At 42.2% G+C, this 57,671-nt stretch carries 35 protein-coding genes (2 of these 35 only partly in view); 29 read left to right on the plus strand and 6 right to left on the minus strand.

Annotated elements, in window-relative coordinates; translation table 11 throughout:
- The 3 genes from AACZ87_RS01835 to AACZ87_RS01845 form a co-directional block, all read left to right on the plus strand.
- Positions 1-777, plus strand: partial view of a RagB/SusD family nutrient uptake outer membrane protein gene (locus AACZ87_RS01835; protein ID WP_339864278.1) — the 3' portion only. 717 nt of this gene lie to the left of the window's left edge; 777 of the gene's 1,494 nt are visible here — the last part of the coding sequence; its start codon lies off the left edge, out of view; it ends in the stop codon at positions 775-777.
- A gap of 25 nt (positions 778-802) precedes the next feature.
- Positions 803-1,759 carry a hypothetical protein gene (locus AACZ87_RS01840; protein WP_339864279.1) on the plus strand — a complete coding sequence of 319 codons (957 nt, stop codon included), beginning with the start codon at positions 803-805 and terminating at the stop codon, positions 1,757-1,759.
- A 90-nt stretch (positions 1,760-1,849) separates the two neighbouring features.
- Positions 1,850-3,043 (plus strand): glycosyl hydrolase, encoded by a 1,194-nt coding sequence (locus AACZ87_RS01845; protein ID WP_339864281.1) that lies wholly within the window; start codon positions 1,850-1,852, stop codon positions 3,041-3,043.
- Positions 3,044-3,130: 87 nt separating this feature from the next.
- On the opposite strand, the gene AACZ87_RS01850 is transcribed toward AACZ87_RS01845, so the two are convergent.
- A complete protein-coding gene (locus tag AACZ87_RS01850; RefSeq protein ID WP_339864283.1) occupies positions 3,131-5,659 on the minus strand; it encodes a hypothetical protein in 2,529 nt (842 codons plus the stop codon).
- 639 nt (positions 5,660-6,298) lie between these two features.
- On the opposite strand from AACZ87_RS01850, the gene AACZ87_RS01855 reads away from it, so the two are divergent.
- From AACZ87_RS01855 to AACZ87_RS01895, 9 genes are all read left to right on the plus strand, one after another.
- Positions 6,299-9,448, plus strand: a complete 3,150-nt coding sequence (locus tag AACZ87_RS01855; protein WP_339864285.1) for a TonB-dependent receptor — start codon at positions 6,299-6,301, stop codon at positions 9,446-9,448.
- A gap of 10 nt (positions 9,449-9,458) precedes the next feature.
- Positions 9,459-11,354, plus strand: coding sequence for a RagB/SusD family nutrient uptake outer membrane protein (locus tag AACZ87_RS01860; protein WP_339864286.1), 1,896 nt, complete (start codon positions 9,459-9,461; stop codon positions 11,352-11,354).
- 16 nt (positions 11,355-11,370) lie between these two features.
- Positions 11,371-12,054, plus strand: a complete 684-nt coding sequence (locus tag AACZ87_RS01865) for a DUF3823 domain-containing protein (protein ID WP_339864288.1) — start codon at positions 11,371-11,373, stop codon at positions 12,052-12,054.
- Between the two features lie 3 nt (positions 12,055-12,057).
- Positions 12,058-13,398, plus strand: a complete 1,341-nt coding sequence (locus AACZ87_RS01870) for a glycoside hydrolase family 71/99-like protein (protein ID WP_339864290.1) — start codon at positions 12,058-12,060, stop codon at positions 13,396-13,398.
- 56 nt (positions 13,399-13,454) lie between these two features.
- Positions 13,455-15,197 (plus strand): GMC family oxidoreductase, encoded by a 1,743-nt coding sequence (locus AACZ87_RS01875; RefSeq protein ID WP_339864292.1) that lies wholly within the window; start codon positions 13,455-13,457, stop codon positions 15,195-15,197.
- A 3-nt stretch (positions 15,198-15,200) separates the two neighbouring features.
- Positions 15,201-15,908 (plus strand): gluconate 2-dehydrogenase subunit 3 family protein, encoded by a 708-nt coding sequence (locus AACZ87_RS01880; RefSeq protein ID WP_339864293.1) that lies wholly within the window; start codon positions 15,201-15,203, stop codon positions 15,906-15,908.
- Between the two features lie 4 nt (positions 15,909-15,912).
- Positions 15,913-17,187 carry a hypothetical protein gene (locus tag AACZ87_RS01885; protein WP_339864294.1) on the plus strand — a complete coding sequence of 425 codons (1,275 nt, stop codon included), beginning with the start codon at positions 15,913-15,915 and terminating at the stop codon, positions 17,185-17,187.
- A gap of 136 nt (positions 17,188-17,323) precedes the next feature.
- Entirely contained in the window at positions 17,324-17,623 is a 300-nt protein-coding gene (locus tag AACZ87_RS01890; protein ID WP_339864296.1) for a RagB/SusD family nutrient uptake outer membrane protein, read from the plus strand.
- Positions 17,624-17,859: 236 nt separating this feature from the next.
- Complete coding sequence (locus AACZ87_RS01895; protein ID WP_339864298.1) at positions 17,860-19,371, plus strand: sulfatase; 1,512 nt, start codon at positions 17,860-17,862, stop codon at positions 19,369-19,371.
- A gap of 258 nt (positions 19,372-19,629) precedes the next feature.
- On the opposite strand, the gene AACZ87_RS01900 is transcribed toward AACZ87_RS01895, so the two are convergent.
- From AACZ87_RS01900 to AACZ87_RS01920, 5 genes are all read right to left on the minus strand, one after another.
- Positions 19,630-21,717, minus strand: coding sequence for a hypothetical protein (locus AACZ87_RS01900; RefSeq protein ID WP_339864300.1), 2,088 nt, complete (start codon positions 21,715-21,717; stop codon positions 19,630-19,632).
- A 9-nt stretch (positions 21,718-21,726) separates the two neighbouring features.
- Positions 21,727-22,773, minus strand: a complete 1,047-nt coding sequence (locus AACZ87_RS01905; protein WP_339864301.1) for a family 43 glycosylhydrolase — start codon at positions 22,771-22,773, stop codon at positions 21,727-21,729.
- A gap of 90 nt (positions 22,774-22,863) precedes the next feature.
- Positions 22,864-23,568: a DUF3823 domain-containing protein gene (locus AACZ87_RS01910; protein WP_339864303.1), complete on the minus strand. Its 705-nt coding sequence runs from the start codon at positions 23,566-23,568 to the stop codon at positions 22,864-22,866.
- Between the two features lie 24 nt (positions 23,569-23,592).
- Positions 23,593-25,461, minus strand: a complete 1,869-nt coding sequence (locus tag AACZ87_RS01915; RefSeq protein WP_339864305.1) for a RagB/SusD family nutrient uptake outer membrane protein — start codon at positions 25,459-25,461, stop codon at positions 23,593-23,595.
- A 20-nt stretch (positions 25,462-25,481) separates the two neighbouring features.
- Positions 25,482-28,604: a TonB-dependent receptor gene (locus AACZ87_RS01920; RefSeq protein ID WP_339864307.1), complete on the minus strand. Its 3,123-nt coding sequence runs from the start codon at positions 28,602-28,604 to the stop codon at positions 25,482-25,484.
- 650 nt (positions 28,605-29,254) lie between these two features.
- Between AACZ87_RS01920 and AACZ87_RS01925 the strand changes: the two genes are divergently transcribed.
- From AACZ87_RS01925 to AACZ87_RS02005, 17 genes are all read left to right on the plus strand, one after another.
- Positions 29,255-33,331 carry a two-component regulator propeller domain-containing protein gene (locus tag AACZ87_RS01925; RefSeq protein WP_339864309.1) on the plus strand — a complete coding sequence of 1,359 codons (4,077 nt, stop codon included), beginning with the start codon at positions 29,255-29,257 and terminating at the stop codon, positions 33,329-33,331.
- Between the two features lie 313 nt (positions 33,332-33,644).
- On the plus strand, positions 33,645-36,755 hold the full coding sequence (locus tag AACZ87_RS01930; protein WP_339864311.1) for a PVC-type heme-binding CxxCH protein: 3,111 nt from the start codon (positions 33,645-33,647) through the stop codon (positions 36,753-36,755).
- 7 nt (positions 36,756-36,762) lie between these two features.
- The gene (locus AACZ87_RS01935; protein ID WP_339864313.1) at positions 36,763-37,314 is read left to right on the plus strand and encodes a plastocyanin/azurin family copper-binding protein; all 552 of its coding nucleotides are present in this window, start codon (positions 36,763-36,765) and stop codon (positions 37,312-37,314) included.
- A gap of 119 nt (positions 37,315-37,433) precedes the next feature.
- The gene (locus AACZ87_RS01940; RefSeq protein ID WP_339864315.1) at positions 37,434-38,159 is read left to right on the plus strand and encodes a ThuA domain-containing protein; all 726 of its coding nucleotides are present in this window, start codon (positions 37,434-37,436) and stop codon (positions 38,157-38,159) included.
- Between the two features lie 130 nt (positions 38,160-38,289).
- Positions 38,290-39,405 (plus strand): Gfo/Idh/MocA family oxidoreductase, encoded by a 1,116-nt coding sequence (locus AACZ87_RS01945; RefSeq protein ID WP_339864317.1) that lies wholly within the window; start codon positions 38,290-38,292, stop codon positions 39,403-39,405.
- Between the two features lies 1 nt (position 39,406).
- The gene (locus AACZ87_RS01950) at positions 39,407-40,255 is read left to right on the plus strand and encodes a sugar phosphate isomerase/epimerase family protein (protein WP_339864319.1); all 849 of its coding nucleotides are present in this window, start codon (positions 39,407-39,409) and stop codon (positions 40,253-40,255) included.
- Positions 40,256-40,388: 133 nt separating this feature from the next.
- On the plus strand, positions 40,389-41,348 hold the full coding sequence (locus AACZ87_RS01955) for a glycoside hydrolase family 43 protein (RefSeq protein ID WP_339864321.1): 960 nt from the start codon (positions 40,389-40,391) through the stop codon (positions 41,346-41,348).
- Between the two features lie 135 nt (positions 41,349-41,483).
- Positions 41,484-42,704, plus strand: coding sequence for a Tm-1-like ATP-binding domain-containing protein (locus tag AACZ87_RS01960; protein WP_339864323.1), 1,221 nt, complete (start codon positions 41,484-41,486; stop codon positions 42,702-42,704).
- A gap of 204 nt (positions 42,705-42,908) precedes the next feature.
- Complete coding sequence (locus tag AACZ87_RS01965; RefSeq protein WP_339864325.1) at positions 42,909-43,769, plus strand: phosphoenolpyruvate hydrolase family protein; 861 nt, start codon at positions 42,909-42,911, stop codon at positions 43,767-43,769.
- A 261-nt stretch (positions 43,770-44,030) separates the two neighbouring features.
- Entirely contained in the window at positions 44,031-45,776 is a 1,746-nt protein-coding gene (locus AACZ87_RS01970; RefSeq protein ID WP_339864327.1) for a GMC family oxidoreductase, read from the plus strand.
- Positions 45,777-45,779: 3 nt separating this feature from the next.
- Positions 45,780-46,487 carry a gluconate 2-dehydrogenase subunit 3 family protein gene (locus AACZ87_RS01975; protein ID WP_339864329.1) on the plus strand — a complete coding sequence of 236 codons (708 nt, stop codon included), beginning with the start codon at positions 45,780-45,782 and terminating at the stop codon, positions 46,485-46,487.
- A 520-nt stretch (positions 46,488-47,007) separates the two neighbouring features.
- Positions 47,008-48,819 (plus strand): carboxypeptidase-like regulatory domain-containing protein, encoded by a 1,812-nt coding sequence (locus AACZ87_RS01980; RefSeq protein WP_339864331.1) that lies wholly within the window; start codon positions 47,008-47,010, stop codon positions 48,817-48,819.
- Positions 48,820-48,835: 16 nt separating this feature from the next.
- Positions 48,836-50,281: a glycoside hydrolase family 76 protein gene (locus AACZ87_RS01985; protein ID WP_339864332.1), complete on the plus strand. Its 1,446-nt coding sequence runs from the start codon at positions 48,836-48,838 to the stop codon at positions 50,279-50,281.
- A 99-nt stretch (positions 50,282-50,380) separates the two neighbouring features.
- The gene (locus AACZ87_RS01990; RefSeq protein ID WP_339864334.1) at positions 50,381-53,611 is read left to right on the plus strand and encodes a TonB-dependent receptor; all 3,231 of its coding nucleotides are present in this window, start codon (positions 50,381-50,383) and stop codon (positions 53,609-53,611) included.
- Between the two features lie 40 nt (positions 53,612-53,651).
- On the plus strand, positions 53,652-55,709 hold the full coding sequence (locus AACZ87_RS01995) for a RagB/SusD family nutrient uptake outer membrane protein (protein WP_339864336.1): 2,058 nt from the start codon (positions 53,652-53,654) through the stop codon (positions 55,707-55,709).
- Between the two features lie 30 nt (positions 55,710-55,739).
- A complete protein-coding gene (locus AACZ87_RS02000) occupies positions 55,740-56,552 on the plus strand; it encodes a DUF3823 domain-containing protein (protein WP_339864338.1) in 813 nt (270 codons plus the stop codon).
- 169 nt (positions 56,553-56,721) lie between these two features.
- Positions 56,722-57,671: the 5' end (the start) of a hypothetical protein gene (locus tag AACZ87_RS02005; RefSeq protein WP_339864340.1), read on the plus strand. Its footprint extends 1,255 nt past the window's final position; the window shows 950 of its 2,205 coding nt (coding positions 1-950); the start codon lies at positions 56,722-56,724; its stop codon lies off the right edge, out of view.

Consider the following 57,671-nt stretch of genomic DNA (forward strand, 5'->3'; position numbering starts at 1 on the left):
ATGTATGATAGTGCTGCTTATTTTGCAAAGGAGGTGATTACAGGTCAAAATATCTATGGTTTTGATGATCAGTTACTGGATATCTATGATGTGGATCAACCTACCGGTCCGGAACATATTTTCCTGATGTCTATGGATAGAAGTGGAATCATAGAAGGGGATTATTCTAAAATTTCTAAACTTTTTATCCCATATATCGCTGGTGCGGCCATTTACCTCGACAACGGTGATGGTACGTTGACTGAATCCCACGACGGTTGGAGCGTGTTTCAGACCAAGGAATCTTTCTACGATACCTTTGATGAGGCGGATAAGCGAGGAAGTGAATTGCTGGTATCTACTGTCTATGATGAGTCAGGTGAAGAAATCGCATCCTTCCCAGGTGCAGTTCCTTACAGATTCTCAAGAAAATATGTAGACCCACATTATATCCAGGATAAGACTAGCACCAAACCGTATTTGATAAGATTTTCTGACGTTGCTTTAGTTTATGCAGAAGCCGCCGGGCCAAATGCGCAAGGTTATGAAATGGTCAATTACATCCGCAACCGAGCAGGTTTAGGGGATTTGATTCCTGGATTATCTCTGGAAGATTTTAGAGAGGCAGTTTGGCAGGAGCGTAGCTGGGAGCTGATGTATGAAGGTAACCGCATGTATGACTTACGCAGGTTCAATAGAGTGAATAAACTCATTGATGAAGCAGCAGCTTTAACGGATGAACAAGTTGCATTTTATCCGCTTCCTCAAATTGAAATCGACTTGAATCAGTCTCTGTAATGAATAACCCAAAATGTCAATAACTATGAAATCATATATAAATAACCTGTTCCTGCTTCTGATTGTCATCACTCAGTTTTCCTGTGTAAAAGATCCGTTTGAAGAATTTGATGAGGGCAACTGGAATAATGAGCGAAGTATTCTTACCCTCAAGTTTGAAAACCAAGTGGGAAAAGAGGAAATAGTCCGGGTGGATGACCAGACAGGCACAATCACTTTGGGTATCAATACCGGAGCTGTTGCAGATTTGAGTGCTGTCAAGATAAATTCATTGGTTCTTTCTTATGGAGCAGAGGCAACGGCACAGCCAGGTGAAACTTTAAACTTTGAGAATGAATCGAGTAGTAGTACCATCACTGTGACTTCTCCAACTGGTAAATCAAGGATATATACTGTGATTGCAGAGCCCTTCGAAGAAACCATAATCGGAACGTACCACATTCATAATTTGATAGTCTATGGAGGTACGGGGCCTGAATATGGTGGCGGAGGAGTACTTGCTATGACGGACAAACCTTGGGTATGGCTTCCTTCGGGAGGTCCGGATGCAGAGCTGGATAATACTTTGACTCTAGAATTGGAAGGTTTTACTGAAGATGGAAATAGCTTTGGTAAGATTGTAAACAATGCAGGGGCTGACGAAACGTATGCTGACTTTCAACAAGTTGCTTTTGGCAGTTATCCTGCAACGGATGTCAATGGTTTTTACAGAAAAATCCCAACCGGTGAAGGAACTTGGTCCAGAAATTATGCTACTGGTATGGTGACCTTCACCTTTGCTGATGGTACTAAAACAAGTGGTCAATTTGTGGAAGGACCTGTCACTGAGGATTTAGGGAATGGATATTCCAAAACAGTTGATAATTATGCATTTGCATTCAATCTGAATGGCACTGATGACTGGAATAGTATCTATAGTGACTATGACAAGTTTATCAAGCGACCAAGACGGTATTGGATTGATTTAGAAAAAGTTGATTAACTATATATGTGGGCATTTCATCCAATTGCATAGATGAGAATGCCCATTTTTTATTCTAATGAGATTTAAAATAACCCACATTAAGAAAAAATGAGATTTCCTAAAATATTATTACTTATAGCATTAGTGTTCCATATGGGCTGCAGCTCAGCAGAAGAACCAATTATAACTCCACCTGACCCCACACCGCAAGAAGAAGTAAAGTTGTCGCTGGTAGATAAAAATGCGACCGAAAAGACTAAAGCCCTCTATTCAAACCTATGGGCAATACAATCCAAGGGCTTTATGTTTGGGCATCATGATGACTTGCTCTATGGAAGACTTTGGTACACGGATGCCGGTGGATCTGACACAAAGGAAATAGTTGGGGATTTCCCAGGAGTTTATTCTGTTGACTTTGCGGAAATTATGGATGATAGACATTCCTCCAGCGACCTGAATGATGATCGTAAGAGAACCATCCTTGAAGCAAGAAGTAGAGGGGAGGCCATTACTGCATGTGCCCATCTCAATAATCCTTTAACCGGCGGAGATTCCTGGGATAATTCCAGTAATCAAGTGGTAAAAGAAATCCTTACCGAGGGAAGCGCAACAAATGTTAAATACAAGGTTTGGCTAGATCGTTTAGCTTCATTTCTTGGTGAATTAAAAGATTCGGAAGGAGATTTGATTCCTATTATTTTCAGACCTTATCATGAGCATACCCAGACTTGGTCGTGGTGGGGTAGTAGTGCCACCACTCAGGATGAATTTATATCGTTTTGGAAATTCACGGTGGATTACCTCACCAAGGAAAAGGAAGTACATAATCTGATCTTTGCTATTTCTCCGCAACTGGATAGTCCTAGTACGACAGATAAGATTTTATATCGTTGGCCATGTGACGATTATGTAGACTTTATAGGAATTGATAGTTATCATGGCACCAATACAAACTCTCTTTCCACCAATGTTTCTAATCTAGCTGCTCTGGGTAAAGCTAAAATGAAGCCTGTTGGTGTTACTGAAACAGGAATCGAAGGCGTCCGTGACAATTCTGGAAATGAATATGCCAAATATTGGACAAAGGAGATACTTACACCTATCATCGGAAAAGACATTTCATTAGTAGTCGTGTGGAGAAATAAATACGATCCAACACAGGAAGGATATCACTATTATGGTCCTTGGGCTCAACACAGTTCTGCAGCTGATTTCAAGGAGTTTTATAAAAGTTCCTTTACACTATTCAGCAAGGACTTGCCGAATATGTACAAGATGGCTGAAAATGTAGTTGTTGAGTAATACGATAGATTGATAGGCAAAAAAGGCTAATTCGGAAAGAATTGGCCTTTTTTGATGGATTTTCTGCTTGAATTAAAGAACTATTCATTAAGACGTTCCTCCTTCCAACAAATCAGAGAATTCTGTTTTAAACTCTTCTCCAAGCAGATTCAAGTAATCTTTGCAGAACTGATTGTAGGCTGTTAAAGCCTGACCTTTTTTACCAAGTTTCGAAAGCGAATAGCATCGTTGTTTCAGTGCCTCATCATTTAGAGGGTCAAGTTTGAGGATTGAATCTGATAGTTTGGCTAATAAATTATGATTATCTGTTTGACGCATAATTTCAAAAAATACATCAAGCAATTGGGCAGAGAAATCAGCTTTGAACTGGTCCATCCATTCTGTCTGAACACTTGGACAAATACCTCCTTTTGAGGAATTGCTGAGCAATCGTTCTACTTCTTGATCGGTGAGTTTATTACCTGATTTGACTTTCTGAAACAATTGCTTGGAATCAAAAATATCAGAATACACTGTGTCGTCATGTTCTATTTTCCAAAAGGTGTTTTCATGAGTCAATATCAGTGCGGTTGACACTTTTTCCAGGATAAGCCTAATCTTGCTGATGTTGACATTCCTATTGTTTCTGGCACTGGTAGTGGTCTTATCGCTCCACAGCGTTTCGGTTAGTATTTCTGACGAAATTCCTTTTTTGTCCAAAATGCCTGAAAGGTAAATGAGTAGAAAAAGTTGTTTTATAGTCGGTGTAAAATGGCCTGTAATGTCCTCCCCATTTTTGTCAAAAATCTGAAATCCTCCCATCAAATATATTGCAGCGCCCTGGGGTTTTTCCATCACTGTTTTTTCAGTTGGACTTGCTGCCAAATTCTCCTTTGTATGGTTTTTTTGCTTCACCCTATTTCCGTATTTCCTAAATACAAGAATTGCTGCAATGATCACTATTGCCCCAGCTATTAAGAGTATAAGTGTTGATTTACTGGTTTTTACTCTATTGGATTGCAGAGCCTCATTTCTTAAAAGTGGGGGATAAGCCCGTTGGTAGAATTCCACTATGCTATCCGTACGTGTTACTGCGATAAGTTTTGATTCATTAGAGTTTAGGTATAGCCCTGCCCAACTTTCAGTATCCAGAAAATTATAGGGAATTGAGTCTTCAAAGGCTCTGAAAACTTCATTTGTAATACCAATTTCTGTCAATTGAAGGCTAGTATTATAATTGATGTTGTTATAAAGCAAGGTGTAGAAACTTGATTTATCCTTTGAAATGATAGAATTAGCGACCGGGGTGAATGGAGTGCTTATGTTCTTTAACTCCTTGATTTTCTGTATGCTGTTACTTTTGAGATCTAGCGTATAAATGTCGTAATAATGTTGTGGATTTATCCCTTGGTTTCCAGTAGGGCTACCAAAGCCACCAAAAAGTAAAACTTTCTGGTCATCCATCCACCCGGCGCTGCTTAAGTACCTTGGAGGTATTTGACTTGAGGTATTAATAGAATCCCATGAAGTTGCCCCATCCTTCAGAGACATCAAATTGGATTTGTACGTATAATGGCCATAGCCTCCAAAAGTCACAATCTGATCTTTTGGCTCATTGAAAAGCCTGACATGATGCCATAGATCCGGCTCTGGGCATGTGTCTGGAGCAGACAACCAAGAAAGGGTTTTTATATTGAATTTATTTATTGCAACGGTGTCGAAGGAGTAAGACCATATTTCCTTAGTCTTATCATTATAAAGGATGTTATTGTCTAGGCAAGGGTACGGATTACCGTATCTATAAGGTATGCTAGCCATTTCTCCAGTACTAGTGTTGTAAACTTTGACCTGATCCAATCCCACAATGAAAATAGTATCGGCTGCCGCAGTGCTGGTGATGCCGAGGATTTCTGACATGATCAGACTTTTCGATTTTGTCCAATTGGTATGCTTGTCTATCTCCCAGTTGGGAAATTTTACTTCTGCTTCATAGCCTTTGACCTCATCATACACCCAGTCATTATTGTGCTTTATTAGCTGCCAATCTCTTCTAGCCACATCAGAATCATGTATTCTGAGGTTTTTCAGTGTCATCGGGCAAACATCACTGTTGAGCATTTTAGCAACTTTGCTTGCTCCAAAAACAATCTGAAATTCATCTAGGCCAGTGAAACCATTGAGAATTGCTTTTTTTTCAATTCCATTAATACTTAAGGTGAATTCACCTGAATCCGGAACGTAGGTCATTTTTATTTTCGCCCACTCGTTATATATAACACCTCCAAGGTCCTTCCAATAGAAAGAAAGTACAGATTGATCACCTACCACTAGCCAAAAATTCTCCGTTTCAGATGCCAGATTGGATACTAGGTTGATTGGAGTGGTTTCATTTCCAAGCATTTTAAAAATATAGCCGTAGTAACCATCCCCTTGTCTGAACCGAATGTCAAAATTCAGGACTAGTTTTTCTTTGATTGTGATAGGATCGTCCGGTGTTAAGTTTAGCGAGGTTCTTTCGTCCTGAATTACTTCATGGGAATTGAAGTACAATCCTGAATTCAATCCAGTTTGTGCTTCTGCTCTTGTCCATAAAAGCTGAGTAAAAAGTAGTATTAAGAAGAACTTGATTTTGTTCACGTGTGAATAGGCTTTAATCTTTCTCCTGATGGAGTATTTTGGGTAATTGTCTTTATTGGGTAATACCAATATAAACCTAGAAAAGAAATATGGGCAGTGCTATTTTTTGACTATGGATTTTTTTGTGTTGAGTGTTTATTATTCTATCTCATAATGTTAAAAACAATGGAGAAGGAGGAGCTGATGAATTCCTTCTTGCCCAAATACAGAGAATATTTTCAGATTATTCATCTTTTTTTGACTTTGTTCCAAATTATATGAAGTGTTAAGCGAATATTAATTCCAAATTAATTGCCCTGTGCTTCATTTAGGACAGTTTTTGATCAAACCATTAACTGAACCCAAAATGAAGAATACCTACTTTACAAATTACTTGGAGAATCAAATCCATGTTTTTTTAGCATTTCTACTACTTGATTTTTTCAGATCAAGTGATCAGCCTAAAGGCTTTCTCAATATTAAAATCCAATGAATTCCTGTTTTGTCCTGCTCGAATTTCGGGCAGGCCTAGCATCTATTTTCCTATTCTTAACCCAAAATTTAATACCGATGAAACATGATTTTACCTGACTTTTCACAATCAATCACTCTTCTCTGAGTGGTTAATCTTTAACAATTCCCAATCCTAATCTAAACAACATGAAAAAAAACAGACCTCTTATCAGGAGGGTGTTCATCCAGTACTACCTGGCGGTAGTCTTTACTTTGATGATACCCTTCTTAGTGAATGCACAAAATGACCCTGTTCTGAAAAAACAAGTGACAGGAAAGGTTTTGGATGGCAAACAAGAGCCAGTGCCAGGAGTGACGGTTCTCCTTCAAGGAACTACCACGGGTACGGTGACTGACATTGACGGATCCTTTCAGCTTCTTGTCCCTGTAGATGGAGCTGTACTTGACTTCAGCTTTATAGGCTATAAGAAGCAAAGTATTTTAGTAGGCAATCAAAGTCAGCTGACTATCACAATTGAAGAAGACATAGCTGGCCTTGAAGAAGTCGTGGTAATTGGGTATGGTACCCAAAAGAAAGAATCGCTTACCAGTGCGATCAGTAATATAGGTGCTGAGGAGATTCAGACGACCACTAGCTCAAGTTTAGCTCAGAAACTTCAGGGAAAAGTCCCTGGCCTTCAAATCCGACAAAACTCCGGACAGCCGGGTGAATTCAATACTTCAATTAATATCCGAGGTTTCGGTGGAGCTCCGCTCTATGTGATTGATGGGATTCCAAGAGATGGAGGAAGTGAGTTTCAGCGATTGAATCCTGATGATATTGAAAGTATATCCGTTCTAAAGGATGCATCAGCTGCAATTTATGGAGTAAGGGCGGCAAATGGTGTAATAATCGTCACTACCAAAAAAGGTACTGCCGGAGTTACAAAATTCAATTACAGTGGAACTGTAGGTTTCCAGACTCCTACAGGTGTGCCGGAAATGGCCTCAGCATCCCAGTGGGCTCAAATGAGAAATGATGCTGCACTGTTAGGAACTGGTGCACCATTCTATTCCCAGGAAATCCTGAATAATTATATCACAGGAGCCCCAGGCTATGAATCTACGAATTGGTATGATGAAACACTGAAGGATAAGGCTTGGCAGTATCAGCAAAATTTGAGTGCAAGCGGCGGAAATGAGAACGTAAATTATTTTCTGAGTGGCGGATATTTTAACGAGCAAGGCCTCTTGCAATCCAATGATATCAAGTACAAGCGCTATACGTTGAGATCAAACATCACAGCCAAACTTTCAAAAAACCTGGAGACACAGGTTTTTATAGCCGGGAAAATAGACAAGCGATCTGATCCAGGAGAGAATTTCTTCAATATATTCAAAGGTACACGGACGACTCTGCCTATTGAGCAGCCTTTTGCAAACGGGAATCCCCAATATCCATCAAGTGTAGGTTCAGGTCAAAATCCTGTTGCTCTGGCAAACAGAGATTTGACAGGTTATAATGAAACAACGGATAAGAATATCCAGTCTTCAGTTTCTTTAAATTATAAAGCTCCTTTCTTGGAGGGCTTAGCATTCAAAGGCTTGGTAGCCTATGATTTCACTTCCAATCTGAACAAGAATCTATCAAAAGGTTACAATCTGTATAATTATGATTCTAATGAGGATAGTTATGTAGTGCAGAAGCAGCGCGACGGAAACTCAAACATTTCCAATAGAAGCTCAGATTTCAATAGGATCACTTTACAGGCTCAGGCAGCTTACAATACCAAAATCAATGAAGATCACAATCTAGGTGGTGTATTGGTGTTCGAGCAGCAACAAACCTGGTCCAGATGGGTGTCAGCACTTCGGTATTATGATTTTTATACCACAGACCAGATCAACTTCGCTGGCTTGAATAATCAGCAGGCTGGAGGTCTGGAGGAACAGACCGCGCGGGTTTCATTTGTGGGAAGATTTAATTACGACTTTAAGGACAAATACCTTGTAGAGTTCTCTTTCCGTGAAGATGGATCATACCGATATCACCCGGATGCACGTTGGGGCTTTTTCCCGGTAGGTTCCTTAGGATGGAGAATTTCTGATGAAAGCTTTATGAGTGGTACTTCCTCCTGGCTTTCAGATTTGAAAATCCGTGGTTCATACGGGATAGTTGGAGAAGACGCCGGTAACCCTTTCCAATTTGTCAGCGGATACACGACTACTGGGGGCGGAGGATACGAATTTATAGATGGAACCTATACAGTAGGAGCTGGATCACCATCTATTGTGAATGAACAACTCACGTGGTTTACCTCTGAAATTCTTGATTTAGGCTTTAACCTTGGGCTTTGGGACGGAAGATTCAATATGGAATTTGACGTGTACCAAAGGAATAGAGAGGGCTTGCTAGCCTATAGAAATCAGTCCTTACCAAACACTTTTGGTGGTAACCTTCCTCAGGAAAACCTGAATAGCGATCAGGTACGTGGCCTGGACTTTATGGTAGGCTACAAGAATGAAGTCAATGGTTTCCGATATGGAATCAGTGGTAATTTCAACTATGCAAGGACGAAAAACATTTATGTAGAAAGAGGTGAATTTTTGAACAGCATGGACCGCTGGAGAAACGGGAATCTGGATCGTAACAACGATGCAGTTTGGGGTTTCCAATATCAGGGTCAGTTTGCAAATCAGGAAGAAATTCTCAATGCACCTATTCAAAACGGAAGCTTGGGGAATATCCGCGAACTCCCTGGAGATTTCAAATACGAAGATGTTAATGGAGATGGGATCATCGATGGAAATGATATGCTTCCTACATTCTGGAATGGAACTCCTAAAATGTTTTTTGGTCTAACATTGAATGGATCTTACAAGGGATTTGATTTCAACTTCCTATTCCAGGGTGCAGCCAAGTATTCGGTGAGATTCAATGAAGTATATGCAGAGATTTTAGCATTTAAAGGATCGAATACGCCAGCCTATTTCTTTGATCGATGGAGAAAAGAGGATCCTTATAATGCAGACAGCGAGTGGGTTCCAGGTACCTGGCCAGCATCCCGTTTGATTGAAAATATGGGGATGATCTATGCGGAAAGTGAAGTGTGGAGAAGAGATGCTTCCTATGTCAGGTTCAAGAGTGCGGAGATCGGATATACATTTAATTCCAACGCTCTTAATACAATTGGACTGTCAAGTTTGAGAGTGTTCAGTAATGCGCATAACATCTTTACGATCACAGATCCATTTGTAAAGGCATTTGATCCGGAGAAACTGGAAGGTCTATTCAACGCAGGATTTACCTACCCACTTCAGCGCAGTTTCAACTTTGGTATAAGCGCAAACTTCTAATTCTATTAACATGAAAAAGATACATTATTCTATACTTATACTTATTACAATGCTCGTGCAGAGTTCGTGTAATAACGTGCTGGATAAAGAACCACTTGATAGGATTCAGGGCGAACAACTCTTCTCTGATCCTGAAGGAGTGAGACTTTATATGGCAAATCTATATTCTCAACTTCCGGTAGAGGATTTTGCCTACTTCCGAAATGGATTTAATATCAACGGAGGTGATCCCAACAATGGTGGGTTTGCTGTAACAATGCTTACGGATGAGGCAGTGCATTCTGAATTTGGAGATTTCTTTCGAAATGAAGACATCGCCTGGTGGGAACCAGCCTACAAATTGATCAGGGATGTAAATCAATTAATTGCCATAATACCTGACATTGATGTGACTGAGTCTGATCGAAATCAGATACTGGGAGAAGCATTATTTATCCGTGGGTATGCCTATTTCGGCTTGGTGAAAAGGTACGGCGGCGTTCCTTTGATCGATGAAGCACAGGCCTATTCAGGTGATATTGAATCACTGAAAGTGCCTAGATCTACAGAAAAAGAAACCTGGGATTTTCTGCTGAATGATTTGCAGATGGCGAGCACAACACTTCCCGAGCAATGGTCAGGAGGAGAGCGTAGGGCTACCAAATGGGCAGCACTTGCGCTAATATCAAGAGCATCCTTACATGCTGCATCGATAGCCAAATTTTCGGATAAAGCGCCGCTTTCTGGAAATGCAGCTGATGCTGGATTAGTTGGACTGAACACAGGTGATGCCAATTCATTTTATCAGAAAGTGATTGAATCTTCTGAGGAAATTATAAACAGCGGAGCTTTTGGTTTGTACCAGCCTAATCCGGCAAATCCAGCTGAAGCAGCTAGCAATATCCAAGGGATGTTTCAGAATGCCAATGTGGCAACGATCGAAGCCATTTTTATTAAAGGTTATGCAATACCGGGCAATGACCGTGGACATAACTACGATATCTGGTTTGGACCTGCACAGCTTGCCAATGGATGGCCACACCCAGGAAGAATGAACCCTACATTGGATTTTGTGGAGCTATATGAAACCTATGACAATCCAGGGGAAATCACTCCTTTTCAGACCCGATCTGACGGAGTAGTGACTGATTACAATGGTTTTAATCCATCTGTTCCTTACATCGAGTTTAATGATCCAACTGCTTTGTTTTCAAACAGGGACGCAAGATTTCATGCAACTGTCCTAGGTCCGGGCTCGATCTGGAAGGATAGAGAAATAATAATTCAGGCAGGTTTTATAAAGCCAGATGGAACTCCTGTGATTCGAACCAGAGATCAGGTGGAAGTCAATGGTAGAATGTATTATTCCTATGGAGCTGAGAATGTATCCCAATACTCAGGTTTCGATACCTATGGAGGCAACAATACCCGAACTGGATTCTCATTCAAAAAATTCTTGAATGAAGATAAGGCTGTGGTTCCTGGCTGGAATCAAAGTACCTCAGATTTTATGGATATGCGCTACGCAGAGGTGTTGCTTAACTATGCCGAAGCAGTAGTTGAAAGTGGTCTTGGTAATCCTGCTTTGGCAAAAAAAGCGATCAATGATATCCGTAAGAGAGCTGCACATACGGTAGAAGTACCGCTCACATTAGAAAATGTGATGCGTGAAAGAACCGTGGAATTGGCTTTTGAAAACAAGCGATACTGGGATCTGATCCGAAGAAGGGAATACGAAGAGGAATTCACCAACAGAAGAAGACATTCCTTATTTCCGATCCTTGACCTGCGGGAATCTGATCCGGTTTACATTTTTGTTAGGGAAAATGTGCCTTCTATGGAAGCTCAGAATTTTCAACCTAGATTCTACTATAGACCTATTCCGGGCATAGGTGGAAATGGGCTGACTCAAAATCCATCTTATTAATCTAATGAATATGAATATGAAATCTTCATTCTATATCCTTTGTCTATTTGCAGTTGGTCTTTTCTCCTGTGAACTGGATAATTATGATGCTCCCACCGCCAGTTTTTCAGGGCAGTTTATTGATGCTCAGACAGGTGCATTGGTAGAGCAGGATTTGATCAATGGAACAGTCATTCAATTGGCGGAGCACGGGTATGATCCGGTAGGATTACAATACCTGGTAGTCAAAAATGACGGCACATTCGAGAACAAGCTTCTTTTCGAAAATACGTATACCGTGCAGCCGGTAAGAGGAAACTTTTATCCGGTTGATGCGCAGGATCTGGAAATCGGATCAGGTACTACCATGGATTTTATGGTAACTCCGTACCTGAGAATTGTCAATCCTCAGATCTCCTACCTAAATGGTAAGGTAACTGCCACCTTTAGTATAGAGCAAACCGGGGCGAGTAATGTTCGCAAGATCGGATTCTTTGCCCATCCGAATTCGGTAGTTGGCCAGCCTGTCCAATCCTTTTCTGTGGAAAATGATATCAATCGGGATGTGTCACCGGATGAAGTCTTTACACTTGAAATGGATGTGGCGGCAAACAGTACAATTTTTGGAAAAGCAGATGATTTCTTTTTCAGAATAGGAGCGATAGCCAATGCGGCTGAATCAAAATATAACTATGTACCAGCGGAGCGAATTACTCTCTAAGCAATGAAAAATTATAACACTATGTTTTTGACCTATTGGCTATCTATAATACTTCTGAGCACCTTCGGGTGCTCAGAATCAACTGAACCTGATTCAACCCCCGATCCTGATCCACCCACAAAACCTACTACTGAAATAGAATACGATGAGACGGGGTTATTGTATACCAATATCGATGGGTTGGTTATGGCTGGTTATCAGGGATGGTTTGCCGCAGAAGGCGATGATTCTAACCGTGGCTGGTATCATTACCAGTCAGGATGTGGGTTTCAGCCTGGTTGTTCTACCATAGATATGTGGGCAGATGTAAGTGAATATGCTAAAACTTACCCAACGGATTTCAAATTTGAAAACGGGGAAACTGCGCATCTTTTTAGCTCTTATGATGCTGAGACTACGGATTTACACTTTAAATGGATGAAGGACTACGGAATTGATGGAGTTTACCTTCAACGTTTTGTCGCTGAAGTAAAAGACTCCAATCCGGCGGGGAAGAGACATTTTGACAAAGTATTGGAGAATGCATTGGCAGCAGCCAAGAAATACGGCAGGGCAGTTTGCATCATGTATGACCTCAGCGGGGCTACAGGTGAGGATGTCAGAGAATTTGTAGAGAAGGACTATTTTGAATTGGTCAATAAGTACAAGCTGTTTGACAATCAGGAGAATCCGACTTATCTGAGAGAAAACGGTAAGCCTCTGGTAGCGGTTTGGGGAGTTGGTTTTAATGACAACAGAAAGTATTCGATAGAGGATGCTTCCATACTTGTCGATCAGTTGAAAGGAACTCAAAACCGGGTTTCCGTAATGCTGGGTGTTCCTTATTGGTGGAGATCCTTAGGGAATGATACAGAGAACAATCCCAAACTACATGAGCTGATCAAAAAATCTGATGTGATCATGCCTTGGGCCGTAGGGAGATATAATTCTACGAACTATGGTGAGGTTTCTTCCCAGACATTAGTGTCTGATTTACAGTGGTGCAACTCAAATAATGTGAAGTATATTCCACTTGTTTTTCCTGGATTTAGCTGGGGAAATATGAATCAGGAAGCAGAATACAATGCTATTCCAAGACTGAAAGGAAACTTCTTTTGGCAGCAAATTAATGGCGCAGTAAAGTCCGGAGCAAAGTCCTTGTACGTAGCCATGTTCGATGAAATTGATGAAGGGACGGCCATTTTTAAGGTGATGCATGAGGGTACAACTCCTTTGAACGCAGATGGCAAATTCATAGGAATTGACCCTGAATTGCAGACAGATCATTATTTATTTCTAACTGGACAAGCGGGAAAGTGGGTTAAAGGAGAAGGGACATTTTCCGCCACACAGCCTAGTAGATAAACTGCAGTTCAGTTTTACTAATGAGTTTAATCACCAATACAATTCAAGAATAATACATGAGTTTTCAGATTAAAACATCCGGGGAACCATATGATGTCATCATTGTTGGTTCCGGAGCAGGAGGAGGTATGGTTTCCAAGGTGCTTTCGGAAGCGGGACTGACAGTAGCTGTGATAGAGGCAGGAGGAGATTTTGACCCTGCAAAGGATGCTGATCGCACCCAACTTCGTCCGCCTTGGGAGTCACCAAGAAGAGGAGCCGCCACCAGAATAAGACCCTTCGGTGATTTCGATGCCGCTATAGGTGGTTGGGATATTGAAGGTGAACCTTATACCCGAAAGAACGGAACCCAATTTGACTGGTTCAGATCCAGAATGGTCGGTGGTCGGACTAACCACTGGGGTAGGATTTCGCTACGATTTGGTCCGAATGATTTCAAAAGGGCAAGCATTGATGGCTTGGGTGATGATTGGCCTATTGGCTATGAAGACGTAAAGCCTTATTACGATAAAGTAGATAAGCTGATAGGAGTTTTTGGCACCAAGGAAGGGATATATAATGAGCCGGATGGCTTTTTTCTACCTCCTCCAAAGCCCAGACTTCATGAGTTATATCTAAAGAAAGGAGCCAATGCTGCTAACGTTCCGATGATTCCAGCCCGGCTATCCATGCTCACCCGTCCTATAAATAATGAACGGGGAGTGTGTTTTTTCTGCAGTCAATGTAACCGAGCCTGTCAGGTATACGCAGATTTTTCGGCGGGAACATGTCTGCTTCATCCCGCCATGAAAAAAGGGAAGGTGGATTTGTTCACCAACTCGATGGTCAGAAAAGTAACTACGAATGATCAGGGAAAAGCGACTGGAGTTTCTTTCGTCAGCAAAGAGGATATGAAAGAGTACAAACTCAAATCAAGGGTAGTTGTTTTGGGTGCTTCAGCTTGTGAGACGAGCAGGATAATGCTAAACTCAAAATCCAAATCCCATCCTGACGGCATAGGTAACAGCTCAGGAGTATTGGGACATTACCTGCATGACTCTACAGGAGCTAGTCGTTCAGGAATTGTTCCATCCCTGATGGGAAGGGAAAGATACAATGAAGATGGTGTAGGAGGAATGCACATGTACACGCCTTGGTGGGGAGATAATAAGAAGTTGGATTTTGCACGAGGTTACCACATTGAATACGGTGGAGGAATGGGACAGCCAGGATATGGGGCTGGTTCAGGAATGGAGTCTATGAGAAAATATATCATAGATGAATTTGGAAAACCAAGTCCAAACGGAGGTTATGGTGAAGGTCTTAAGAAAGATATACATCAACTTTATGGGGCATCGATTGGTATGGCTGGCCGTGGAGAGAGTGTTCCCCGCTTAGACAATTACTGTGAGATTGATCCAGACGTAGTCGATAAATATGGAATACCTGTGCTGCGATTTCATTATAAGTGGACTGATCAGGAGATACTTCAGGCCAAGCATATGCAGAACACTTTTGAAGAAATTCTGACAAATGCCGGTGCTATTCCTTTGGGTAAAAAGCAAGGCCCTGAAACTAATTATGGACTTGAGGCACCGGGTAGAATCATTCATGAAGTGGGAACAGCCAGAATGGGAAATGATCCCAAAACTTCTGTCCTTAACTCCAATTGTCAGACGCATGATTGCGATAACCTATTTGTAGTTGATGCAGGTTCATTTGTTTCGCAGGCTGACAAAAACCCAACCTGGACAATTTTGGCTCTGAGCTGGAGAACTTCAGATTACATCGTCGATCAGTTGAAAAAGAAAAACATTTAAGTGATGAACAGAAGGGAGAATCTAAAATTACTTTTCACAGGATCAATTGGAACTGGTCTGTTCATGACCAGTTGTGAAGCGGATAATACTGAGGTAAAACATCAACCTTTATTAGATGGAGGCACCAGAGGTGGTAGGATACAGGAGGAAATCCGCAGAGACCAGGTTTTGCTAACTGACCGGTTTTTTACTGAGAATGAGATGCAAAAGATTAGGATTCTGGTGGATGTCATTATGCCTAAGGATGCCGATTCTCCGGCAGCTACGGAAATAGGAGTGCCTAATTTCATTGAGTTTATGATGAAGGATCAGCCAGCACATCAAACACCAATGAGAGGTGGATTGATGTGGTTGGATTTTGAATCTGAAGAGAAGTTTGGAAAAGCATTTCTGGACCTCAGCTCAGATCAAGTAATACAGATAATAGATCTCGTAGCTTGGCCGGAAACTGCCTTATCGGAATATGAGGGTGGAGTTCGCTGGTTTAATATGATGAGGAACTTGACCTGTTCCGGGTATTTTTCTACAGAAGCTGGATGGAAATACCTGGATTACAAAGGGAATCAGCCAAATGTCTGGGATGGAGTTCCGCAGGAAGTGATGGATAAACACGGTTTCTCTCTGGAGGAACAATACATCCCACTTTACTTAAAACCTGAGGAGCGTGGTGTAGTTGCACAATGGGATGAGAACGGAAACTTAATTAGTTGATATAATGCATTTTGAAAGTAGCGTACGAAGAGAAGTCTTTGCTATATGCATATTACCCTTGCTATTTTTGGTAGTGAACAAGGTAGAAGCTCAACAAAATCCTAGCAAAAGCTATCATTTTGATTCTGTAGGAATTAGTAAAACTGTTCTTGAAAATTACCTGGATAGAGCTATCACTATGGTTTATCTGTTAACACCGGACAAACCTGAAGGTGGTAGAGAATATTTATATCATGAAGATGATATACGAATGGTCAAAGAGATAGGAGCCAAATTCCTTGGAAGAGCTATTTATAGATGGGGTGGGGAGTCCGTATTGAATTCCCCTGAATATTGGCAGACTGCCCGTTCTATTGCTGCAGACCTTCATCAGTTTGATTCTACTATGGTCATTCAAGGTTGTTTATTTGAAATCGTCACAGGGGGGGTAAATGAAATTTCAATCCCAGCCTGGGTTCTTACCGAATTTGGTTTGCCGGCGACTGCTAGAAATTTTTCTTATCAGGCGATGCTCAATGAAAAACGAGTCTTTGTCGATCATTGGGGAAATGGCAAAAGTGTGCCTGATATCAGCAGGTTAGAGACCAAATTATGGTTTTATTACTTGGCTGGTTCTTATATGCAAATTGGTGCGGAAGCATTTCACCTGGGCCAGGTAGAACTTATTGGAATGAACGATCCACAGCATGAGCATTGGAATGAAATCATAGATAGAATCAGAAAAAAAGCCAAAAGTGCTTCTAGAAGAGGTTGGGTGATCTTGGACGCCCACGTCCCTTACGGAGGATTACTTAAAGATGGTGTCAGTTTAATTGATTTTAATTCCTTCCCACTGCGCATTAAGGAAGTTGTTGGCAGTCCATTAAAAGGTGAACTCGAGCAGGGCTATTTAGATGCGATTTATAACAAAAGTCTAGGTGGTGTTAGCCCTTCTGGCTGGGAAAGTGAGAGCTTACCTTATCTGGTTGAATTTGATAATTATGGAAGTTCGAAAGAAGTTGGGGTTGCTGACACCACTTCACATTTTGTTTGGGGCTATGATGAAATCACCTGGTTCTCTCTTCAATCCGAACAGGAAAGAAATGATTGGTTGCGCTACGCCCAACAATGGATCAAAAGTATCGATGCAAATGGCCATCTACAGATGCCGGGAAATAGAATGATTACCCGTGAAAACGAAAGTAATGGGAGCTATAGAGCTAACCGAATTAGTGAAGCTTGCCTATTTGGATACAACCAAGAGGAGGCTATTCTTAAACTTTGGAGCCAGAATAATTAGGTGAATGAATAAAATATTAAAATAGGAAGTGACTTATTCAGACTTATAAAAGTATGTTTGCCGTGAACCTAGATTTTACGTAAATGTCACGTTCAACGGCTCTTATTGTCCTGTAGTTCCTAACCCAGGATGGAGTATGTGGTGGAATTTTTCTACACAGGTAATTCTGGAAAGCAGGGAGCCACAAGGGATTATCCTTCCACTGGTTATACTGCCAGAAAAAATTATTCTCCCCAATAACGATTATAGAGATAACCGGAGTTTTGCTAGGGCTACAATGAATATAGATTTAGGAGAAGAATTATCCTCTCCTGAATTTCACCAAAGGTCGGTTGTTTTTACAACAGCAGATTGGGAAAACAAAAATTACTGGTATCCAATCCCACAAAGTGAAATTGACAGAAACAAGGAATTAATTCAAAACCCCGGCTACTAAAAAGCGATAGTTAAATTTGCAATTGATTAATGAATTTCCCGAAGTTTTCGAGCATCGGGAAATTTTTATTTTGTACTCTGTAGAAAAGTTGAGAACCTTTATTTTAAATAACGCTTAATAAGTCAGTAAAAATGACTGATTTGAGCTATTATTCTCTTTGTGTAGGGCTTAAGTTAGCTGTTTAACCAGAACGGTTGTTTTTAATATATACCTACATTAAATATATAGTTTGATCTATGAAGTCCGCCTCAAATATATTCTGTACCTGTTGGGTAGTACTAGTTACGATATGCTTTGTTGAGTTTTCCGCCTTAGCTCAGCAGACTAGCAAGCCCAATATTCTTTTAATACTGGTAGATGACCTGAAGCCAAATCTTGGAGCCTTTGGTGACACTCAAGCGATCAGTCCTAATATTGATGCCCTAGCCAATAGTGGTATGCGCATGGAGCAGGCCTATTGCAACCAGGCCGTTTGCGTATCCAGTAGATACAATTTGATCCTTGGATCACGTTCCACAAGCACGGGGTTGTATGATTTTGGTAAGGAATTCAGGGATGTAATTCCTGATGCCGTTACTATGCCTCAATATTTTAAATCTGCAGGATATCACGCTGAGTCTATGGGGAAAGTGTTTCATATTGGACATGGAAACACCAATGATAAGGAATCCTGGTCCGTTCCACACTGGAAAGAAAAGGTCATTGAATACCTGGATCCCAAGAGTACCAATGGTCAGTTGACACGAGAGGAAGCATTCTTTGAAAACACCAGAATGTATATTGAAGATACTCCTGCTAATCATGAATTGCCACGGGGTGCTGCATGGGAAAGTCCAGATGTGAACGACGAAGCATATGCAGATGGCAGGGTAGCTAGACATGCCATAGATCGCTTGAGGGATTTGAAGAATTCAGAACAGCCATTTTTTCTGGCAGTGGGTTTTGCTAGACCGCATTTGCCATTCAGTGTACCAAAGAAATACTGGGATATGTACGATGCGGATGAATTGCCTTTGGCAGAGTTTGAAAAATCCCCTCAAAATGCGCCTGAATTTGCAGTGAAGAGGGGAGGGGAAATCAATCAATTTTTCCCCATTCCGAACCAACAGCATATTTATGAAAAGGACCTTCAAAGAAAATTGGTACATGGCTACTATGCCAGTATAACTTATATGGATGCTCAAGTGGGGAAGGTGCTCAGTGAGTTGGAAAGATTGGGGATGGATGAGAATACAATTGTTGTACTTTGGGGAGACCATGGGTGGCATCTGGGTGATCATGGAATTTGGACCAAGCATACCAACTATGAGCAGGCGAATAGAATTCCTGTGATTTTCAGAGTTCCTGGAGTAACAGAGTCAGGAACTAGTTCCAAGCAGTTTGTAGAGACAGTGGATATATTTCCTACGCTAGCGTCTTTAGCTGGGCTAGCGAGGCCTATTGGTCCTCAACCCATCGATGGGATAGATTTAAGTCCTACGCTAAAAGAAGGAAAGATGCTGAAAAAAGACCATGCCTATCACGCCTATATGCGAGGCGGTTACTTGGGAGAAGCAATTCGTACGGATCGATACAGAATGGTGCGCTGGACTCATCTTCGGGAAGCCGATAAGCCAGTCATTTTTGAATTATATGATTATTCCCGTGATCCACTCGAAACTGAAAACATAGCTGAAAATAATCAGGATTTAATTGACAACCTGGTGGAAAAGCTGGATCAATATCCTAAAGCAATTGGACTGCCCTAAAATAGAGTTTTAGATTATCTATAATAATACTAGAAGTGCTAATTTTCCCTGTTTAACGGGGCATGTCGATTGTTATCGAGTGACCGAATAGGTATAACGAAGAGCCTAACTACTCGTGTTAACCAAAGTTTATAACGCATATCCGATTTACTACCAATAAATCAGATATGCGTTTTAGATTAAAATAGGAAGCAATATTCTTAAAAGTGATTCTAGGCTTCAGTCACAGGTTGCCCTTCATTTTATATGGGAGCGGAATTACTCTATCCAAACTGGTTGGGTAAATGCTCCATTGGCAGCAACATCCCAGACCTCTAGTCTTACCCATTTTTCGCCTTTTAGATTGATTGAAAACTGAAAATCCTTTTTCCCAAACGACTCAGTATCGCTGAGATCTATTTTCTCCCGAGAAACATTTTCTCCGTCTCCTGATATGATCTCCACATAGTTTAGAGGGAAAGTCCAATCTACAGTCACTTTAACTTCCGCTTTTCCGTTTGCTTCTACCTTCAGGATCTCTCCACTACCTTTGCCATTAACTGAGAAAGCAGGCAAAAGAACCTCACCTGTTCCCGAGAAAAATTTACCACTTTGCATTGCTTCCAACACGGGCTGCCATCCATCCTCAAACTTTGGAAGTTTGTCCAGTTGCAAATAATTGATATTCATAGGTCCATAGATTTCATAATCAGGCTCCAGTTTGAATAAATCTGCCTCTGCAATTACATATTTATGATGTCCCCAATTAGCCATGTCATCCATCAGATTCAGAACTCTTCTTCCCATATTTGGGGTGGATAAATCCGCTGGAATCACCTTCCAGGCAGCTCCATTAAAGCGATCAGAGTTGAAAAATGGCTCTTCTTTGTATTTGTCAGGATATCCTGTTGATCCCTTTGTCCTAGCGTGTGCTATCCACGCAAGTCCATTTTCCGCTTCCAAGAGCTGGAGCATTTCTTCTTTACTTCCTATTCGATATACTTTTCCATACTGCTCTGTTTCTTCAACAAAAGGCTTCCCTTCTTCACGAGACATGATCCAGTAGACAGGTTTTGGAAACATATTCATCCAGTGGCCCCCAAAGTGAACATTCGGCTCTTCGCCCGGGATCATCAGGAAATTTCCAGTGGATAGTCTCTCGCTCTCCTTGAACATCAAATCCAATTCCGGCAATCTTCTCGGTCCAGGATCTCTGGGATTACCTGCTAGATGGTATTCTCCCAAATGCATAATATTCACCCCCATACTGCGAAGAGCTTTCACATGACCCGGCACATCCGGCAAAGGTTTATTGGTCAGAATATCGTCCATGTGCTCGGTGTGAAAATGGCTTGCCATGGTCCGAAAACCCTTGAGTGGTTTGTATCGGTCATCATGCGTAAAAGCCTTCACATCATCTAGAACCTGCCCGTCTTTGGAAGCTGATAGCAGGATAAAGAAATTCAATCGTTGCTTTGTTTTGGGTGGAGCATTGAACCAGGGGACGTGACGATTATCGCCCATGAGATCCTGTCGTATTCCTATCCCGTAGCCATCTACCAGATTCCTATAGCCGGTTCCGTGCCATACATATTTTAGGTTATAGGCGTTGTCCAAAGGATAAAAATACTGGTGCGGTGGAGGGAAAATGGCCAGACTTCCTTCTTCTCCTTCAGCAATAATTGTTCGGTATTTGACTGCGAGGTTCTCGCTATTATTTTCTTCAATGCTCGGGGATGATTGTAAATATCCATCCGTATCCGACCAAAAAATCTCATTCCAACTTTTCTTATTGCTGACCAAACCAGCGTCGTAAAGGATTGCTTTGGCGTCATCCTCTGTGCTCATCACAGCTGCCATATTGAGCAGCGGACTCCCATGATAAAGTGTGATTTCTAGCCAACCTTCGAAATTTCCGGCCTTCATCGTATTCACTTGGATAATCGTACGCTTACCATGACTCTTCACGCTGATCGTTTCTTTTTCCAAGCTTACATTGTATGCATCGTAAGGATTATAGGCTGTTCTATCAAAAAATATATCCCAGCCATGTTCCTTACTTAGATCCCGCTGTCCCACTGTAAGTAGAAAGAGTGGATTTAGATCTTTGGCAATATCCTTAATGCCAGCAGCACCATTTAATTGGATGGCGCTGAAAAGTGGATTCTCCGGATTCATGTCGAGTTGTAATATTCCATTTTCCTTAGATCCTATGGGCCAAGAAACAATGATTTTACCATCCTGTTCAGTGACAGATGCACCATTTTCGGAAGAAAAATCAGCTAGATTTAATTTTTGCTGGGAAAAACAAGTCTGGGTGAAGGCAAATAATAGTATGCTTAAGAATAGATATTTTAGTGAGCTCATGGGGTAGTTTCAATGAAATATTGGCGAAGATTGGGACGTAGTGCTAGGTTCGCGACCAGCGATACTTGGCCAGCCACCTGTCCAGATGATTTTATCCAAAAGCAGTACCCTTCGGTTTGTGCCGTTATTTAGTTTTGGTTTTGCTTTTGCCATGCCGTGATACAGCAGCCAATCCTGACCTTCGGAGTCTGTGATGATTTCAGCATTGTGTCCCGGTCCTGCATAGCCATTGCTGCTGGTATTTGTTCCAACTACCAAAGTGCCTGCATCAGCATCTAGTAGATTTTTTCCATCTTGGTCCAAATATGGACCTTCCAGGTTTTTTGATCTTCCTACCAATACTTTGTAGGTGCTGTTTGCACCTTCGCAGCAGGTACCAGCTGATCCAAATAAGTAATAGTACCCATCTTTTTCGTACACATAGGCGGCTTCCAGTTGATTGCCCGCAACCTGGGTTTTCTCACCTGTAGGCTTTTTGCCATCGGGAGTTAATTGAGTTAGGAATAGTCCATGGAAACTTCCCCAGATCAGGTATTTCTTCCCTTCCTTTTCCAAATAAAATGGATCAATTGAATTGGTAACTCCTATTTCCTGTGAATCGAACACTTTCCCCTGATCTACAAATGGTCCTTCGGGACGATCAGCTATAGCTAATCCTACTCCTGGATTGGGATCACCCCAAGTGGAGAAGGAATAATACATGTAAAATTGATCACCTACTTGAGTTACATCAGGAGCCCAGATTCCTCCACGCTCTTTCCAATCAGGCTTTTTGGCCATGGAATTCCCAACAAAATTCCAGGTAACTAGGTCTTTGGATTTGATCACGGGCACCAGGTGGTAGCCTCCTTCTTCTCCCCAATTGTCCTCCGTACCGTAGGCGTAGAATTCGTCGCCAACTTTCACCACCGTAGGATCAGCCAATACGGGTTCGAAAACAGGATTGGTATATATCAGGGTATCAGGTTGAAGTGGATATGTTATATCGTCAAGTTGGCTATCCTTTGTTTGCGTGCAGGAGGTAAAGGCTAGCAACAGGCAAATGGAAATGTACATATGGTGTTTTTTTCTAAACATACTTATAAAAAGCCGGGTCATCCAGAACCCATCTCACTGGCTGGAATCCCCGGCTTATCCATAAGAGGCTTATAGATTTACTTTGACAATTTGCGAAAATATTCTATCCTCTACACCTTCTAATTTTACACCTATGCGGGCGTAGCCATAATTCTGGGTGGGAACTCTATCTGGAACATCGACTTCCAATGTGATGCCTGATAAGTCCTCCAAATCACCCCCTCCTATATTCGTAGTGGCGATGCTCGTTCTGGTGTCCACAAAGGCGGTCTTGCTCACATAAAGGGAGACTTCCTGGATTTCTTTAGCATTTTCATCGGTGATGATTTGGTCCAAGTCAAAAGTTGCCGTCACTTTATTGCTTCCACCGGAAATATCGGTATTGCGGATCATGTAGTAAGGCATTACTTCAATATCCATAGTACGGCTTCCAGTGAGATTCACAGGAATTGTGTCATTGCCCGATTGGTCATTAGTAATCTTTCTAAAAGGTCCCTGGTTATTAGGTATGATCATTTTATACTCCCCTTTGAATAGAAGAGAGGAATATGAACCGTCCTGATCTACCGCAACACCAATATTACCAAGACGCTGCCAGCCAGACTCCCAGAGTTCTATATAGACATCATTATAACTCACACCGATAGGCTCACCTTGATAAACGATTCTGCCATCCAGTTGGAAGCTCGGTTCATCGTAATTGTCATAGCTGCAGGAAGCGAGGGAAGCTGCTATTCCCATCATTCCCAGTATATTTTTGAAATTTAATTTCATGTTCTTTTGAGTTTTGAGGGATAATTATTGGTTAGGATTTCTGACAATCTTCGGATTGTTGTTTCTCACATTGTCTCCAATCAGAGAGTAGTAATTTCCCAATCTGAATCTGTGTGCATTGAAGACAGGAGCAGGAAGAAATTCCTCAAAAATCCATTTTCCATTGTTCGGTGATCCGGGTTCATAATATTTGAATGGCTTCAATCCAAATACCCTTGTACTAACTGCTAAGGCATCTCCGGGATTATTCGTCAGGTCTGTGGTCACACCATTCCATACCCGGTGAGCCAATCTCCAGCGTTTGTTATCCCATAGGATGTGATTTTCAAATGCCAGCTCCACTTTGCGCTCATGTACGATTCGATCAAAATCAATTTCACCTGGAGTCAAGTCCATTGGGAAACCAGCTCTTCTTCGAACCTGATTCATGTATTCAGCGGCTTTTTCCAATTGATCCAATTCAAAAGCGGCCTCAGCAGCATTTAAGAGAATCTCTGCATACCTGAATCTTACCAGCCACACAGCTGATCCAGTTCCTCTTTGACCCGATCCCACAGAAGTATCTACATATTTTCTAAGATAAAAACCATTCTGTGCTGACCACTCCAACTGGTCTATAGGGCCATCAAACCCTACCACTTGGACGGAAGCGGAACTTCCTGGAAGCTGGGCCTGTCCGCCTAGCTGACCCGAAGTGATCACGGAGCCATCTGCTAACTTGTACCCAGCCCAGATATCCACTTCTTTTCCTCTGAAGGAGGATCCAGGAACGATCACCGTTCCTAGTAATCTTGGATCTCTACCGGCGAAAATATCCATTGGCTCATCGTAGTAAATAGGATTTCCGGATGCATCTTTTGTAGGCAACTCTGCGAAAGTATTGTCCAATAATTCGTACGACTGGATGAGATTAAGTGAAGGATTCATCTTCCCTCCGGAGGTGTTTTCCTCCCGAAGAGAGCGAGGAATATTCTCAATAGTAAATCCATGAGTTCTGCCTTGTACCAGGAAGTCCTTGGCCATGATGACCTCATTGTTTGAGTTCTTATTCAGGAAAATATTGGAATAGTTCTCAGATTTATCTGGATCCTGATCATAAAGTTCATAGGTTCCCAATGCCATTACTTCTTCAGAAGCTTTCAGGGCGGCTGTGTAATAAGCATCTGCCATGCTCGCTGGGATTCCTACTTCTCCACCTGGGAGGGACACCTCAGGAGTAATTTGGCCATAGTTTGCGATGGAGCCTGCATATAGGGCAGCTCTGGAAATTAGGGACAAAGCAGCGCCTTTGGTCGCTCTGGATTTTGTACCTCCATCTGGAAGATCGTTTTTCACAGCTTCCATTTCAGCGATTACAAAATCATAAACCTCATGCTCCTTAGCTCTAGCATATTGTAGGTAAGTAGGATCTCCGCTGTAGTCATATTCCAAGGGTTCCAAAATCAAAGGAACTCCGCCCATTCGCTTCACGTGCTCGAAATAGACCATGGCACGAATAAATTTAGCTTCAGCAAGGAATCTGGTTTTGGATTCCGCAGAGATCTCTGTGGCTTCTTCGCACTTTTGGATGAATAGGTTCAGGTCACGGATATAGCCGTAATCCCACATCCCCCAGTCGCCATAGCCATATTCCTGGTTTTGGTGTCTCCAATAATCACCAGCATTGCTGGCGAAAGTCTCATCAAAATTGGCGTATTCCCACCAGTTTTCTAATCCTTGGTAATCAGGAAGTCGATTGTATAAATCGGCAAGCACGGAAAACACCAGATCATCATTTGCCCAAACCTGATCCTCACCCAGAATGTCAGTAGGCTCTCTGTCCAAAAACTCGTCATTGTTACATCCTGCTATTGCCAGAATAATGACTAGGTATATATATCTCAAATTTTTCATTGTTCCTTCTTTCGGGTTTATTAGAATGACACGTTGAATCCTACATTCACCACCTTATTCTGTGGATATTGCAGGCCATTTTCTTCAGCAACTTCAGGATCGATTCCGAACTGGTGCACATTGTCCAGAGCAAACAGGTTGTAGCTGCTCACGAATATTCTGGCTCTATCCATTTTCCATCTGTTCAGCAATTTCTCTGGAAGCGTATAGCCTAACTCCAGTGTCCGCATTCTTAAATACTTCACATTAGTCAGCCACCAAGTGGAGTTTTTGTTGTAATTACTATGTCCGCCGGTATTAAATCTTAGTGGAGGGTTTTTACCTGGGATCCAGTCACTATTGATGTCTAGGATGTCTTCTCTGTGATATCGGTCGTCATACATAGCTGCCAATAAGTTTCCTCCGTTTTGGTATGGCCATCTCATTTCCCAATTCTGGTTGTAAGAGTACATTCCACCACCTGAGAAGTCAGCTGTGAGATCAAATCCTTTGTACTGGAAATTGAAATTAAGGCCGAAGTTCAAGCTTGGAAGAGCCCCGGATTGGTAGCCAATTGGACGCTCATCATAGCCATCGATTTTGCCATCGTTGTTCACATCTTTGTAGATCAGATCACCTGGTAGCAATGTCTTGTTTCCCTGTCCGTCTATGTTAACAGGATAGTCGTTAATAGCTTCGAAGGACTCAAACTGTCCAGTGACTTCATAGCCCCAGAAAATTCCGTTGTAGCGATCCTCGCGGGAGTTTCTGTATTGATCCCAAGAAGAGCTGAATGTAGGATTGTAAGACTCCACAAATTTGCTGCGCGCATAAGAGACATTCCCACCAATTCTAAATACAAAATCGCCAGCTTTGCCATTCCAGTTGATTGCCAATTCCGCACCTGAGTTAGAATCAGTATTCAGATTTTCATCTGTTAATCCATAGCCTAGTTCAAGTGGAAGGAAAATGTCATTTCTTACACCTCTCAGTCCAGTTCTTTTTCTATGGAAATAATCTACTGCACCCGTGATTTTGCCACTACCGAATGAGAAATCAAGTCCTATATCAGCAATGTTTGCTACGTACCATGAAAGATTATCTATAGGTTGGCCAGTATTGGCAGAACCTTGGATATTTTCTCCATCGACGATCACTGTGGATGCACCATACCTATAGCCTGTGAGGTAGTCGAAGGGTCCGATGCCAATATTATCATCTCCAAGTTGACCATAGGATGCTCTGATTTTTAATTCATCCATGTTCAGATTGGAAGAGAAATTATCCATAAATCCTTCTTCGGAGATTCTCCATCCGGCAGATACAGAAGGGAAGAAGCCCCAGCGGTTATCCGGTGAAAACTTCCAGGAAGCATCTGCCCGGCCAGCCAATTCCAATAGGTATTTGCCAGCATAATCATAATTCAGTCGGCCTACGTAACCAATCCTTGCTTCTTCCTGACGCTCATCATTGTAAGTGTCGGTGTCAGCAAACTTGATGATGTCCAGGAAATTATTGGTAGGTACAGCGTGAACGAAGTTGTAAAGTCGGGTGCGCTCAATCCGTTCGTTGAGAAAGAAGGCTGCAAAATTATGTTTCTCACCAAATGTTTTATTGTATGTCAAGGACAACTGCCATACATTCTCCATGATCTTGGTTTGACCCCGATCACGGTATGGATTGTCGTTTCCTCCAGACCTGAAATACTCATCAGTCTCGGGATTGTAGCCATAGACATCATAGGTGTATTCGAAAGTGTTGAAGATATTATCTGCCAAATAGTATGAGTACATTCCCTTGGCAACTAGGTCTGGTACAATTTCATACTCAGCCGTGAAGTTGGTTTGTAGTACCTGCCATTTGTTTTCGTAGAATCCTGTACGGTCATAGTTCAACAGCGCCCAGTTGGTTTCGATGTTGTTTATGTTGGCAGGATAGTCAGGATTGTCATTGGCATACGGACGCTCCGTCGGTCTGTTTCTAAACAGCGCGAATCTTGGTTGCCAGTAATCATCCCCACCTGGTACTCCAGGATTCTCACGGTTTTCTATACGTCCATTGATCTGCATTCCTACCCGGAATTTGCTAGTGATATCAGTGGTGATGTTAGATTGAATGTTTGTTCTGTTGAATTCAAACTCATCTGAGAATACTGACTTCTGATCAAACCGGGTCACGGATAGGTAATAATTGGTTCGTTCTGAGCCACCTGAAACCGAGGCGTTGAAATTACTTTGTGGGGCATTGCCCTGAATAATGAAATCCCTCCAATCAAATGACTTATAACCATATTCAGTACCTTGATTCCATTTTTCCAATTCCTCAGGAGTGATATTCGTACTTCCAAACTGGTTGATGTCCGCGTCTGCTTTTCCCAGCATCCACTCGTAGGCATCCACACCCTCAGGAAATCTGGACCAGTTCTGCAGGCCATAATATCCGTTGATATTGATAGTTGGTGTTTCGCCACGCTTACCTTGTTTGGTTTTTACTACCACTACGCCATTCGCAGCTCGTGATCCATATACAGCGGCGGAGGCATCCTTCAAAATAGTGATGCTTTCTATATCGCCTGGAGCGAGATTGTTAAACTGTCCTTCATCTTTTTGGATTCCATCAATTACAAATAGGGGAGTACCCATATTCCGTATCTGAAGCCAAGCTCCTGCTCCCGGACGACCGTCTGGCTGGCGGAATGCCAAACCTGCCATCTTACCGGCAAGTGCACCCGATACAGTTGCAGATGGAGCCTTGTCAATATCCCTACTGGTAACATTGGCTACTGCTCCTGTGATTGTTTCCTTTTGCTGTTCGCCATAGCCGACGACTATAACTTCATCCAGACTGCCCAGATCACTCGCCAATTGAACTTCAATTTCAGTTTGAGTTCCTACGATGATTTCTTGGGTTTTAAATCCTATAAAGGATGCTCTCAAGGTAGCATTTGCACTTACTAGTGTGATTGCGAATTTCCCGTCCAAATCAGTGACGGTTCCGTTGGTTGTACCTTTTTCCAGTATACTGACCCCAGGAAGTGGTTCACCTGAGGACTCTTCCAGGATTGTTCCCCGGACTGTGGTTCCAGTCTGTGCTATCAGCGATTGAATCGCCAACATTCCGATCAGGAGCAGCAGACTGGATTTCATGAGAAGAAGTCTTTTCATAAATAATCATTTTGGGTTGAAAATTTTAAATAAATAGGTGTTCGGTATAGGCAGTTTTTTCCCCTGAAGCCTTCAAAAGGCTTAATTCAACAGAAAGAAAGTATAGGTAAATACCGAGCTAGTCTATTCTGACTAGAAGGTGCGCCCGAGGGTCAGGCTAGGTGGGAGTTGGTGTTTTTTGCATAGGGTTTATTGAGGGTTTTTGTAAATAAATCGTTTACGGAAAGAAGAATTTTTATAAAGGAAAATGTCTCCTTTGCCGATAGTATAAATGTAATTTTTCCTAAAAGGAACCTATATCAATAAAGCTTCAAAAAATGTAAGATTTACCGCCTAAAACTTATGTTTGTGTTTGGTTAAGTCTGATTTTTTAGAATAAAATTCTGTTTAATCTAAATTTTATATTTGTATATCATATAAAAATCCGTTTGATATTCAATAACAGAGGATTTGTTTGGTGCAAAGCCTCTTTTTTGATTTACGCTTCTCAATCGATTGCGAAAGGCGAAATCGATTCCGATTGATTTGTAACTTTTCAGTCAGCAAATGATAAATATTCTCCAATTCTAGTTCTGAGAGTGTAAATTTTGAAATCTACAGGAGTTAGCTAAGTGGATTTTGATAATTTCAGAGCTACAACCCAAAATCCTATGACCTTGACCAAAAGTTTACTGGCAGGTTTGCTAAGCCTTAGTTTCATTCTTACACTCGCCAATTTAAGTTTCGCTCAGGAAAAGCGCTACTACTTTAGGCATTATGACGTGACATCAGGTCTCACGGATAATTCTGTCTTTTCAATTTTTCAGGACAGTCAGGGATTTATGTGGTTTGGTACCAAAGATGGCCTCACACGCTTTGATGGAAATAGCTGGAAAAATTACAATTCAGACAGCAAAGGTCCAGTCGAAAATAGGCTCGGGAATAACTTTGTTTATTTCATTACAGAAAGTCAGGATAGTACACTCTGGGTAGGTACAGCTGAGGGACTTTATTTATTTGATAGGAAAAAGGAAACATTCAGGCATTTCACCGAGACTACGGTAGATGGTCATTCCATAGGAGGGACCATTTCTTCCATAGCAAAGGATCAAGCAGGAAATATGTGGATAGCAAGTTACATTGGCTTGTTTCGCTACGATACAGAGCAGGGAAAGCTGGAACTTTTTGCACACGATCCTGAAGTATCAGGTAGCATTCCCCAGGGAAATGTCAATACCGTGAAAATTGATGAGCGCAATGAAATTTGGGCTGCCATTACAGGAAGAGGTGTGGTCAGGTATGTACCCTCATCATCCTCCTTCGTCCATTTTATTGATGAGGAAAATAAGTTGGCCCAAGAAATCGTGCAGGGACTGCAGGATTGGGGGGAATTTATGATTATAGCCACAAAAAATGCCGGAATTAAAAAGCTTGAAAAAAGCACGGGGATCATCACTGACTTACTTTCAAAGGATGAAAATGGGAATCCGCTTTTCGTACGGGAATTGTTTCCTATTAGTAAAAATGAGCTGGCAATAGGAACAGAATCGGGACTTTTTATTTATGATTTTGTCAAGAAAAGCTATCAGCATATTCAGGAAAACCACAATGATCCCAATGCACTTTCAAATAATGCTATCTATTCTATTTGGAAAGATATGGAAGGGGGATTGTGGGTAGGAACCTATTTTGGAGGAGTGAATTACCTGCCAAATCAGCCTACAAAGTTTGATATGTACTACCCGATTGCCGACAAAAACACAATAACAGGGAAGCGGGTACGGGAGATTATAGGTGCTCCGGACGGTAAACTATGGATAGGGACGGAAGATGCCGGACTTAATTTATTCAATCCAAAAACAGATCACTTTCAGCATTTCCCGGTTGGAAAGTCTACTAGGGAGTTTTCCTATCACAATATTCACGGACTCGCACAGCGGGGAGATGAGCTCTGGGCTGGCACCTTTAGTCAAGGATTGAATGTGTTAAACACCAAAACAGGGGTGATTAGGAAATATTCCTCCAAAACGCCAAATGCAGGACTCCACTCCGATGATTTCTTTGCAATCCTGATTGACCATAATGATAAGATTTGGGTAGGAAGTACTGCGGGGCTGTTCCTGTATGAGGATGAAAAAGATCATTTTCAGCACATTCCTGAAATGGAGTATATCTTCATTTATGATATGCTTGAAGATCAAAATGGAATCATCTGGTTGGCTACCTATAATAATGGCTTGATTAGTTTTGACCCCGTTTCCAAAGAAAAAAGGTCTTTTCTTCCTGAATCAGACAATCCAAACAGTCTTCTTCACCATTCTGTTGTCGATGTTTTTTTGGATGATAAACAACAACTATGGGTAGCTACTTCAGGAGGAGGTTTTGCTAGATATGACAGTGAAAATGATTCCTTTATCTCCTATACTCTTGCTAAAGGCTTTCCTACAAATAATTACTATGATATTGTGGAGGATGACCAGGGTTTGCTCTGGATTACCTCAAATAAAGGACTGCTCAGATTTGATCCTGAAAATGAAACATATCAACTGTTTGATAGGGGAAATGGCTTGATGGTTAGTGGATTCAACTATCAGTCCGGGTATAAATCCAGCGATGGGACCCTTTATTTTGGAAGCCTGGACGGTTTCATAGCTTTTAATCCCAGTCAGTTTGAGAACTACAATTACCAGCCTCCCTTAGTTTTTACCGGTATTGAGCTTTTTAATCAGGAAATACCCATCACTGATCAGGATGGGATTTTGCAGAAAGCCATTACTTACACGGACAAGATTACGCTTGAAGCTGATCAGAATTCATTGAGTTTTGACATTGCTTCTTTGGGCTATACCAAAGCCGTAAATCAGAATATTCGCTATAGAATGGCCGGCTTCGAAAAAGAATGGCAGAACCTCAATGATGCCAACAAGATCTTTTATTCCTATTTGCCTCCAGGAGAATACGAGTTGATAGTACAATCCAACATTGAGACAGAAGGTGCAAAGAATCAGGAAGCAAGGTTAAAGATCGAAATTCTTCCTCCTTTTTATAAGACATCTCTTGCCTATGCATTTTATCTGATACTTATCGTTCTAATTGCCTATTGGCTTATTACCATTTATAAAAACCGGGTCAACAATAGGCATCAGGTGCAGATTAACCTGCTTGAAGCCGAAAAAGAGAGAGAGATCTACGAGGCTAAAATTGAGTTTTTTACCAATATTACCCATGAGATTAGAACTCCACTGACGCTGATAAAAGGCCCTTTGGAGGATATTCTGAGCAAGGACCGCAATTGTGACGCAGAGGTGAAAAATGATTTGCTGATCATAGAGAAAAACACCAATCGACTGATTGATCTCAGCAACCAACTGCTTGATTTCCGCAAAACCGAGCAGCGTGGATTTAAGTTAAGTTTCCTCAAAACTGAAATTTGCGGAATCCTGGATGAACTCTACGTCCGGTTCAAAGTTACCGCTTCTCAGTCCGGCTTGAATTTTACACTCGAAAAGTCCACCCCAACACTTTTCGCAGATGTGGACAAGGAGGCCGTCATTAAGATCCTCAGCAACTTGCTGATCAATGCCCTAAAAAATGCAGAGAGCATGATTCATATTCGTATGGACTATGATCCTGCCCATCCTTCTGTTTTCCATATAGAAATATCGAATGACGGTGATCTTATCCCCAAGGAAATGGCAGGGAAAATCTTTGAGCCCTTTTTCCAAATCGGAGATACGAATGCCTCGAAAGCTAAGCAAGGGACGGGTTTGGGATTGCCGCTGGCAAAATCTCTAGCAGAAATGCACCATGGAATTCTTTCCATGGACGATGATAAGGTATTGAACAGGTTTGTTCTTCAGCTTCCAATCAAACAAAAGGAAGCAATACATTTGGATGAAGAGAATGACTTGAGTACCGAAGTGAAAATCATTCAGGAGGAAGCTGAGCCTGAAGTTAAGCCAGTTAAAACCAAGAAAAAAGGTAGTCTTCCAGCCATACTATTGGTAGAGGATAATAAGGAATTGCTTCAGTTTTTAGGAGAAAAGCTCAAAGGAAAATATGTAATCCATAAAGCGGCAAATGGACTTTTGGCGCTGGAAGTGTTGAAAAAAGAGCCTATTGATTTAGTTATTTCCGACGTAATGATGCCGGAAATGGACGGTTACAAACTCTGTGAACATATCAAGTCAGATTTGGCCACCAGCCATATTCCTGTCGTGCTTCTCACCGCAAAAAACAACATTAATGCAAAAATCACCGGGTTGGAAATGGGAGCTGACGTGTATCTGGAGAAGCCATTTTCCCTGGAATTTCTTTACCTACAGATCAAAAATCTCCTGAAGCATAGGGATGAGATTAAGAAAGCTTTTGCCAGCCTTCCTTTGGTGAATTCGGATACAATCGCCCATTCCAAAGCAGATGAGGAGTTTTTGAAGAAGATCAATGAGGCCATTTTGGCCAATATTGAGAATGAGCTTTTTGGCGTATCCGAACTGGCAGATCAGCTTCATATGAGTCAGTCGAGTTTGCTGCGCAAAATCAAAGGAATCTCAGAATTGACTCCGAATGGTTACATCCGCCTGGTAAGACTTAAAAAATCTGCAGAATTGTTGGGAGATGGACTGCACAGTATAGCCGAAATAAGCGAGATGGTGGGCTTCAACAGTCCTTCATACTTTACGAAATGTTTCCAAAAACATTTCGGGGAGCTTCCAAAGGATTTTGTGAAAAAGCCTGATGTAATTTAACAGAAAACGATGCTGAAGAACTTTGTTTTTCTCAGGAATTCTTTTCCGGTTTTAGGAGAGAATGTGAAGTTTCCTTAAGATTTGAAAGTTTACCGTAGGTTTTTTGGGTAAATCACTCCTAAAATTCAGGTTACTTGAAAATCAGTCTATTACAAATTCGCCTAAATCCCAAAAAGAAGGGAATTTGCTATTTTTTGAAGTTTTGGGACTAATCGAAAAGAGGGTGAATGGATAGTTTTACAGCCTAAAGTGAATCAAAGTTTTTCCTTTTATTCATCATCCTTTTGATAAACCCTGATAAACCGAATTAATCATGCGATTAAGTAGAAACATCAATGTTCTCTTCCTGCTGATTGTGACTATTTTTCTTAGTCACAGTTCAGTCTCTTTAGCTTCCGAAACCGCAGGCAAGCCCGAACCTCGCCGCGCCGAAGTACTTTTTCTTGGACATGCCAGCGAGCATCACAATTCTAGATTATATGCGCCTTGGCTTGCCACAGCACTTTTTGAAAGTGGGATTAACATTACTTACACTGAAAAACTCGAAGACCTAACTAAAGAGAATCTCTCCAAGTACGACGGTTTGGTGATTTATGCCAACCATGACGTGCTCTCAAAAGAGCAGGAAGCAGCGATGAAGAGTTTTGTGGAGGGAGGAAAAGGATTGATTCCGCTTCACTCAGCTACTGGCTGTTTCAAAAACTCGGATTGGTACATAGAAACTATTGGCGGTCAGTTTGCCTCTCATGGTGAAGGTGATTTTACAGGAACTATTGTGGCGCCAAATAATGAGGTAATGAAAGGATTGAAGCCTTTCGAAACCTGGGACGAAACTTACGTGCATCAGAATATCAATCCTGACATGACTGTGCTCATTGAGCGAGTAGATGGGGATCATAAGGAGCCTTACACCTGGGTTAGAAATGTGGGTAAAGGGCGTGTTTTCTATACCGCTTATGGACATGACGAAAAGACTTGGAAGAATGCAGGCTTTTTAGCTTTGGTGAAAAATGGCATTTTCTATGCAATGGGAGACGATGTCAAAGCAAGTGTCGCTGCTTTGAATATTCCTGATGTGTCCATATACGATGAAACGATTTCTGATTTCACTAAAAGATATGAGGTGCCGAAAATGCAGGATGCCTTGGCACCTGAAGAATCTAAAAAGCTGATTCAAAAGCCTGTTGACTTTTCGATTGAGCTTTTTGCTTCTGAGCCAGATATCCAAAACCCAATTGCTATGGCATGGGACGAAAGAGGAAGATTGTGGATCGTAGAATCGGTCGATTATCCAAACACTTTTAAAGAAACTGACGGATTGGCGAATGACCGTATCAAGATCTGTGAAGATACCGATGGAGATGGCAAAGCTGATAAATTCACCGTTTTCGCAGATGGCCTTAATATCCCAACCAGTATGGTATTTGCAAATGGCGGAATTGTCGTGTCCATGGCGCCTGACTTTGTCTTTATGAAAGATACTGATGGTGATGATGTGGCCGATGTGAAAGAAGTCATTATGACTGGCTGGGGCAAAAACGATACGCATGCTGGGCCTTCCAATCTGCAGTATGGATTTGACAATAAAATCTGGGGAGTGACTGGTTACTCAGGTTTCAATGGGACTATCAATGGCGAGCAGATGAGTTTTCCTCAGGGAATCTACCGATTTGATCCTGACGGAAAAGACTTTGAATACCTGGCTGGATCCAGTAATAATACTTGGGGACTAGGCTTTTCTGAAGATAACAACGTCTTCATGTCCACTGCAAACAATACCCACGCTGGATACTATTCAATCCCAGCAAAATATCTACAACGCGTATTTACTAAAGCTGGCGAAGGAGAAGCAGCTCCAGAGTTTGAAATCCAACCGATCCAGAAAATCGATGGACACTACGATGCCCACGCGATGACGCCAAACCTACGACAGGTAGATGTTGTTGGAGGATTCACTTCTGCTGCTGGATTTAGATTATATACTGCTCGGGATTTCCCTAAGGAATATTGGAACAGAATCGCTTTTGTAAATGAGCCAACGATCAGATTGACCCATAATGCGATCATAGAGCCAAATGGAGCAGGGTTCAGCGAAAAAGATGGATGGAATTTCCTGGCAAGTTCAGACGAATGGTTCGGTCCTGTGCAGGCTGAAGTTGGTCCTGATGGAGCAGTTTGGATAGCCGATTGGTATAATTTCATCATTCAGCACAACGTATTTGTAGAGCGTCAGGCTCCTTCAAGAATGGTATTGCCTTTCGAAGATCAGCCACATGGTCAGGGAAATGCCTTCCAGAGTAAGCTTCGCGATACCAACCATGGCAGAATTTACCGTGTAGTTTATAAAGACGGTAGCAGTGACAAGCCTATGAAACTTTCTAAGGAAGATTCAAAAGGTCTGATTGCTGCGCTGAAAAATGACAATATGTTCTGGAGAATGACTGCTCAGCGACTGCTCGTGGAGTCTGGAAACCAGAAAGTACTTGGCGATCTATATAAGATCGTCAATGATAAATCTGTGGATGAGATTGGACTGAATAGCCCGGCAGTTCATGCACTATGGGCACTTCATGGCCTAGGTGCTTTTGAATCAACTAATGCTGAGGCGATCAAAGTAGCCACTACTGCATTAACACATCCTGCTGCTGGAGTGAGAAAAGCTGCAATCGCTGTTTTGCCAAATACCCAGGCGACGACTCAGGCGATCAAATCCGCTGGACTAACTCAGGACAAAGATCTAAATGTAAGGATGCATGCAATCTTGAAGCTGGCAGAAGTTCCTGGAAGTGCAGAAGCTGGTGCAATGCTTTATCAGGCGAGTTTGGTTGAGGCAAATGCTAAAGACGATTGGTTACAAAAGGCGATTTTCGCAGCAGCAGCTGAGCAGGGTAAATTCTTTACAGATGCTGTTGGTTCTGACAAAACAGATCTAACCAATAGATTGATGACTTCCGTGGCAAATGAGAAATACGATTTGGGAAGAAGAAGCACGCTACAATATTCTCCGGATGTAAAAGGCAAAGCGATTTCTATTTCCACACAGATTTCCAAAAGAAGAGGTGATGAGCCTTTCGGTGTGATTACGGCGCACGGCGATGCGCAGAATGGCTATTCTTTCTATCTGGAAGAAGGCAAATTACATTGGGTAGTGAAGCAAAACGGGAAATCTTTCGAAGCTGTAACGAACGCTGCTTTGCCAGAAAGCTATGTAACTGAAGCAACTATTTCCAAGGATGGAAAAATGGAAATTCTGGTGGATGGCAAGTCTGTCGCTACTGCCAAGGCAAATGGAGCTTTTACTGGCAAACTTGCGCCAAGTGTAAGATCAGGCCGTGATTTCGGAGGAGATAGAAATGTAGGTTCTTATAAAGACGAGTTCAGTTTTGAAGGCAACCTTAGAAACGTAGTATTAGAGTTAAAATAAGCATACCATGATTAAAGTGACCTTGTTTCCAGTTGCAGCCATGCTGCTACTGGGGAATTGGTTTTCACCTAAAGAGGTAAAATCGTCTGAAGCGATTGCTCTTTGCGAAGCAAAACCAACTATAGAAAACAAAGACCAACCAAAGAGTAATGTTCGAATCGTGAGAAATGAAGAATTGCGTGAGACGACTATTTTACTGGAAATAGTACCGGAGATGATGAAGTTCGATCAGGATACTTTCAAAGTGAAAGCAGGAGATAAAATCATACTGGAAATTGACAATCTGGACGGTATGCAGCATAATCTACTTATCGCTAAACCTGGAACCTTGGATAAGGTAGGTGCAGCGGCAGATGCTATGCTTCGTGACCCAAAAGCATCAGAGAAATTCTATATACCTGAAGTTCCGGAAGTGCTTTTTGCCACAAAAATGATCGGCCCACAGGAATTGTACACCTTGACGTTCACTGCTCCGACTAAGCCTGGTAATTATCCCTTTGCCTGTACATTTCCTGGGCATTGGAGAATGATGAATGGTATCATGGTCGTGGAGGGATGATAAATGTTTGATGTCGGAAGAAGTGCTTCGGTCTTGGTGAAGAAGGAAATTAATGCTTCTGTCAACATTGTGGAAATTCATAAGTGACCTAATAAAAATTCTAAACACAACCCAAAAATATGAACCTTAAAAAAACAATCATTCCTTTTCTTAGCCTATTGCTGGTTTTCGGAATTGGAACAAGCCTGCTGGCAAAGGAAAACCCTGCTAAAAAGCCAATCAAAGTATTGATGGTTGGTGGCGGATCTTCTCACGATTTTGACAAATGGTACAAAGGTGCCGACGTCGCCACTTTGGAAAGAGATGGCTTGGCAGAGGTAACTTATACTGATGATCCGACTACCATTTTGCAATACTTAGATGAGACTGATGTGCTCTTTTTGGCAAATAATCAGCCCATAGCAGACGAGGCTACCCGCAAGGCAATTTTTGCTTTTGCAGATGCAGGAAAAGGTTTAGTTCTGGCACATCCTGCGCTTTGGTACAATTGGAATGATTGGCCAGAATACAACAAAACCATGGTTAGTGGCGGCTCAAGGGGCCATAATGCCTATGGGAATTTCAATGTGGATTTGACTGAAAAGCACCCTGTTACCAAAGGTCTTCCAGCACATTTCTCTCTGGATGACGAGCTATATTATTTCAAAGTAGATGCAGCAGGTCCTGGAATCGAAATCCTGGCAAATGCAAGCAATGCTGATACAGATCCATTTCCTTCCATTTTCATTGTAAAAAATCCTAAGGCGAAAATCGTCGGCATTGCCTTAGGCCATGATGCAGCTTCACATGAGCTGGAAGCCTATCAGACACTAATTCGAAACGCAGTAAAATGGGCTGCGAAATAAGTTATAAACCTATTTTCCCCCGGTCTGTGTCTGCACAGACCGGAATTATCATAAAGGAGTAGCGTAATTACTCTCAAACTATTAAACCTATCTTTTTCAACAGTTAATCAAAAACCTAAAGCATACACTAATGAGTCAAAAACAAATCACTGTAGTTATAGTCGGACTGGGTTTCGGCAAGGAGTTTATTCCAATCTATCAAGCACATCCAAACATTAAGGCAGTTGGTATCTGTACTAGAAATCCAAAGACAATTGATGAATTGGCGACCAAGTTTAATCTGGACAGAAACCTTTGTTTTACTAATTTCGAAGATGTGCCAAAGCGTGACGATGTGGATGCGATTCATATTGTGACACCAGTTCCAGATCATGCAAGAATGACTTTGGCATCACTGAATGCCAATAAGCACACCGCTTGTACCATCCCAATGGCGATGACTAAGGAAGATTGTGCTGCTATCGTGGATGCGAAGAAAAAGTCTGGCAAAGTCTATATGATGATGGAGACTGCACTATATACCCGTGAGTTTTTATATGGCTTGAACTTGGCAGAAACAGGCCAACTGGGTAAAATCCAAATGGTAAGAGGTTCGCATATTCAGGATATGAGCATGCCGGGCTGGGATGAATATTGGAAAGGTTTCCCACCGATGTTGAACGGAACGCATGCGATTTCTCCGCTTTTGAGAATCAACAATACAAAAGCTGAGACGGTAGTTTGTCACGGTTCAGGCCGTTTGAGCGAAGATTTGGCAAGCCGCTATGGATCTCCATTCGCAATGGAAACGGCAACTTTCACGCTTAAAAACTCAGACGTTATAGCAGAAGCGACTCGTTCTCTTTTTGATGTAGTTCGACAATATCGTGAGTCATACGACGTCTATGGCACCAAGATGTCTTTCGAATGGGAACAGCTGGAGGATGAAAGTCATGTGATTTTTGATGGAGGCGAAAATGCCCGAAGAATTGATGTGCCTGATACAGATGAGTTGCTGATCGAGCCAATCAAACACTTCACCAAGAGACAGACTATCGACGATCCTAATCACGTTTCATTCCTTCAGGGAGCTGGACATGGTGGATCACATCCACACTTGGTGCAGGAATTTGTCGCTGCCATCGTAGAAGGAAGAGATTCTGCTGTAGATGCGACTACTGCCGCAAATTATACCTGCGCGGGAATTTGCGCACACGAGTCTGCCATGAAGGGCGGGGAAAGAATTCAAGTTCCAACCTTCGACTAAGATGCAATTTGGAGTAAGTACATTTTTATGGGTATCGCCTTTCGATACCCATTCTTTTGATCTTGTGCATAAAGTGAAGGAGATGGGCTTCGATATCATCGAGGTTCCTGTGGAAGACAAAGAGTTGGTGGATTGGGATGCACTGAAAAAACTCACGGACGAACTTGGATTGCAAGTAAGTATCAGCGGAGCATTCGGAGCAGACCGGGATATTTCCAGTGAGGATCCTGACATTCGTGCAAATGGTTTGCAATACATTCAGGATTCCATCAAGATCGCTGCGAAAATGGGTAGCCCATTATTCGGCGGTCCGCTTTATTCTGCGGTGGGAAAGCTTCGCTCTATTTCTGCTAATCAGAAAAAGCAGGAATTCGATTGGTGTGTGGATAACTTGAAAAAAGCGTGTCAAACTGCGGAGGAATTTGGGGTAACGCTGGGGTTGGAACCTCTTAATCGCTTTGAAAGTGATATGGTCAATACCGTAGATCAGGCATTGGAAATTGTAAAAGCTGTGGACTCTCCTTGGTTGAAAATCCAGTTGGATACCTTCCACAATAATATAGAAGAGAAAAATATTGCCGCATCCATCCGTAAGGTTGGCAAGGACTTGCTTTGCCATGTGCAGGGGAATGAAAGTGACCGCGGAACTCCAGGAACTGGAAATCTTGCTTGGGATGAAATTAAAGAAGCTTTGGAAGAAATAGGTTACGAGGGTGCGATTGTGATTGAAACCTTCGGTGCTGTATCCAAGGAAATGGCAAAAGCTACTTGCATTTGGAGACCTTTAGCTGAAAGTCCAGATGCTTTGGCTAGCGAAGGATTAGCTTTTTATAAGAGTCATTTTGAATAAAAGAGGCTTCGACTTCGCTCAGCCTGACTATACCTCCGTGGTCTGTGTCCTCACAGACCACTCAACCAATTTCTGTCTGTGAGACAAAGACTGATGTGTAACAGCTTTTAAAAACCCAATAATCCATCAAACCATGAACGTTACCCAAATCCTCTTTATAGCATTTTGGTTTAGCCTGAGCTTTTTATCAGTTCCTGAGAAAAGCCCTATACTTCTTGCCGACCCGACTATTTTCTATCATGATGGCACCTATTATCTCTATGGTACCAGTGGAAATGACAAGAATTTGGGTTTCGAAGTTTATGTTTCCAAAAACCTAAAATCCTGGAAGAGGTCTGATAAAAATGATGGCTATGCGCTTAAAAAAGGCGAATCCTATGGAGATATTGGGTTTTGGGCACCACAGGTTTTCGAGTACGAAGGGAAATTTTACATGGCTTACACTGCCAATGAACACATTGCAATCGCAACTTCAGATAGTCCGTTAGGGCCATTTACCCAAGCAGAAAAGAAAGATCTGGAAGCGCCTGTGAAGCAGATTGACCCTTACATTTTCATTGATGATGACGGAAAAAAATACATGTACCACGTACGTTTGACTGAGGGGAATCGACTGTTTGTTGCGGAATTAAAGGATGATTTTTCAGGTATCAAAGAAGAAACCTTGACCTACTGCTTCCATGCGGAAGAACCTTGGGAAAATACTCAAAATGTAGATTGGACAGTATCTGAAGGTCCAGCGATTATTAAGCACGAGGGATTGTATTACTTTATTTACTCAGCAAATGATTTCAGGAATCCAGACTACGCTGTCGGCTATGCGGTAAGTGAAAGTCCGATGGGACCTTGGAGAAAAAGTCCTACCAATCCAATTTTTGATAAAAGCGATGCAGGAATCAACGGTTCCGGGCATGGAGATTTTTTCTTCGATTCAAAGGGTAAACTTCGATACGTGCTGCATACTCATAATTCGGATGAGAAGGTATCTCCCCGAAAAACAGCTTTGATTGAATTGGAATTTAAGGAGGATGGAAACGAAGCGGATCTTTTGGAAGTGAAGAAAGGGAGTTTTAAATTTCTTGAATTAGATTGATTTTGTGTAACGGTCATTTCGAAGGAAGGCTGACTGAGAAATCCAACGCCGTGGTCTGTGTCTCACAGACCACCACGATTTATGGTTTGTGAGGATACAAACCATGGCAAAAGACTATAAATACAACCACAAACCATGACCCAAAAACCTACAATCTTGATGCTCGGCTGCTTCGATACGAAGGGGGAAATCTTCTCTTTTCTACGAGACTGTCTATTGGTACATGGAGCAGAAGTGGTTACGGTTAATGTAGGTGTCATGGGTTCGACCACGCTATTTCCAATAGATGTGGAGGCAACTAAAGTCTCTGAAACTGGCGGAGGAAAACTAGAAGATATTCGAAGTAAAAATGACCGTGGCTATGCCATGGAAATCATGGGGCGGGGATCAGCAGAAATATTGGCGGATCTTTATAAGCAGAAGAAATTTGATGCAGTAATCGGTATGGGTGGAGGTAGCGGAACTTATGTTACGCTGAAGTCCATGCAAAACCTACCTCTGGGTTTACCGAAAATCTGTATTTCTACTTTAGCCAGCAAAGACCTTTCTGAGCAGATTGGGGCGAAGGACATTGTGATGATGCCTTCCGTGGTAGATGTAGCGGCATTGAATAGTATTATCAAACCAATTATCCAGCAAGCTGCTGCTGCAATAGTAGCCATGTGTGGGGTGGAGGTTTTCGATAAATCTACTACTTCTAAGCGCATTGCCATCAGCATGTTTGGGAACACCAGTGTTTGCGTAGATTTTTGCACCGAATTGCTGGAGGCTAAAGGCTATGAAGTGATGACTTTTCATGCTAATGGTTTGGGTGGAAAAGCAATGGAAAGCCTTGTGCTCGAAGGTTGCTTTGCAGGTGTGTTGGATATTACCACCACAGAATTGGCAGATGATCTTTGTGCTGGTGTCTGCAGTGCAGGAGGACAAAGGTTGGAAGCTGCTGGGAAATTGGGAATTCCGCAAGTAGTGGTACCGGGATGCATGGACATGGTCAACTTTGGCACCATGGAGTCTGTACCGGATAAATACAAAAACCGTCAATTGTATAGCTGGGTACCAACAGTAACCCTAATGCGAACTAATGAGGAAGAAAATCAAATACTAGGTGAGATCCTAGCCAAAAAGCTAAATCATGCCACAGGCCCAACAGCTGTTCTTTTTCCGGAAAGAGGCCTTTCCCAAATAGATTCGGAGGGAAATGTATTCTATAATCCAGCCGTAAACCAGATACTTTCAGATTCAATCGAAAAGAATTTGAATTCGGATATCGCTTTTATAAACTTGCCTTTACATATCAATGAAAAAGAATTTGCTGAAAAAGCGGTGGAAACGTTGATGGAGATGATGAAATATTAGAGAAGAGAGATCGGATATTAAGAGAATAAAAGTCAGAAATATATTCTGCTACTGGAGAAGCAGGATAACCTCGGACATCACGGTCTATATCTATACAAACCGGGGCTGAAGTTCAGCCATAAAATACTCGCAAATTGCCTCCTCTGCGGAAAACTCTGTGTGCTCCGCGGTTATTAAAAAAGACAAACCATAAAATTAGAAAATATGCCAAATCCATGGACAGGAAAGGGAAATCCCTACACCAGACAGGAAGTAAAAGATAGACTTAAAGAAACTTTAGCTCAGAAAAAAGCCATTATCGCAGCGGGAGCAGGTACCGGAATTTCCGCCAAATTCATAGAAAAAGGTGGGGCTGATCTACTGATTATCTACAACTCCGGTAGATTCCGTATGTCAGGACACGGCTCAACTGCCGGATTGATGGCCTATGGCGATGCCAATGCAGTAGCTATGGAAATCGGCGAATTTGAGGTGCTTCCTGTGGTAGAAGAGATTCCTGTGATCTGTGGTGTTCATGGTTCTGATCCGAGAAGACGCATGTGGCATCATCTGCTGAAAGTGAAAGAGATGGGTTTCTCGGGCATCAATAATTTCCCAACACATTCCATTGTGGACGGGCATTTCCGTCAGGTTTTGGAAGAAACCGGAATGGGCTTCGACAAAGAAGTGGAAATGGTAAGAATAGCCAATAAAATGGATCTGTTTTCTATCGTATATGTGGCTTCACCTGAGAATGCAAGACAGATGGCCGAAGCTGGCGCAGATGCAATTATCTCTCATGTGGGAACAACTGTGGGAGGATCCATTGGTGTAACTGGTGCGAGCTGTAGCATGGATGAGGCAGTTGCGAGGACAAATGAAATCGTAGCGGCAGCCAAAGCGGTTAATCCTGATTTATTCTTTTTGGCACACGGCGGCCCGATCAACACACCAGAAGACGTTCGTGAAGTTTTGGAAAAAGCAGATGTCCACGGATTTGTTGGTGCTTCCTCTTTGGAAAGAATGGGAGTGGAGGAGTCGCTGACGAATTTGACCCGGGAGTTTAAAAAACTGACGATAAAGTGAGATTTCTGTTATTAAGCTAATGCAGATTATTCTAGGTGGTATTACTACATCCGGATATTTAGTTCTGAGTTATCATCCATGGCATTAATCGTATTCAGAGAGGTTTAAATTCAGGATTAGAGGATTTTTATTAGGTTTTAACCCCAAATTAACCTTAGGATTAACCTTACGGACACTATTTTCCCAAACAGATCAATAGCTGTGGATTGAGGGAAGATGCCGATGATCTGAAATGAAGTTTTTAAACCTAAATAATAGTTAATGAGTTATCAGATTAAAGAGACTCCTGATTCATATGATGTCATCATAGTAGGGTCAGGAGCTGGTGGAGGTATGGCCTCTAAGATTCTATCAGAGTCTGGCCTTTCTGTGGCGGTAGTGGAAGCTGGAGGTGACTTCGATCCGGCAAAAGATGAAGATCGTACTCAGTTAAGACCACCATGGGAATCGCCGCGAAGAGGAGCTGGCACCCGGATCAGGCCATTTGGTGATTTCGATCAGGCAATTGGGGGTTGGGATATAGAAGGTGAACCATACACCCATAAAGATGGGACCAAATTTGATTGGTTTCGTTCAAGAATGGTTGGGGGGCGTACCAATCACTGGGGTAGAATTTCTCTTCGATTTGGACCAAATGACTTTAAGAGAGCAAGTATAGATGGATTAGGGGATGATTGGCCGATAGGTTATGATGATCTGAAACCATACTATGATAAAGTCGATAAGCTTATCGGAGTATTTGGTTCCAAAGAAGGAATTTACAACGAACCGGATGGGTTTTTTCTTCCACCTCCCAAGCCACGATTGCACGAAATGTTCCTGAAAAAGGGTGCAGACAAAGCAGGGATGCCGATGATCCCTGGAAGGCTTTCCATGCTTACCCGCCCGATCAATAAGGAGAGAGGTACTTGTTTCTTCTGTGCGCAATGTAACAGAGCTTGTCAGGTCTATGCAGATTTCTCGTCAGGTACCTGTTTGGTACACCCTGCCATGAAGAAAGGTAAAGTGGACTTATTCACTTACTCCATGGTTCGAAAAGTTACTACTGACGATACTGGCAGGGCAACTGGAGTATCTTTTGTGAGTAAAATCGATATGAAGGAGTACAAACTCAAATCCAATGTAGTAGTACTGGGAGCATCTGCTTGTGAGTCTGCTCGAATCATGATGAATTCGAAGTCCAAAACTCACCCAAACGGCATCGGTGGAGACTCCGGAGCGCTAGGAAGATACCTTCATGATTCAACAGGAGCAGATCGAATGGGGATTCTGCCGGATCTTTTTGAAAGGGAACGATACAACGAAGACGGAGTGGGAGGAATGCATATGTATACTCCATGGTGGCAGGATAATAAAAAACTGGATTTTGCCCGAGGCTATCACATTGAATACTGGGGTGGTATGGGGCAGCCATCATACGGCGCTGGTGGTGGAATGGATACCATGAGAAAATACCTGAAGGACGAATTCGGTAATCCAAGCTCAAATGGTGGATATGGTGAAGGACTGAAAAAGGATATTCGCAGGATCTATGGATCTACCTTGGGAATGTCTGGTAGGGGAGAAAGTGTACCTAGATATGAGAATTACTGTGAGATTGATCCTAACGGAACGGTGGATAAATATGGTATTCCGGTCTTGCGTTTCAATTACAACTGGACTGATCAGGAACTGAAGCAAGCCAAGCACATGCACGATACTTTCGAGGAAATTCTTACAAATGCGGGGGCGCTTCTTTTAGGTTCCAAACCAGGACCTGAATCAAACTATGGGCTACATGCACCAGGAAGAATTATCCATGAAGTGGGTACTACGCGGATGGGAAATAGTCCTAAAGGATCAGTAGTAAATTCCAATTGCCAGGCTCATGACTGTAAAAACCTTTTTGTAGTAGATGCTGGGTCATTCGTGTCTCAGGCGGATAAAAATCCTACTTGGACTATTCTGGCGCTTTCGTGGAGAACTTCAGAATTTATCGTGGATCAGTTAAAACAAAAAAACATATAGGCCATGAACAGAAGAGAAAATCTTAAACTGCTCTTTACCGGCTCTCTGGGTGCAGGTATGATCATGACTGGTTGCGAATCTGAACAAACGAAACTTGTACATGAACCAATAATAGGCGGAGGCACTCCCGGTTTTAGAACAGAAGAGGAAAAACGTAGAGATGCAGAGTTTCTTTCCGAAAAGTTTTTTACAGAGGATGAAAGAAAGAAAATAAATGTCCTTGCGGATATTATATGCCCTTCAGATAATGAATCTCCATCTGCCACAGAACTTGAAGTGCCAGATTTTATTGACTTTATGATGAATGACCAGCCAGGAAATCAAACACCTATGAGAGGTGGATTAATGTGGTTGGATTTTGAGGCAAATGAAAAATTTGGAAAATCATTTAATGAGTTATCCAATGATCAGATTATTGAAATAGTAGAACTAGTTGCTTGGCCAGATAAAGCTACTCCTGAGTATGAAGGTGCTGTAAAGTGGTTTAACATGCTTAGAAATCTGGTTTGCTCAGGTTATTTTTCAACTCAGGCAGGATGGAAATACATAGGATATGTAGGCAATCAGCCTAATGTCTGGGATGGAGTACCACAGCATGTGATGGAAAAATATGGATTTGAGCTTCAGGAGAAATACCTCCCAATATATCTAAAACCTGAGGATCGGGGTACAATCGCCGAATGGGATGACGATGGGAATATTATTAAATAGATTGGGTTATAACTTGAAATGCCTTCCGAAATTAGTTGGAAGGCTTTTTTTTATCCAAGTGATTTGAAATTTAAGGGTATGAATGCTTAATGCTCTTTAGGGGAGATTATACCCCTTGTTTTTTTAATTGAATGTATAGCTTACCTGATTGAAACTCTGTTCAACTGCATTACTTTTTTAGATCATCTTTCCCTGATCTATGTGCCTTTTTCACTACCAAATTATTTTGAAGATGACTTGTTTTTAGATGAAATGATTTGGGTTTGAATGTAGCAATCCCACCTGCAGTGAACCTGTACTTAACCGAAGTTCGTATTCGCTTCTTTCCAAAAGTGTTTATTGTTGGCCTAACGAATTTTTCATCGTCTGATTGCAGGATTAGTAAAATTTCCACTCGTATTAACCCTGTTTTAACCAATTAATTAACCGGATCGCCTCTATTTTCATCCGTATCAATCGCTGAAGTGAAACGCATTTTTGAACGATTGTTGATTCAATTTAACCCATAATTTCCTATACGATGAGTAAAAATTTACGAGCGATAAGTTACTTCGCCTTGTTGTGTACGTTTTTCGTATTCACAATTTCTTGTGTCAATGAGGACGAGCCAATTGCTGAACCGAGAGGTTCGATCACAGGTACTGTTACAGATAGCGAAGGACAGCCAATTTCAGATGTAAGTGTAGTGCTTGCGGCAATTGGCGAAGAAGAAATTTCTGTCACCACTGGAAGTGATGGAAAATATGTTTTTGAAAATGTCACGCTGAAAACACGAGCAGTGAAATTTTCCAAAGAAGGGTGGTTAGCAGTCAGCCTTACAGTGAACCCTGATAAGTATAACAGTGAAAGAATCGCAACCGCGGATGTGTCATTGGTTTTTGCTTCAGCAAAAATATCAGGGACAATCAAAGACGGGAAAAATGGCGACGCCCCACTCGAAGGTGTGACGGTAAGCGTTGGGGTTGCAGGTACGCAAACCAGCGGAAGCGAAGGTGGTTTTACGCTTGAGAATCTGATCGTTGATGAGTACACAGTCACTTTCACCAAAGCTAACTATGAAACAGTTGTCAAAACGGTAACTGAAGCAGACTTTGTTGATGGTGTAGCCCATCTTGATGTGATAATGGGTAGCAGTGAAATTCTACGGGGATTGACATATGCAGATCTTTTGACAGCAGAGAAATGGTATTATAATGAATATCGAGGAGGTAGAAATGCGGATGCTTATCCACGGTGGGACTGGGCGTGCAATTACATGTCTGCCCTTGATTTCCGTGGCGCTTGGCAGGAGCAAAATGAAGGCACTACACTTCAAATACGAAACAGTGAGGATGAGCGCAGCAACCCTGCAGATTTGAATGTTTTTGACTCCTATGTCTATGGTAGTAAGCTGATAACAGAAGACAATAAAATCTTATCCTTAAGAATCAGTACCCATAATGCAGATGAAGCTAACCCTGCATACTTCGGAGTTCAGGTAGTGGATTTGTCAGCATCCCAGCCTACTGCGGTGAAGATAGGAGAGAATAGAACCTATGCTTCCGGAAGCTATGGAGACATAGAATTCGATTTAAGTGAATATGTAGGCAAAGAGGTAATTGTTGCAGTGGGTATCTACAGACAATCCACAGGTGATTATTGGAAGCAGTTGGTACTTCGGGCCATTCGATTTGCAGATCGAAAAGTGGAAAACTGGGATTGGCTACCTGGAACTGAAGTAGTAGAAGGTTGGAAACTCACTCAGGAAACCGTTCGCTCAACCATGCCTCATACCAAAAAATCCTTCACGGGAATTAGTCCTGTCAGTGGCAATCGTGACAACTACGTGGATGCTTACCGTGCATGGAGAGCAGTTGACCATGTTGCAGCAGAATGGTTCTTTGTCCCGCTGAAAAAGGATCCTGAAGTCTTTCCGTCTGAAGGTTATCTGATAAAAACAAGAAATACTCCCGATGTAGATACAAAGGTGCCGGAGGCTTACCTGTACTCTAAATTTTCAATCAGCGCTGGAAGCAACCAATTGACCTTGAATACCCGCAATTTCGGCGACAATTTCACCTATTTCAAACTCACAGCTATAGAGGATGACGGCACTGTCACTCATTTGGATCCCCAATCCAATACAGCTGATGAAGCAAGCGCGGCAGAGGATGGTTGCTGGAAATTCAAGCATGGTGATGGAGGAGCAGGTAATCCGGAGGGATACGCATCTTTTGTGTATGACCTTGCTCAGTTCAACGGTAAAGATGTAACGCTATCTCTTGGAGTATATAACGCTGAAGCCAATTCGGGTGAGAATAAATTGGTAATCCACAGAATTGATTTGAACTAATACAATTAACCTAAACATGATACAATATCGAATGATGATCACAATCTGGAGTTTTTGTGTACTGCTGTTTACAGCGTGCACCGAAAACTCAACTGACACCGACCCAACGGTCCCTCCTGTGGAGGTGAGCCTTTCAGAACAAAATCTTACTAGGGCAATGGAGCTTACCGATAAAGCAGTTTCAGCCCATTTTTCCGGTTCAGGAATGGCCATGGCCAGGTATTACAATCCCTATACAGGAGTACGGTCCGATGAGATCGGTAGTGTATGGATGTACTCCTCTGCCATTGAAGCAGTGAATGCAATTCTTCATGGACTTCAGGAGCAAAAGGATAAGGGGAATCCTAAACTTTACGATGATAACTTTTCCCGGTATAAAGAACTTCTGAGCCAATTGTATGACAATGTGGACTACTATCAGGGCACATTTGAGTTGGTGTCTTATACCCAGACTAAAGAATGGTCAGTGTATGGAGTGAATCGTGGTAACGCCAAGGGAACTGCTAAAGTAGAAGGTATAGAGAATGTTTACGATGACCAAATGTGGCTTGTCCGTGAATTGCTTGAATCATATAAGATCACAGGAGAAAATGCCTACCTGGAGAAAGCTGAATACCTGACTGCCTATGTGTTGGACGGATGGGACAGTACGAGAAATCCGGACGGAACTGAGCGTGGGGGTATTCCTTGGGGCCCTGGATACGTCACCAAGCATGCTTGTAGCAACGGTCCTATGGTAAGCCCATTGGTTTGGTTGCACGAAATTTACAAGGATAAAAGTGACGAGATCACTTACCGATATATAAATGCTGACGACCTGAAGACCCGGGAGACCATGTCAGTGAAGAAAAGCGATTATTATGCAGATTTTGCCAAGAAAGTGTACGATTGGCAGCAGAATAATTTGCTCCGCTCAGATGGGGTTTATGATGATATGAGAGGAGGATGTTCTCCGGGAAATCCTCAAACAGAAACAATAGACGGGACAGTTTACCGCAAAGGAATCAACTGTCAGGATCGGGTAGGACCTGCCATTTCTTATAACACTGGCACTATGTTGTCCGGAGCAGCAGATTTGTATAGAATGACAGGAGATGGCGCTTATCTTCAGGATGCACAGAAATTGTCTGATGACAGCTTTAATCATTTTGCAAAATTGGGACAGAATAAACCTGATTTGTATTCCTACGATATCAGTGGTTTTAACAACTGGTTCAATGGAGTGTTGATGCGCGGATATGTTGATGTAGAGCCGGCCTACGGTGCTGCTGCTGATTACATAACTACTTTTCAGAAAAACCTTGACTACGGATATGAAAACTTCCTTTACGAAGGATTTCTTCCTACCAATTTATTGGTTGGCTGGAGTCTTACGCCCAATAATAACAGGACTGAGGGGATGTTCAACTTCGCGTTTGCAGCAGAATATGCCGTTTTATCACGATATGAGCTAGCGAAATGACTTCGGTTTCCGACTTTCCCAAAACCTGGGAAAGTCGGGATTTTTAATTGCCACTACTGCCTCTAGGAGGCGATGATAAACCAAAATAACCTAAAACATATGCAAAAGATATATAAGCGTTTTTGCAGAGTATTGCTCAACACCACTCTGATGGGAGTGGGGTTACAATGCTTTGTTTTTACCCCTGTTCTTGCTTCAGGTCTTAAAGAAAACAAGTATTCTATGGAGAATCTTGGTGAGCAGGAGAAAGATAGAACCGTAACTGGTACGGTGACATTCTCCGAAGACGGCACCCCTATGCCGGGCGTGAATGTACTTGTTAAGGGGACTTTAGTTGGAACAACTACAGATATTGATGGGAAATTTACCCTCACGGTTCCTGATGAAAATGCAATTCTTACATTTTCATTTATAGGGTATATGACACAGGAAATTGAAGTAGGTGCACAATCCGTAATTGAACTGTCCATGGTACCTGACACCCAGCAATTAGGAGAGGTCGTTGTTGTAGGTTATGGCATGCAGGAAAAAGTCACTTTGACTGGTTCAGTAGCTAATATCAAAGGGGATGAAATGCTGCGAACCAAAAATGAAAATCCTCAAAATATGCTAACCGGTAGAGTTGCCGGAGTTAGAGTTTGGCAGAAAAGTGCGGAGCCGGGTACATTCAATGCAAGTTTGGATATACGTGGTCTAGGATCACCCTTGGTTGTAATTGATGGTATACAGCGCACCATGGCTGATTTTCAGCGTCTCAATCCATCTGATATTGACGAATTATCTGTACTGAAAGATGCTTCTGCTGCTATCTATGGAGCAAGGGCTGCAAATGGCGTTGTGCTTATTACCACGAAAAAGGGAAGTCAAAACGGCAAGGCTACTGTTACCTACAATGGTTCATACACCTTGCAGAGTCCATCAGGATTTCCCGAGCTTTCAGATCCTTACCAGACCATGACGCTATACAATGAGATGGCCATGAACAATATAAATGGCGGGAATCTGATCTATCAGGCAGATGATTTTGAAGCTTTTCAGACTGGCCGTCGTCGCACTACGGATTGGAATTCATTATTGATCAATGAATATGCGCCTCAAAGCCAACATGACATCAGTATTACTGGTGGGACCGAAAAAACACAATACTACATAGCCGGTGGTTATATGTATCAGGAGGGTTTTTTTAAATCCGGTGATATGAATTATAGTAAAGTCAACCTTAGATCAAACATCACCACGGAGATTGCAAAAGGGTTAAAGTTTAACCTGAACCTGAGTGGAGTGGCAGATCAGAGAAATTCTCCTTATTCAAGTGCGGTGGAAATTATCCGTAATTATTGGAGACAAGGTGTTCTTTTTCCAGCTTATGCTGATCCTGAAAACACCATGTTGAATTACGAAGGGTTGGATCTGGAGCAAAACACAGTAGCAATGATGAGCTCTGACGTATCCGGCTATAGAAAATACAAGCAAAAATACTTTCAGTCCTCAGCTTCTTTGGACTATGATCTAGGTACACTTACCCCTGTATTGGAAGGGTTGTCTGCTAAGGGCTTGGTCAGCTACGATTACAGGGGTGACGATAACGATATCTATCGTAGGGAATATTATCAATACATGTATGATCCTGTGACGGATACGTATTTGTCAAAACTCTATAATAACAGTTCTCCAAATCAGATCAGACGTGAACTTTATAGTAAGCAACAGTTTTTAGCCCAGTTTCTACTTAATTATAAAAGAGCCTTTGGTACCAATCATGATGTATCCGGACTTCTGGGATTTGAAACCCAAAACCGGAAGGGTGATAATTTTTACGCACAGCGCGATTTGGCATTTGCCATGGAATACCTCGCAGGGGGCATGAATGAAAATCAACAGGGTGGAATGCAGGGTGGTTCCGGTGATTTATACGAAATAGCCAATTCTGCTATGTTTGGCAGAGTGAATTACGCGTATGCGGATCGGTATATCGCAGAGGTACAATTTAGATATGATGGCTCATCGAAATTCGTAAAAACGAATAGATGGGGATGGTTTCCTTCAGCTTCAGTAGGTTGGCGTCTGTCTGAAGAGCCATTTTTTAATTCTATCTCTGCCTTCAATTTTGTTGATCAGCTCAAATTCAGGGCAAGTTATGGGATGACTGCAGATGATGGCTCATTGGCGTATGACTGGTACCCAGGTTACATCTATCCGGCTACCAGCGGTAATGCCCAGCAGGGATATTACAATCAATATGCACCGGGATATATTCTCAATGGGGAGTTTGTATATGGAGCTTCCGTGGTAGTGCCCAATGAAAATATCACCTGGTGGACTGCGAAAACTTTTGATATAGGTGTGGACTTTGAAGGTTGGAGAGGAAAATTTGGCTTTTCTCTGGATTATTTTGATCGTAGACGAGAAGGTCTTTTTTCCACTCGTTCTGGAGATGTCCCTTCTGTAGTAGGCACCGGAGCACCTAGGGAAAACACAAACAGTGATCGTCAGTTTGGGATGGATCTGGAACTTTCCCACAGAAACACGATCGGACAGGTGTCCTATGGTTTAAAAGGTATAGCGACCATCACCCGAAGACAGCATTTGATCGCGGCTGAGAAAGGCCCATATGGCAATTCTTATGACCAATGGAGAAATGATAACCTTACTGATCGCTACCAGGGGGTGCAATTTGGATATGAATCCGCCGGGCGATATACCAACTGGGAGGATTTTTGGTCTTACGATATCTACAAAGACAGAGGAATTCTACCGGGAGACTATAAATACCAGGATTGGAATGGTGATGGTGAAATCAATGGTCTGGACGAACATCCATTTGCCTATGATCAGACTCCTTGGCTGAACTTCAGCTTAGCTATGGACGCAAACTATAAGAATTTTGATATGAGTGTATTGTTTCAGGGATCAGCTTTGGGATCCATGCAGTATCAAGAGCCACTGTATTCAATATGGGGTAGCAATGGTGGTGGAGCTTTGGAACAGTATCAAGACCGTTGGCATCCTGTAGATCCATTGGCAGATCCTTATGATCCTGAGACAGAATGGATAGGTGGATATTATGGCTACACCGGTAATTATCCTTTTGGAAATTCTGACTTCAACAGAGTAAGCACTAATTACTTACGTCTTAAAAGTATTGAGCTAGGCTATACTTTGAAATCTTTCAAGAACCCATCTACTAATATACGTTTCTTTGCTAATGCTTATAACCTACTGACTTTCACTGGGGTTAAGTTTGTGGATCCTGAGCATCCAGGAGATGAACTAGGAAGATTGTATCCTCTTACCAAAACTTACACAGTAGGAGTGACAGCATCTTTTTGATAGAAGCAACTAGAGACTTTGAAACATAAATAAAAAACACATGAAACTAAGAATCATACTATTGCTATGCAGCCTGGTGTACATTACCAGCTGTACGGATCTGGATGTGCCTCCTCCAAATGTGATTGGTGACGAGACGCTAATGACCAGCGAATCTGGCATGGATGTATATATCGCTGGCATGTACAGCAAGATGCCATTTGAAGATTTTAAATACATGGCGCAGTGGGGAGTAGAATACAACTCCTGGTTAGGTTCACTTGGAATTGAAGGGACGGGAGAAGCAGTGAACCGAGATGGGATCAGTTCTGCATTTACAGGAGAGCGGACTCCATATTGGGGAATGGCTTTTAGACTAATCCGGGAGGCAAATTATCTGCTGGAAAAGTTGCCGGAATATAAAGACGCATTTCCTGAAGTTACTTACAACCATTACTTGGGCGAGGCATATTTTGTTAGGGCGTTTGTTTTTTCAGCGATGGCTAGACGCTTTGGTGGTGTTCCACTGGTGACCAGCGTACTACGATATCCCTCAGAGGAAGCGGAACTAGAAATTCCTCGTTCTACAGAAGAAGAGACCTGGGATCAGGTATTGGCAGACTACAACCAAGCGATTGAGCTACTTCAACCAGTAAGTCCTAAGCCTGGCTATTCTAATAAGAACGTTGCACTTTCCTTTAAATCAGAGGCGATGCTCTATGCAGGTAGTGTTGCAAAGTACAATGAAACTGTGCCGGGAAGATTAACTGGAACAGGGCTAAAAACCGGTGTACGTGTTATTGGATTTTCTGAATCTACTGCTCAGGAAGCTTCGGTTAGGTATTTCAAAGAAGCGTATTTGGCTGCCAATGAGGTGATTGCCAGTGGGCAATATTCGCTCTATACAAGAAAATGGGCAGCTAACGATCCACAGGCGCAATACCAGAATATGGTTGACATGTTCAGTGATGAGACCAGTCCTGAGAATATTTATGTTAAGCAATATGATTTTCCGGTGGCTACCCACGGTTATGATGCATACAGCGCCCCATTTATTTTCAAAGCGCCATTGGCTTCAGGTACTTGTCCTACACTTGATTTTCTGGAATTGTTTGAAGGTTTTGATCGATATCCGGATGGTACCATTAAGGTAACAACAGGTTCAAGCAATACAGAAGGGAATTACCTGATGTATGATTCACCTATGGATTTCTTTGAAGATGCTGAGCCGCGACTACGCGCCTATGTCATTTTTCCTGGAGATATGTTCAAGAATCAGGAAATAGAAATCAGGGCTGGAGTATATACAGGTTCGGAGCCAATCAATCCTCTATTCAACGATTACAGTTATGCTACAGCAGAGACACGATACCAACAACTTCCTGCTTACACTCAAAGCCCAAAGAATCTTTTCTTGAGCGCCAGAGAAGGGGGGAGTCAGGAGTTGGTTTCTTTTCAAGGGGAGCAGATTACTGCGGCAGGAGCAAATGGGCCATTCTATAATAATGGTGAAAGTACGCTTACAGGATTATATGGCCGTAAATGGTTAAATCCAGATCCTTCTTTTGAAGCAGGTGAAGGAAGGTCTTCCCAGCATTTTATATTGATGAGGTATGCGGACGTATTGCTTAATGCCGCTGAAGCCGCAGTGGAATTGGCGTTGGCCGGGCAAGCTTCCCCTGATGGCTCAGATATGCTTCAGGTAGCTACTTCCGGTATCAATGATATCCGTGAGAGAGCAGGAGCGACCTTACTTACTGGAATGATTACCCCGAATATTGAAGGACGCAATATCGTTCGTAAAGAGCGAAGAAAAGAACTTGCTCTGGAGCATAAGACAAAGTGGGACCTACGTAGATGGAGAGTGCAGCATTACGAGGAAAGAGATGGGTTCTGGGGTGAAACCCGTGATAAAGAAGATTTCAGTATGAACTCCCGTTATCGATTCAGAGGCCTCTATCCATTCTTGTCTACCGAGAGCGGAAAGTATTTCTTCGATGCACGTTTTCAGTGGGTTAGTCTGAAGACGTTTGAGTACAACATTATCGATTATTATTTCGCTATCCCAGGAGGGGAAGTGTCGAAAAGTCCTGTGATCGATCAGCAACCTAATCGATAAGCCCATATCAATAACCTAGAATTTCATAAAATGAAAAAGATAACATACCTAATACTATTCGCACTGATTTCACTCAGTTCTTGCAGTATGTTCGAGATGGATAATTATGACCTGCCTGCAGAAACTCTACAAGGAGAAGTTGTGGACAGAGAAACTGGAGAACCTATCCTCACAGACCAAGGAAGTGAAGGCATACGTGTAAGACTGACTGAATTGAGCTGGGGGGATAATGCCACTCCTAATCCGGATTTCTTTTGCATGCCCGATGGAACCTTCCAGAATACAAAGCTATTTTCAGGGAACTATAACGTTCGTATTGATGGTCCATTTATTCCTCTCATTAGAGAAGATGACCGAGGTGTTCCTCTTGCAGATGAAACCCAGACTATCGATATAAATGGTGTTTCAAGTGTAAAGTTTGAAGTCCAGCCATTTTTGAGAGTGGAGTGGGTCAAAGATCCTGAAGTGGTCAACGGGAAAGTAAGGGCACAAGTGCGGGTAACACGCGGAGTGTCTGAAGATGAATTCCGCTCTAAAATCGAACCTATGGGTGGATACAGCAATAGCTTTCAGAATGTCACTGATATCCAGTTGTTCGTAAGCTACTCTTCCACTGTCGGGTATCGCGCACGGGACGAGCGATGGTCCAGTCAACTGGAATTCTCAGGAACTTCCTTCAATTCTATGCTTGGTGAAACCATTACCATAGAATCCAACGGTACGATTCCAGAGGGAAGAATGGTCTTCGTGAGAGCAGCCGCTAGAATTAACTTCGATACCCCAAGAGGTAGCGGAACGAGACGTTGGAATTACAATGAGCCACGTCAAGTGCTGGTTTACTAATGATTTAAACTGAAAAGCCATTCCTTAAGCGGGATGGCTTTTCAGCTTTACCCTTTTTCTAACACCTTATTCACTTTTATCCTATCCCTCTTGTGTACAAAAACCTGTAATAACAAGTTGACAGTAGAAAAATTTGACTTTACCCTAATAACATTCAATCCCTATACTTATGCGATATAATTTCTTTCTATATCTGATTCCGTTTTTTTTAATTCAGGGCTGTGCTCAACTTCCACAAAGCCAAGAGAATCAGGATTTAGTGAAAACAGAAAAAACTGCATTTCAAACTTCAAATCCTTGGAAACCTGTGACAGATGTCAGGGCTGATGTCGCGATTGTGTACAGTGTAAAAGATCACCACGGTAAAGCCGATATGAGTTTTGAACAGCGGGTTCAAACTTGGAGGGACAAAGGGTATACCACGCATTTCATGAGTGGCATTGCATGGGGAGAATACCAAGACTATTTCACTGGAGAATGGGATGGCAAATGGCACCTGGATGAAGGGCAGGTCACCCAAAAAGGTGATACGATCTGGCATGGACGTATGGTTCCTTATATCGTTCCTTCGATGAATTTCATCAAATACATGAAGGAAAAGGTAATTAAGCGTGTGATTGATGCTGGAATCGACGCCATCTATCTGGAAGAACCTGAGTTTTGGGCTAGGGCGGGATATAGTGAAGCATTTAAAAGAGAATGGAAGGAATATTACGGCTTTGACTGGAGACCTCAGCACGAATCCGCAGAAAACACCTATTTGTCGAACAAGCTTAAATATCATTTGTATTACCGTGCGGTGGAGGAATGTTTTTCCTACGCTAAGGAATATGGAAAGAGTAAGGGAATGGATGTTCGATGCTATATTCCTACTCATTCTTTGGTGAATTATTCACAGTGGATGATTGTAAGTCCTGAGGCAAGTTTGGCTTCTTTGCCCAGTGTGGATGGATACATCGCACAGGTATGGACAGGCACTTCTCGTGAGCCCAATTTTTTCAACGGAAAGGAGAAAGAACGCGTATTCGAAACAGCTTTTCTGGAATATGGATCTATGGAGTCGATGACTGCTCCGACCGGCAGAAAAGTCTATTTCTTGACTGATCCGATAGAAGACTG

This window comes from uncultured Algoriphagus sp. (assembly GCF_963974365.1).
In the GTDB taxonomy this organism is placed as follows: domain Bacteria; phylum Bacteroidota; class Bacteroidia; order Cytophagales; family Cyclobacteriaceae; genus Algoriphagus.

Bases quoted from the DNA above. Each gene is read 5' to 3' on its own strand.
- AACZ87_RS01840 (WP_339864279.1), top strand. From the start codon at position 803: ATGAAATCATATATAAATAACCTGTTCCTGCTTCTGATTGTCATCACT.
- AACZ87_RS01845 (WP_339864281.1), top strand. From the start codon at position 1,850: ATGAGATTTCCTAAAATATTATTACTTATAGCATTAGTGTTCCATATG.
- AACZ87_RS01855 (WP_339864285.1), top strand. From the start codon at position 6,299: ATGAAAAAAAACAGACCTCTTATCAGGAGGGTGTTCATCCAGTACTAC.
- AACZ87_RS01860 (WP_339864286.1), top strand. From the start codon at position 9,459: ATGAAAAAGATACATTATTCTATACTTATACTTATTACAATGCTCGTG.
- AACZ87_RS01865 (WP_339864288.1), top strand. From the start codon at position 11,371: ATGAAATCTTCATTCTATATCCTTTGTCTATTTGCAGTTGGTCTTTTC.
- AACZ87_RS01870 (WP_339864290.1), top strand. From the start codon at position 12,058: ATGAAAAATTATAACACTATGTTTTTGACCTATTGGCTATCTATAATA.
- AACZ87_RS01875 (WP_339864292.1), top strand. From the start codon at position 13,455: ATGAGTTTTCAGATTAAAACATCCGGGGAACCATATGATGTCATCATT.
- AACZ87_RS01880 (WP_339864293.1), top strand. From the start codon at position 15,201: ATGAACAGAAGGGAGAATCTAAAATTACTTTTCACAGGATCAATTGGA.
- AACZ87_RS01885 (WP_339864294.1), top strand. From the start codon at position 15,913: ATGCATTTTGAAAGTAGCGTACGAAGAGAAGTCTTTGCTATATGCATA.
- AACZ87_RS01890 (WP_339864296.1), top strand. From the start codon at position 17,324: ATGTGGTGGAATTTTTCTACACAGGTAATTCTGGAAAGCAGGGAGCCA.
- AACZ87_RS01895 (WP_339864298.1), top strand. From the start codon at position 17,860: ATGAAGTCCGCCTCAAATATATTCTGTACCTGTTGGGTAGTACTAGTT.
- AACZ87_RS01900 (WP_339864300.1), bottom strand. From the start codon at position 21,717: ATGAGCTCACTAAAATATCTATTCTTAAGCATACTATTATTTGCCTTC.
- AACZ87_RS01905 (WP_339864301.1), bottom strand. From the start codon at position 22,773: ATGTACATTTCCATTTGCCTGTTGCTAGCCTTTACCTCCTGCACGCAA.
- AACZ87_RS01910 (WP_339864303.1), bottom strand. From the start codon at position 23,568: ATGAAATTAAATTTCAAAAATATACTGGGAATGATGGGAATAGCAGCT.
- AACZ87_RS01915 (WP_339864305.1), bottom strand. From the start codon at position 25,461: ATGAAAAATTTGAGATATATATACCTAGTCATTATTCTGGCAATAGCA.
- AACZ87_RS01920 (WP_339864307.1), bottom strand. From the start codon at position 28,604: ATGAAAAGACTTCTTCTCATGAAATCCAGTCTGCTGCTCCTGATCGGA.
- AACZ87_RS01925 (WP_339864309.1), top strand. From the start codon at position 29,255: ATGACCTTGACCAAAAGTTTACTGGCAGGTTTGCTAAGCCTTAGTTTC.
- AACZ87_RS01930 (WP_339864311.1), top strand. From the start codon at position 33,645: ATGCGATTAAGTAGAAACATCAATGTTCTCTTCCTGCTGATTGTGACT.
- AACZ87_RS01935 (WP_339864313.1), top strand. From the start codon at position 36,763: ATGATTAAAGTGACCTTGTTTCCAGTTGCAGCCATGCTGCTACTGGGG.
- AACZ87_RS01940 (WP_339864315.1), top strand. From the start codon at position 37,434: ATGAACCTTAAAAAAACAATCATTCCTTTTCTTAGCCTATTGCTGGTT.
- AACZ87_RS01945 (WP_339864317.1), top strand. From the start codon at position 38,290: ATGAGTCAAAAACAAATCACTGTAGTTATAGTCGGACTGGGTTTCGGC.
- AACZ87_RS01950 (WP_339864319.1), top strand. From the start codon at position 39,407: ATGCAATTTGGAGTAAGTACATTTTTATGGGTATCGCCTTTCGATACC.
- AACZ87_RS01955 (WP_339864321.1), top strand. From the start codon at position 40,389: ATGAACGTTACCCAAATCCTCTTTATAGCATTTTGGTTTAGCCTGAGC.
- AACZ87_RS01960 (WP_339864323.1), top strand. From the start codon at position 41,484: ATGACCCAAAAACCTACAATCTTGATGCTCGGCTGCTTCGATACGAAG.
- AACZ87_RS01965 (WP_339864325.1), top strand. From the start codon at position 42,909: ATGCCAAATCCATGGACAGGAAAGGGAAATCCCTACACCAGACAGGAA.
- AACZ87_RS01970 (WP_339864327.1), top strand. From the start codon at position 44,031: ATGAGTTATCAGATTAAAGAGACTCCTGATTCATATGATGTCATCATA.
- AACZ87_RS01975 (WP_339864329.1), top strand. From the start codon at position 45,780: ATGAACAGAAGAGAAAATCTTAAACTGCTCTTTACCGGCTCTCTGGGT.
- AACZ87_RS01980 (WP_339864331.1), top strand. From the start codon at position 47,008: ATGAGTAAAAATTTACGAGCGATAAGTTACTTCGCCTTGTTGTGTACG.
- AACZ87_RS01985 (WP_339864332.1), top strand. From the start codon at position 48,836: ATGATACAATATCGAATGATGATCACAATCTGGAGTTTTTGTGTACTG.
- AACZ87_RS01990 (WP_339864334.1), top strand. From the start codon at position 50,381: ATGCAAAAGATATATAAGCGTTTTTGCAGAGTATTGCTCAACACCACT.
- AACZ87_RS01995 (WP_339864336.1), top strand. From the start codon at position 53,652: ATGAAACTAAGAATCATACTATTGCTATGCAGCCTGGTGTACATTACC.
- AACZ87_RS02000 (WP_339864338.1), top strand. From the start codon at position 55,740: ATGAAAAAGATAACATACCTAATACTATTCGCACTGATTTCACTCAGT.